Source organism: Acinetobacter sp. YH12043, from assembly GCF_013419915.1.
GTDB lineage: Bacteria > Pseudomonadota > Gammaproteobacteria > Pseudomonadales > Moraxellaceae > Acinetobacter.
The window spans coordinates 1-57,671 of sequence record NZ_VOZD01000021.1; the positions used below are offsets into that span (position 1 = coordinate 1).

A 57,671-nucleotide genomic window follows, 5' to 3' on the forward strand; every position below is an offset into this window, starting at 1 on the left:
CTTAATTAGCCACCTACGCGCGCTTTACGCCCAGTAAATCCGATTAACGCTTGCACCCTCTGTATTACCGCGGCTGCTGGCACAGAGTTAGCCGGTGCTTATTCTGCGAGTAACGTCCACTTATCCCGGGTATTAACCAGGTAAGCCTCCTCCTCGCTTAAAGTGCTTTACAACCAAAAGGCCTTCTTCACACACGCGGCATGGCTGGATCAGGGTTCCCCCCATTGTCCAATATTCCCCACTGCTGCCTCCCGTAGGAGTCTGGGCCGTGTCTCAGTCCCAGTGTGGCGGATCATCCTCTCAGACCCGCTACAGATCGTCGCCTTGGTAGGCCTTTACCCCACCAACTAGCTAATCCGACTTAGGCTCATCTATTAGCGCAAGGTCCGAAGATCCCCTGCTTTCTCCCGTAGGACGTATGCGGTATTAGCGTCCCTTTCGGAACGTTGTCCCCCACTAATAGGCAGATTCCTAAGCATTACTCACCCGTCCGCCGCTAGGAATCAGGTGCAAGCACCCTATCCCCGCTCGACTTGCATGTGTTAAGCCTGCCGCCAGCGTTCAATCTGAGCCATGATCAAACTCTTCAGTTAAAATCATTTCGAGTTTTATAAGTAAAACTCTTAAACTTGGCTCATCAATTTTCTGACTTAAATTTCGCTCAAATAAACTTCGAGTAATTTAAACCAATCAATCAATGAAAATAATTTCGATCAATCAACCAGTAAAAATCCACACAAGTTGTTCTTCATAATCTCTTAATGATCTTCTTGCTACTTCGTCAGTAGCAAGCTAGGTCGGCTATATTACTCTCTATCTCTAGAAAGTCAACCAGTAATGAAAATTATTTTTAAACTTTCTTTCTAAAACCCAACTTAACCATTTCATGCTAAGTTACTGTTTTATCAGAAGTTTTAATCTTCATCACCGCCGATGGATGTGCATTCTACAGTATTTCAGGGGGCTTGCAACCCCATTTTTTAAACTTTACAAACGCATGTTTATTTTATAATCCATAAAATTCATAAGTTACTGTTTTATTTATAAAAATTATTTTAATAAAAGTTTGAGTTATTATTTAATGCAAAACAAAACAATATTAACTTACTGATAAACATGAATTTAAATTACTACCATAAACAAAAAGCAGGAAAAAACTCCTGCTTTTTGTTTGTTTTCAGTTCAAATTAGAATTTCATACTGATTCTTGCCCAGTAATTCCGTCCGATATTATTAAATTGCTCATTGGCAGCAAATCCAAAACCGGAACTGCCCATCTTGTTCAAATGCTCGGCATAGGTACGGTCCAGTACGTTATCGACACCCACAGAAAGATCCATGTTGTCATTTACATGATATGTACCATTTAAAGAGAGAGTACCAAAACCAGCACTTTGCTTAAGATCATAGCCGACAATATTGCCTTCACGCTCACTAATTCGGTTCTGACCATCGACCAGGCGCCAGTAGGCACCCAAAGTATAGTTATCCTGGATATAACGTAAATTTACCCGAGCTTCCAAAGGTGAAATCTGTGGCAACGGCGTATTGTCACTGGTATTTTTACCCCAAGCATACATCGCACTCAGATCAGCCTGAATCGCATCAGTAAACTGATATCCGATTCCGACTTCTGCACCTGCCACTGTTGCATCTACATTTCGGCTATGTGCTTCTAACATTCCCATATTACCTGTTGGCAAGTAAGTCGTGAGGATGTAATCATTGATCACACCTGCATATGCCGATGCCCATGAACTGAAATTACCATGTTCATGCTGGTAGCCAATATCCAGCTGTAAAGTTTTTTCAGTATCAATGTTCTTAAAGGTATTTGGATGACCATTGCCTGATTTTGGACTGAACAGCTCCCAGTAATCCGGCATACGTTCGACATAGCCAATACCCATATAAGTCTTGCCATCATCATGGTCTGGATGCTGATTCTCAAAACGCAAAAAAGCGCTTGGTAAAGTTTTTTTACGCTCCTGGTTTGACTCCACTGCTTCTACTTTGACCTGATCCAGACGCAGGCCACTCACCAACTTATGATTATCACTGACCTCATAACTGAGCTCACCGAAACCACCGATCGACTGGAACTCCATATCTTTAATACGTGGCTTATTCTGATACGCTGTCATCAGATTTCCGTTACGTTTGCTATGCTGATTATTCTGGCTGTCGATACCTGTAATCAGCTGTAATTTATCCCATTCACTGGTCACGGCCATACGCGCATTCAATGTCTTACGCGCTACATTGGTGGCCATAGGCATACTCATCATACCGCCAGGCTTGAACTCGCGCAGACTATAGTTATCCATGACATGGTCATTAAAATTGTAGTTTACCTGTGCTTCAATTTTCTTGATCACATCGCTGACATTTCTCTTTTCAACACGCAAACCCAGACTTTCACGGGCAAACTTGGAGCCATCCATTGCACGGCCGGCATACACAGCTTCACCATCCGCCTTGCCCCCGGTCAACTCTACCCAGGTATCGCTATCCGGTGTCCAGCCTAATGCAATGTCGGCATTCCAGCGCTCCCAATCGGAAGGAACAGTCGTGCCATTACCATCTTTATAACTGTCTGAAACAGAGCGGCTGGTATTCAGGCGAATATATTTCTGTGCATCACCTGCTGCAACTTCAACATTATGGTCAAGACGTCCGAAGGAGCCCAGCAGGACACTGGCCTGACCGCGATAGTGATTGTCTGCATCAAACTGTTCAGGTGAACGCTCAAAAATGACGGTTGCGGCTGAACCGGTATTGGCATATTGCACCGTCTGCGGACCTTTAATGACCGAAATCTGGTCATAGCTTTCCGGGGAAATATAGGAGGTGGGCGAATCCATCCGGCTTGGACAGGCCCCCAGGTTTTCCGTGCCATCCGTTAAAATTTTAATTCGTGAACCGAACATACCGCGGAAAGTGACATCCCCATTGGTTCCTGCGCCACTATTGACTGAACTAAAACCCACAATACTTTGCAGATAATCTGCGCCATCGGTTGCTGGCACTGGCTGAATCGGCTGTTTGGGATCAGCACGAACAATCAGACCATTGGCATCATTACCGGCAGTTGAAGTCACCACAATCGGCGCCATGGTTTGTACAGGCATGCTTTCATTGGCCATAACCACTGATGAATAACAGGCAACACAAATCGCAGCCGCAAGGGGCTGTAACAAGAATTTAGACTGAGCCATTTTCAATCTCACTGAATACATAAATTAAACACAATCCGAGTCATTCAAGACCCAGGCAAAACAACGTGGATTTATGCAAACAGTGGCGGTGCCCGTCCCTGCGGGATTAAAAAGAGTCGCTGAAGGATAAACCAGACATGCTTAAAGGCTTGTTCAAAAGCCAAGAGTCTGACCTGAATTCGATCCAGGACTTCTTTCACTTCAAGCTTAGGCGGCAAAACCAGGTTGCCATAGACAGTACAGTACTGACACTGATGACTGGCATCGTGTTCATGCGCCATGGAGTCTGAGGAAATAGGATGCTGATCAAGGTGATGATGGGCAGAATGTTCAGAATGAACATGAGAGGAAACTAAAAGGGCGCGCGTGATGGTTTCACAGACCGGAGCAACCTGATATTGCTTCGGCAGCAAAGGCTGTAAGAACACAGCAATCTGTAGAAATACCGCCACAAAGGAAAGTAGCAGACCTCCCCGCAGGACCATAGGCAAACCCTTGAATTTGTCTGGGCTAAGTATAACAAAGCCCAATCGAAATTGGGCTTGTTGAAGCATAAAAATTGCTTGGGAAAAGAGTCCTAGCGTTTAACTGCAACTTTTTCTTTATTGCGCTGGCGAACCAGTTTTTCTACTTTTTCACGGGCACGCTGACGTTTCAATGGCGACAGATAATCCACAAAAAGTTTACCATTTAAGTGATCCATTTCATGTTGGATGCACACAGCGAGAAGTCCATCAGCCTCTTGTTCAAAGGGTTGACCATCCAGACCAATTGCCTCGATTTTTACGCGTGACGGACGCTCAACTTTATCGTATATTTGAGGAACTGATAGACAGCCCTCTTCATAAGGCTGTGTTTCTTCAGTCAATGGTGTGATTTTGGGGTTAATGAACACCATGGGTTGATCTTTGTTTTCAGACAGGTCCATCACAATCAGCTGAATATGACGATCAACTTGGGTCGCGGCGAGTCCGATGCCTGGCGCTTCATACATGGTTTCAAACATATCTGCAGCGAGCTGACGAATTTCATCAGTAACTTCTTCGACTGGTTGTGCAATGGTACGAAGACGGGGATCCGGGAAACTTAAAATAGGTAATAAGGCCATACTGCGTCCTCAATTATGCCATTGATCAAAAAACCAAATGAAGGGAATGCTTCATCAAAAAAATGTGTGTAAGATCGTTATTATAACGCAACTACGCACATAATTTTAGGAATTATGATAATGAAAAAGGTTTTGAAGGGCATGCCATTTTTTAGTGCCTTGGGGTTAAAAAATCAAATGCTCGCACTGGCAGTTTGTGTCGGAGTGAGTATGGGGACAATGTATTCAGCCGAGGCAGCTCCTGCCCGTAACGTCAATCCACCTGCTTTAAAAGCCAGTGCGCCCAATGTCTACGTGGTCAAAAAAGGCGATACATTGTGGGATATTTCAAAACGTTTCTTAAAAAATCCGGTGCGTTGGCCAGAAATCTGGGCCAGTAACAAGCACGTGAAAAATCCACATTGGATTTTCCCGGGTGACCGCCTGTTGATGTGTGACTATCAAGGCCGTCCAATTATCGGTAAAGATGAAGGTGATGGCTGTGAAGGCATTATCAGTCGTTATATCGGCAGTACTTCGCTACAGCCACAGGTTCGTGTTGAATCTTTAAATAACACAATTCCAGTGATTCCACTGGCGCATATCCAGCAATGGCTGGAACGCTATACCATTGTGGCAGCAGATTCAGTTCAGGGTACGCCTTACATTCTCGGCACTGCAGACCAGCGCGTATTGGCAGGTAAAGGCCAGAAGGTCTATGCACGCGGGAATGGTCTGGTGGTTGGCCAGCGTTATGCGGTATATCGTGAAGCAGACCCTTATGTCTTTACCGATGCCAATGGCAAGAAATACACGGCTGCTCTAGAGTTGCAACAGGTTGCTTCCGGAATCGCAGTACGTGGCGAAGGTGATGTCACCACGCTGGAATTAACCGACAGCTACAATGCCGAAGTGCGTCGTGGTGACCGTGTCCTGCCAGAATACGATCCGATGTTGCCTACCCTGTTCTATCCAGTGAATGCAGAGAATACTGTAGCTGGCGGTCAGATTGTGCGTGTACTGGGTTCAATTGGTACCGCTGCGCGTCATAGTGTCGTGACGATTGACCGTGGTACGGCACATGGGGTTCAGACTGGTCATGTCTTCAGCGTAAACCAGAAAGGTGAAGTGGTGACTGATCCGAAAACCAAAGAGCGCGTACAGCTTCCAGGTGAGCGCATTGGCAATCTGATGGTCTTTAAAACTTTTGACCAACTGAGCTATGCTTATGTGCTGGAAAGTGAGTTACCTATCAAGGTGGGTGCCAATATTCAAGCGCCATTGTTAGATGAATAATAGATTGATCTAACTTTACAACTGAAAGAATAAGAAGACACACATATAGGTCTCGATATGCTGAACTCGTTATCACGCGTGCAACTGGAAACACTGACGTTATGGTATCTGGTTCAGCATTCTCTTTCGAGCTTCTATAAAATCAGTCAGCATTATTCAAGTCTGACCACAGCCCTACAGCCTGATCAGGTGCCCACCTGGCAGGCGCTTGGCATTCATGCCAATCATATCCAACGCTTGAAAGACTTCTCGCTTCCAGAATCACAACAGAAATTTCAGCGCTGTCTGGAAAAAGTTCAACGAGATAGTGATTTCATCCTGCTCTATCATGATCTGCACTATCCGCAGCAACTCAGCCACTATGTAGACAAACCACCAATTATTTTTGGTCAAGGTCAGCCGGATACATTGCTTCAGGCTCAAATTGCGGTTGTAGGAAGTCGCAAGCCGAGTCCTCACGGCCGGCAAGTAGCTTATGATTTTTCCTTTTATTTGAGTGAACAGGGTTTCTATATTAATAGTGGATTAGCACAAGGCATAGATGAAGCAGCACATCGGGCAGGATTAAAATATCAGGGCACCATTGCAGTGATGGGGACTGGACTGGATCAGACCTACCCTTCTCAACATGCACAATTGCGCCAGGAGATTATTGCGCATGGTGGTGCGGTCATTACCGAGTTTCTGCCAGAGACTCCACCCTTGCAGCATCACTTTCCACGGCGTAACCGGATTGTCAGCGGTTTAAGTCTCGGAGTCATTGTGGCTGAAGCGACCTTAAAAAGCGGCTCTCTAATTACGGCCAAACTGGCTGCCGAACAAGGCAAAACCGTATTTGCCATTCCGGGACATATTTATAGCGAATATCATAAGGGTTGCCATCAGCTGATTCGTGAAGGCGCGATTCTAATTGATCACCCGCAACAGGTGATTGAAGAACTGGCTTTGGCGACCCAATGGCAAGCCTTACAAAATGAAGTACAACATGACATGGCGGATGAACTTCCTGCACACATACCGCCTCATCTGCTCAGACTTTATAACCAGTTAGACTGGGTCGGACAGGATCTGGATCATCTCAGTCATCATCTGCAACAGGATGTCTCTTCTCTGACCAGTCAATTGATGGAACTGGAGCTACTTGGCTTTTGCACCCAGCAAGCCGGCATGTATCTACGTTGTCGTCCACATAAATAAGGTTCACAATAGACACTTCTTGTTTTGATAAGGTATACACATGATCACCACCTCTGTTGCCGAAGCAGCTGAATGTCTCAAAGCTGGACAGGTCTTGGCATACCCTACAGAGGCTGTTTGGGGTTTAGGTTGCGACCCCTATAATGAACAGGCATTTCACCAGATTTTAACCTTAAAACAGCGCCCGATTGAAAAAGGCGTGATTTTACTCGCAGCTCATATTTCACAAGTGGAACATTTACTTCAGGATCTAAGTGAAGAAATGCGTGAAAAAGTAATTGAGTCTTGGAGTAATGATCGACCTACAGACCGGGCAACCACCTGGTTACTCCCTGCCAATGACGATATTCCAGGCTGGATTAAAGGCAAACACCCTAAAGTGGCAGTGCGCGTGACCACTCATCCTCTTTGTGTAGCCTTGTGTCAGGCTTTTGGCGGTTTTATTGTTTCAACCAGTGCCAATCCTGCCGGCTTAGAACCTGCACGTTCCCTGCAAGATGCCATGCGTTATTTTGGTCAGGACCTAAATTATCTGAATGGCGATCTGGGACTGAGCCAGAAACCAAGCCGGATTATTGATGCTGTAACAGGTGAAATTATTCGTGACTGAGCCTTTGCTCAGTCATTTTTCTTTTCAAGCCGACTAAAGTTTTAAGACAAAAAAAAAGCTCAACCATATAGGGATGGTTGAGCATAAAAAAGGATGTGTATTATCACATCCAGAGGGTCTGTAAATCTCTGGGAGTTTGATAAATCTAGGTTTTTTCTGATTCATCATTCTCGATGCGGGCATTATGCGAGAAATCCGTCACAACAGCAAATATAATAAAACAATTTATTAATACATTTTTTCTATTAAAAATATTTAAAATTTAATCAAAATTCAAAATATCTTGCTATTTTTGTTTCAGTTTTAAAATGAAGTTAATTTTTAATAATTTATTTTTATATCCATAATCACTAAATTTAAGGAATAATACTGTAAAAATAATGTAATCATTTATTCAAATATTAAACAAATAAAACTTTAACTCTTTATTTGATCGCTTAAACCTTGGGTTTAGCAGGGTATTGCGCCAATAAAATACCTACTAGAATAATGGCACCACCAATGCTATGGTAGATTGTCCAGGCTTCAGATAACCATAAATAAGCGATTAACGCCGTAAAGACCGGCATCAAATTCATAAAAATACTGCTGCGGTTTGGACCAAGTTGTTGTACAGCCATCATCCATAAGAATGGGGCAGCAATAGAAGGAAAAATTCCGGCATAAATAATACTTGCTGCGTTATTACTATTAATAGCATCCAGACCTGAGTACAACACTAAAGGAATGTGATAGAGAACGGCCAAAAAAATCTGCATATACAGACTAACCAATAGCGGAATCTGGATCTGCCATTTTTTGAGCAAAACGCCATAACAGGCATAGAAAAATACCGCAATCAGCATCAGCAGATCACCAATATAATGATCTCCTGCATCCAGTAAATGTGCCCATTGCCCCTGCCCCATCACATACATCAGACCAATAAAAGACAAAATACTACCAATCACCGCCATTAAAGTGGGACGAACATGTAAAACAAAGATTCCGACAATAATAGTAAAAATTGGAATAAAGGCATTGATCAGGCCCATATTGGTGGCACTGGTATAATGTGCTGAGGTATAAGCCAGGCCTTGATACAACACCATGCCCAATGCACTTAAGACAGCCAGATGCCCCAGATGCGGTCGAATTTCCGGCCAGGCTTTGCGAACCTTGGGCCACATTAACGGCGTTAAAATCAGCAGAGCCAGAACCCAGCGATAAAAACTGATACTTAAGGGAGAAATATAATCCGCCACATAACGGGTAACGGTCATATTCAATGACCAGATCAGGACCGCAGTCAAGGGAAGCAGCATGGCCCACCACATTGTTTTTTGCTGCTGCGTCATAACTTCATCCCTGTCTCTATCTATTGTTAATCTATGCTTCTTGGCAAGTGCCTAAGCATAATTGATTTTTCAACTAAAATTAATGCTATTTGTAGCCGGCCAGTAAGCATTTCACTGATTCCGACTTGTACTGTATTTAAATACCCGTTAAAACAAATAGCCCTCATTCATTTAATAAAAAGGAAATCCGATGAGCACTTCTGTGTATGACATTCCGGTAAAAACGATTCAAGGAACGGACACGACGCTGAACCAGTATCAAGGCAAAGTCTTACTGCTGGTAAATGTGGCATCAAAATGCGGCCTCACTCCACAATACGAAGGCTTGCAAAAGCTCTATGATGATAAAAAAGTCGAAGGACTGGAAATCTTAGGTTTCCCTTCCAATGATTTTCTGGAACAGGAACCTGGAAGTGAAAAGGAAATTCAGGACTTCTGTTCCCTGAACTATCAGGTGGATTTCCCGCTGTTTGCCAAAATTCCGGTCGTGGGTAAAGCCAAACATCCTTTGTATGCCACTTTGACTCAGGCTGTACCAGAACGTATCGGTGAAGGTCCATGGTGGAAAGATCTGGTCGACTATGGCCTGACTCCAAATGAACCGCCTGAAGTCCTCTGGAACTTTGAAAAATTCCTGGTGAACAAACAGGGGGAAGTCGTTGCACGTTTTGCACCGGATATCACGGCAGATGATTCACGCCTGCTGGATGCAATCAATGCTGAGCTTGCTAAATAAGTCTTTTTAAATAGGTCGGTTGCAACTGATGACCAGTTTAGCCGACCTAGCTCATAGGCATAAACATTGAATTTCATATTTTTTTCACAAACTTATCTAAAATTTATGTTTGCTGAAACCGCCCAGACCCGATAAAACATGAGTCTATTTCCATAACAATTCGAGCAAAATAATATGAGCCAGTCCATTTATGAGATTCCGGTAAAAACCGTCACTGGAGAAAATACGACTTTGTCCAATTATCAGGACAAAGTCCTGCTGATTGTAAATGTCGCATCGAAATGTGGTTTAACCCCACAATATGAAGGACTGCAGAAACTTTATAATGAGAAAAAAACCGAAGGACTGGAAATTCTGGCTTTTCCTGCGAATAACTTTAAAGGTCAGGAACCGGGCACAGACGAGGAAATCCAGCAGTTCTGCAGTCTGAACTACAATGTGGATTTCCCGCTATTCTCCAAGATCTCTGTCGTGGGTGAAGATCAGCATCCTCTTTACCATTATCTGACCCAAGCTCAGCCGCAACGTACAGGCGGCGAAGATTTTGCAGAGCGCCTGAAAAGTTTTGGCAATACGCCAAATGAATTACCAGAAGTGCTGTGGAACTTTGAAAAATTCCTGGTCAACAAGCAAGGTGAAGTGGTCGCGCGTTTTGCGCCAAATATTCCGGCAGATGATGCTCGCTTGCGAGATGCAATCAATGCAGAATTGGCCAAATAATTTGTAACAGTAATGTAAGTATCTATTTCAATAATAGATACTTATTATTTAAATAAAAATCAAATACTTACAACCAGATTTACTTAGCTCTAAAATCTCCATGATTTACGCTTAATTTTTATTTTTCTACAACACTTCATTCCATATTTATCAATGAGTTAAGCCTAAAATGCAGTTATCCCAAGAGAGATAACGATAGGTTCAAAACATGAAAAACTTAGTAAAAGCAGTCGTATTTTCATTATCTAGTACACTTGTGGCGACTTCAGCTTTTGCTGCAGCTCCAGAGCATCACTCGCAACACCATCAGCCACAAAAAACGCATGTTCAGCAACAGTATCACGCACAGCATAAATCTCCTGCACACGCTCAACAGCATAAACAGGTACATAAGAAAATAGATCCTTCACGCGATTGGCGCGTAGGTCAAAAAGTACCAGCTCAGTTCCAGAGCAAAATGTACAAGGTAGATCACAGCAAATACAAAAAACTCAGCAAACCTGGTAAAAACCAGCAATGGATCAAAGTAAATGGTGACTATATCCTGACCAATGTGATGAGCCATAACATTATCAAAATTATTGCAGGATAAGTTTTATCCTCCTCGGTGAAAAAGAGTGCTTCGGCACTCTTTTTTAATGTCTTAATCTTTTGTATTCAAAATATTTGTTATGACTTTGCAACAATCTTTTTTATCTCCACATTTTATTCTTATAGTCATGCATTAGAACCACCTGCTCCGAGACCACGATTTTATGTCCAAGATTCTTGTAAATGCTCTTCTTCCTTTTGCCCTATTTAGCTCAGGCATTTTATTAATGGGCTGTGAACAGGCGACCGAAGCACCGGTCGAGCAAGAACAAAGTACGCTTTCTACTGATCTTGAACCTGTACAGCAAAGTGATCGCACGACGACTGCGCAAACAGAGCTGAAGTCTGGCAATATGTTTTATATGGTGCGTGATGTAGCTGATCTGCAATTCAAGGCAGGGAGTTATGTTGAACAGTTAAAACAAACCCAAACTGATCTGCAAACTGCGGTGGATACTAAAGATACCGAGCAACTGCAAGCTACAGCAGGCAAGTTACAACAACAGTTGACAGGCTTTAATCAGGCTTTAGGTGAACTGAATTTAAAAAGTCAGGAAATTGATCAGGTACGTAGCAATATTATGAGTGCCAATCAACAGGTTCTGGCTTCTCCTTTACTGAATGGCCAAGTCGATTTCAGTCAGGTTGATTTAAAGAAAATTGAAAGCCAGATGGTTAGTGTGCAAGCTGAAATGCTTAAACTGGCAGGCATGCTGATTCAAAACTCAGATAAAGATGCTTCATCAGAAGCTGAAACAGAAAATACTTGATTTACGCTGATATCTCGTTCAAAAAGAAGCCACTGTTTAAGTGGCTTCTTTATTTTAGAAATTAAATATTATTTTTTGGGCTTTTTACGACAACCAGACGTTTCTGCACAAATTCTTTGAAACCATCAATTGAAAGTTCATGACCATAACCTGAATTTTTGATCCCGCCAAATGGCAGCTCTGGCGCAGTATCGGTATACCAGTTGATCCAGATCATGCCAGTTTCTACACGTGAAGCCAGCTTTTTCGCCCGCTCAATATTTTGTGAATGAATCACGCCTCCGAGACCATAATTAGAATCATTGGCAATCGATACAATTTCATCTTCATCTTTTGCGACATAGATCTGTGCCACAGGACCAAAGAATTCTTCATACCAGGCCGGATTATCACGGCTGATATTTTCCAGAATAGTTGGCTGATAGAAATTACCTTCATGCTCATAAGGCTTACCACCAGTCACGACTTTCGCGCCATTCTCTACTGCCTTATCAACCTGCTTGGTCAGTTTTTCCAACGCATCTGCTGAGGACAGTGGGCCAAGTGTAGTTTCAGAATCCAACGGATCACCAATTTTTAAGCCTTCAAAGACCTTGATCATGCCCGATTTAAATTGTTCCGCAATTTTCTCATGCAGGATAAAACGTTTAGCTGCTGTACAAACCTGCCCCGTGTTATTAACGCGTGCCTGACAGCCGATTTTGATCGCTTTTTCCAGATCAGCATCATCCAGCACAATAAATACATCATTACCGCCTAATTCTAGTGTCGATTTGGTGACATGTTTCCCAGCTTGCCCTGCTACTGCACGCCCTGCGCCTTCTGAACCTGTGAGAGCAACGCCTTGTACACGCGGATCCGCGATAATATCTGCAACCTGATCGCTACTAATAAATAAATTAATCCACACACCTTTCGGCGCGCCTGCATCCAGAATCAATTGTTCAAAGGCTTCAGCACATTGCGGAACGATGCTGGCATGCTTGGCTACCACAGGGTTGCCAATCGCGCAGTTTGGGGCAAAGACACGCATCAACTGATAAAAAGGAAAGTTCCAGGGTTCTACTGCCATGATGATGCCTAAGGGATGATGCTCTACCCATGCTTCTCCTAGTTCCGTTTCATAAGAAACTGGCGCTAAAAACTCTTTGGCATGATCTGCATAATACTCAGCAATTTTGGCACAGCTTTCGATCTCACCTTCACTCTGCTTGATCAGCTTACCCATATCCAGTGTCATGATTTTAGCCAGTTCTGACTTGCGTTCCCGCATATTGTTTGCCAGTTTGCTAAGTACCTCAATCCGGGTATCTACTTGTTGAGTCCAATCCGACTTCAGGATTTTTTCTGCGGTATCCAAGGCATTTTGGATATCTTGATCAGTGTGTGACGGATAATCTTTTAATTTCTGGTTGTTAAAGGGGTTAATGGATTGATAACTCATAATTAGATCCCTGCTTGGCCAATTCAATTTTTATAAATGGATAACAACGTGATTTGCGTCGTGACAGAGGTAGTAGAACCGTGAAACTTTTTATTGAATAAATCTGAAAAACTTAAAGACGCCATATCAACTTAGCATTGTTTTTTTCTGACTATGACTTTGCTTACAGATTGGTTCAAAAGATTACGCAGCGCAGGTAAAAGTTATATCGAGTGGTACAAATTAGAGCTATATAGTTTTCTTAAAATAATTATTCATAAGGCTAAAATCTGGTAACTTTTTTCAAAATAGTTTTTATATAAAAAAACCACCCTTTCGGGTGGTTTTTTCAATCTTAAACCAGCAATTACATTGCACGGTTTTTGATTTTGCGGATCGTTTCCAGCTGAGCAGCAGTTTCTGCAAGAGCAGCCAAAGCAGCAGCAGAGTCCAAATCGCTCTTTTGATTTGCTAGCAATTGTTCAGCGTGTTTACGCGCTTCAATAATTGCAGCTTCATCCAAGTTTTCTGCACGGACTGCTGTATCAGCAAGAACCGTAACAACATGCGGTTGAACTTCTAGAACACCACCAGATACATAGATTAATTCTTCTGTACCGTTTTCCAAAATAACGCGGATCGCGCCAGGTTGGAGCAAAGTTACCAGCGGAGCGTGACCAGGCATAATACCTAACTCACCGCCAGCACCTTTAGCAATTAGCATAGTTACAGTGCCTGAGTACAAAGACTCTTGAACACTTACAACGTCACATTGCATAGTCGCCATGAGAATCTCCTAAATTAGGGAACTAATTAAAGTTTCTCAGCTTTAGCAATCACTTCGTCAATACCACCAACCATGTAGAACGCTTGTTCTGGGATGTGATCGTATTCACCAGCTAGAAGACCTTTAAAGCCACGAATCGTTTCTTTAAGCGGTACAAGTTTACCAGGAGCACCAGTAAACACTTCAGCTACGTGGAACGGTTGAGAGAAGAAACGTTGGATCTTACGTGCACGGTATACAGTAAGTTTGTCTTCTTCTGACAATTCGTCCATACCAAGAATTGCGATAATGTCTTTCAATTCTTTATAACGTTGAAGAACGTTTTGAACTGAACGAGCGATTTCGTAATGCTCAGTACCAACTACAAGTGGATCTAGCTGACGTGAAGTAGAGTCAAGTGGATCAATCGCAGGGTAAATACCTTGAGAAGCGATGTCACGGCTCAATACAACAGTTGCGTCCAAGTGAGCGAACGTAGTTGCAGGCGATGGATCTGTTAAGTCATCGGCAGGTACGTATACCGCTTGGATTGACGTAATAGAACCAGACTTAGTCGATGTAATACGTTCTTGGAGAACACCCATCTCTTCTGCAAGAGTCGGTTGGTAACCTACTGCAGATGGCATACGGCCTAGAAGTGCTGATACTTCAGTACCCGCTAGTGTATAACGATAGATGTTGTCGATGAACAATAGTACGTCACGGCCTTTACCGTTTTCGTCTTTTTGATCACGGAAGTACTCAGCCATAGTCAAACCAGTCAACGCTACGCGTAAACGGTTACCTGGTGGCTCGTTCATCTGACCGTAGACCATTGCTACTTTGTCAAGAACGTTAGAGTCTTTCATTTCGTGATAGAAGTCATTACCTTCACGAGTACGTTCACCAACACCAGCAAACACAGATAAACCTGAGTGCGCTTTCGCGATGTTGTTGATCAACTCCATCATGTTTACAGTTTTACCAACACCGGCACCACCGAACAGACCAACTTTACCACCTTTCGCGAACGGGCATAGTAAGTCGATGACTTTAATACCAGTTTCTAGAAGGTCAGTAGAAGCCGCTTGTTCTGCATAAGAAGGCGCTTGACGGTGAATTGGTAAACGCTCTTCAGTCGCAACAGGACCAGCTTCGTCGATCGGGCGACCAAGAACGTCCATGATACGGCCAAGAGTCGCTGTACCTACTGGTACAGAGATCGGAGCGTTAGTGTTAGTTACGTTCAAACCACGCTTAAGGCCTTCAGTAGAACCCATTGCAATAGTACGAACTACGCCATCACCAAGTTGTTGCTGAACTTCTAATGTAGTTTCAGTACCGTCAACTTGGAGAGCGTCATAGATCTTAGGAACGCTGTTACGTTCAAACTCGACGTCGATAACCGCGCCGATGATCTGAATGATACGACCGCTACTCATTGCTGTCTCCTCAATTCAAACTAATATATGTTAAACGGCAGCGGCACCACCAACGATCTCAGAAATTTCCTGAGTAATCGCGGCTTGACGCAGCTTGTTATAAATAAGTTGCAGGTTCTTGATCAATTCACCCGCGTTATCAGTTGCAGCTTTCATTGCAACCATACGAGCAGACTGCTCACACGCGATGTTTTCGATCACACCTTGATACACCACAGACTCGATGTAACGAACCAACAAGCCATTTAAAAGCTCTTCAGCTTCAGGCTCGTAGATGTAATCCCAACCGTATTGACGGTTAAGCGTCTTGTCTTCTTCAGCAGCTGCCAAAGGAACAAGCTGTTCGATCTTTTGGTTTTGAGTCATGGCGTTGACAAAGCCGTTAGAAACCAGATAAATACGATCTAATTCGCCTTTATCATAAGCGTCTAACATCACCTGTACAGAACCAGATAACTGTTCAAGACTTGGAGTGTCGCCCACTTGAGTGGTCGCACCAAGCACTTTACCGCCGTAGTTTTTAAAAAACGAAACCGCTTTTTGACCAATCAAAGCAAATTGAACTTCAATTGACTGCTCTTGTTGCTGTTGAACGTGTTTTACCACTTTCTTGAACAGGTTAATGTTCAAACCACCAGCAAGGCCACGATCTGAAGACACAATGATATAGCCAACGCGCTTAACAGGACGTTCAACCATATAACGGTGTTTATATTCAGGATTCGCTTGTACCAAATGAGCAATTACACGGTGCATATTTTCGGCATACGGACGGCCTTGAGCCATGCGCTCTTGCGCACGACGCATCTTAGAAGCTGCTACCATCTGCATCGCGCGAGTAATTTTCTGCGTGCTTTTGATACTAGCTACTTTGGCGCGAATTTCTTTTAAATTTGCCATACGCTTAACCTAGTATTCGAAGGCCCTTTCGAGCCCTCGAAGGTTGATTCCGTGAACCAAACCAACACTAATTAGCAAGTTGCTAAATTAGTAAGTTTGAGTCGCTTTGAACTTTTCAATACCAGCTTTGAATTCAGCTTCGATATCTTTATCCCAAGCACCAGTCTCGTCAATTTTTTGCATTAACGCAGCGTGTTCTGAACGGAAGTAAGCAATTAACGCAGCGTCAAAGTCTACGATTTTCTTCACTTCTACGTCAGCCATGTAGCCTTCGTTAGATGCATAAACTGATACAGCTTGGTCAGCGATTGAGTATGGAGCATATTGTTTTTGCTTCATAAGCTCAGTTACGCGTTGACCGTGTTCAAGCTGTTTACGAGTTGCTTCGTCAAGGTCAGAAGCGAACTGAGCAAACGCTGCCAATTCACGGTACTGTGCAAGTGCAGTACGGATACCACCAGACAATTTCTTGATGACTTTAGTCTGCGCAGAACCACCAACACGAGATACAGAGATACCCGCGTTCACAGCAGGACGGATACCCGCGTTGAACAATGATGTTTCAAGGAAGATCTGACCGTCAGTAATCGAAATTACGTTGGTTGGTACGAATGCAGATACGTCACCTGCTTGAGTTTCAATAATCGGCAATGCAGTTAATGAACCAGTTTGGCCTTTAACTTCACCGTTAGTGAATTTCTCAACGTAGTCAGCAGATACACGAGAAGCACGTTCAAGTAAACGTGAATGTAGATAGAACACGTCACCTGGATAAGCTTCACGACCTGGTGGACGACGAAGAAGCAATGAAATTTGACGGTAAGCAACAGCTTGTTTAGACAAGTCATCATAGATGATCAGAGCGTCTTCACCGCGGTCACGGAAGTATTCACCCATTGTACAGCCAGAGTATGGAGCCAAGAACAGCATTGCTGCTGGATCGGCTGCAGCTGCTGCTACAACAGTTGTATACGCCATAGCGCCAGTTTCTTCCAGCTTACGTACTACGTTTGCAATAGTTGATTGTTTTTGACCAACTGCAACGTAGATACATTTAATGCCAGAGTTTTTCTGAGCGATGATCGCGTCGATCGCCATAGCTGTTTTACCAGTCTGACGGTCACCAATGATCAACTCACGTTGACCACGGCCTACTGGGATCATTGTATCTACTGATTTATAACCAGTTTGTACAGGTTGATCCACTGATTGACGCCAAATTACGCCTGGTGCTACTTTTTCAACAGCATCAGTCAGTTTTGCATCAATAGGGCCTTTACCATCAATCGGGTTACCCAAAGCGTCTACGACACGGCCAAGAAGTTCAGGACCAACCGGAACTTCTAATACACGACCTGTACAACGAGCTTTTTGACCTTCTTGAAGGTTTAAGTAGTTACCTAAAACAACGACGCCCACTGAATCCTGTTCTAGGTTCAGTGCCATACCGTATAAGCCGCCGTCGAATTCGATCATTTCACCGTACATTGCATCAGCAAGGCCGTGAATGCGCACAATACCGTCGGATACCATAACAATGGTACCTTCGTTTTTAGCGGTCGCGCTGGTGTCCAGATCGCCGATACGCTGTTTAATGAGCGCACTGATCTCGGATGGATTCAGTTGTTGCATTGCGCTATACCTCAATCTTTTTAAAGTTCAGTCTTCTTATATGCAATTAAGCTAGAAGACGAGTACGCATTTTTTCAAGCTTATTAAGCGCAGAATCATCTATCACTTGGTCGCCTGCACGAATAACCACACCCGCGATTAATGCCGGGTTAACTTCTACAGAAACGTTTACTGCTGCATTGAATTTTTTCTCTAACGCATGAGTAAGAAGTTGTTCCTGTACAGAAGTCAACGGGAATGCTGATTCAATTACAACATCCACAGTATTGTTATTCTGTGATTTGAGCTGTTCATATTCTGCAGCGATTTCAGGAAGCAAAGCCAAACGTGCGTTTTCAGCAAGCATAGTCAAAAAGTTTGACACTGCAGGCGTTTGGTCTTCGCCTAAAACTTTAGCAAAAAGTGCCACCTGCTCAGCAGGTGTCAACTCAGGGCGATTTAGATAAGCTGAAAATGCTTCGTCTTGCACCGCAGCACTGAGCAAGTTAAGTGCTGTTGACCAATTGTCAGTTGCACCTTGCTCAGAAGCGTAAGCAAATGCTGCTTTAGCGTAAGGGCGTGCCAACGTCAAGAGTTCAGCCATAATCCGCCTCTCTTAAAGTTTAGCAGCCAGCTGAGTCAGCATGGCATTGTGAGCTTCTGCGTCAACTTGCTGGCTAAGAATTTTCTCAGCACCAGCAACTGCAAGAGCAGCCACTTGTTGACGTAATTCTTCGCGAGCAGCATTGATTTCAGTATCAACAGCTTCTTTAGCTTGTTGACGAATACGCTCACCTTCAGCTGACGCTTGGGTACGAGCTTCTTCGACCAATTGCGCTGCACGACGGTTCGCTTGTTCGATCAATTGAGCCGCTTGTGCTTTTGCCGCGTCCAGTTCAGCTTTCACTTGTGCTTGCGCATCTGCAAGGTCAGCCTTCGCTTTTTCAGCAGCGTTTAAGCCATCAGCGATTTTACGCTGACGTTCACTAATCGCATTGATTAGTGGTGGCCATACAAACTTCATGCAGAATGCGACGAAAATCGCAAACGCAATCGCTTGGCCAAACAATGTGAGGTTGATATTCATTGCAAATTCCTCAAATAGTGAATTTCGGAATTAAGCTGATTAACCTACAAATGGATTAGCGAAGATGAAGAACAAGCCAATACCAACACCGATCATAGGCACAGCATCAAGAAGACCCGCGATTAAGAACATACGAGTTTGAAGTTGTGGAGCCAATTCTGGTTGACGAGCTACAGCTTCAAGGAAACGGCCGCCTAGAAGACCAAAACCAATCGCAGTACCTAAAGCACCGAAAGCGATCAAGATAGCAGATGCAATTGCAACTAGACCTAAAGTGAGTTCCATGATAATTCCTCAGAGGTTAGGTTTATACCAAATTAAGTTAAAAAATTGTGCCCAACCATCCCGTGACAGTTAGGCAATACCATTAATGCTTTTCGCTTGCCATGCTCAAGTATACGATAGTCAGCATCATGAAAATGAATGCTTGTAGCGTAATAACAAGAATGTGGAAGATCGCCCAAGGCACAGATAACGCCCACTGGATCCAGAACGGTAATAACGCGATAAGAATGAAGATTAACTCACCCGCATACATGTTACCGAATAGTCGTAGAGCCAATGAAACTGGACGTGCAAGGAAGGTTACCAATTCCAGAATCAAGTTCACTGGAATAAGGATCGCTTTTGCAACTGGGTTACTTGGGTTAAATGGGTTAAGTGCTAGTTCACCAACGAAGCCGCCAACACCTTTTTCACGGATGCTGTAGAACAAGATAAGTGCAAATACAGACAATGACATACCAAGGGTAATGTTAGGGTCAGTAGATGGAACGATCTTGAAGTATACGTGGTGTGGATCAATACCAAACAGGCCACCAATCACGTGTTGAGCGACATAAGGAATCCAGTCAACCGGGATAAGGTCCATCAAGTTCATGAGGAAAATCCACACGAAGATGGTTAGCGCTAGTGGAGCGATCAAACGCGATTTACCATGGAAGGTATCGCGTACACTTGAGTCAACAAACTCGATAATCATTTCGATTGCAGACTGGAACTTGGTAGGAACACCAGAGTTTGCAGCTTTCGCTACGAGCCAGAATAACAAGCAGAAAATGATACCAAGGCCGATTGACCAACCCATTGAATCCAAGTGAATAGCAGTGAACCCCATCTGTTGAGCTTCAGCACCGTTCTCGGCCAATTTCCATGTACCGTCTGGCATTTTGCCATAGGTCATATTGGTCAAGTGATGCTTGATATACTCGGTCGAAGTAAGGGCATGTTCTTCAGCAGCCATAAATCACACCTGGTCAATGTCAAAAAACTATAGAACAAACGAATATCGCGTGCTGCTTGATATCTCGCCTGCTCCTAAAAAAACTTTTCAATTTTTTGTTGTGTTTAAACTCGTTTTTGTAGACGTGACACCCAAAAAGGAGCGACCCACGACATGGCTTGAACGAGCATAAAACCACAAAACAACGCAACCGGGGATAACGGCTTGACATTGCTTAAAATTAAAATGAAACCAACAATCACAATTGCAAACTTGCCCATCAAGCCTTTATACATGTTCGAAAGAACCTGCTTAGATGCCCGGGCTCCTGCCGCTCGAAATGATTGCCATGAAAAATAACAACTCGCAAGCCAGCAGACGAACGCCCCCAAAGCGGCACTCAAGGCTACGGTTGAGTCTTTCACGACCCAGCCAATCAAGGCTGAAACAGGAATCATTAATGCTTGTAAGAGGACTAAAGCTTTCGCTAATCGTCGGTCAATCAAGCGACTAGTTCGGCTCATTATTTATTCACTCACAGCAAGCATGCTTGACAAGTTTAGCTGATGATTATTTTTAATCGCAGGCATTATAGAGTTACACCCCTGAACATGCAATCTTTTCCCGACCTTAGTCGTGTTTTTTTCAACAGATCAAATGCTGGCAAACTAATCAAAACTTGATTATTTTTAAATCATTGATGGGCATTTAACACACATTTACGGGTTTGCTCGGCCAATTTCTGCCAGGCCTGGATAAAGTCCCCTGCCCCACTCATGCTTTCATCGACACTCTGGAATACAATCGGTTTCAGTTTACGGTACTGATTTTCACCAGCATGCGCTTCTGCCAGCAGACACATTTTGCTCTGCACACGAGTGTCTTGCAGATATTTGATTTGCGCCACGGTTGGTGACACATGTGGATCATCCGTCAAAGCCCCCATGAACTTCAGGTTCAATGGACGTTCCAGATATTGATAGGCATCATGATAAGACCAATAAGGTTGAGCTTTACTTGTAGAACTATAACGCTGTGCAGTCAAAAACATGGTTTGGGCAAAGTCACGCGCATTTTTCCAATAGGCCTCCCGATGCTCAGGCAGCTGCTGAGAACGTAAGGCTGCAATAAAGAAACCGATACGTACTGCATTGTTGGGATCGAGCCAGACATGGGTATCGACGGTATCTTTTAAGGCTTGCCCACGTGGATTACGCATTGGCAAAGTGGTCAGAATACCCGAATCTAAAATCGCGATACTTTTATTGTTATTGTTCAACACTTTTGCCAACGGCGCTTCATGTGCCTGCCCTAACCAGATCACCAGGCCGGCATCCTGAATCGTTTTACGGTGTGCCGGGGTCAGGCTGACATCATGACCGCTTTGATTGGCCAATAATAAAGTCGGCTGTTCCACGCCTTGAGTAATGGTCTTGGCAATCAGATAAATCGGCTGCGTTGAAACCACCAGACTTTGCGACCAGCTAAGGGTACTGAACAAAGCCAGACTACACAGGGCAAGGAAACGGAACATGAAGAGAAATCACTATATAAGGACAAATTTAATAGTGTTATAATATAACAAAATCACAAAAATACCTATGCCCAATCGAAACTCTGGGCGCTTCATGTTAAGATTTGAAATCTTTTAATTTTCAGTTTCGCACCTGAGGTGAACTATGGGTTCATGTTCGCACGAACACCACAATGCATTGCACGGCGTACACGACCATCCAAATGTCGCGCAACGTCTGGCCGAAGCAGAGAGTCTTTGTGCGGCAAGTGGCGCACGCCTCACTCCTTTACGCAAAGAGGTACTGGAACTGATTCTGAATGCAAGCGGCCCGATGGGTGCGTATGACCTGCTGGCACAAATGAAAAATGCCAGCGACCGTCCCGCTGCCCCACCGACCGTGTACCGTACACTCGACTTTTTATTAGAAAAAGGCTTTATTCACCGCCTGACCTCTATTAATGCCTATATTCCCTGCTGCCATCCGCGTGAAGGTCATCAGGCGGCATTCTTGATTTGTACTGAATGTAAAGCCGTAAAAGAAGCATCTGCACAAGGTTTATTAGAACAACTGGATGCCTTGGCGGCTTCAGACGATTTTAGTGCACACCACAGCATTATCGAAATTTCAGGAATCTGTCAGCAGTGTCGCAACAAAGCTTGAATGCATCTCCCTTGATCCAGCTTTCCAAGATCTGGGTCAATATTGATGATCGTGACATTTTAAAGGCCATTGATTTCTCTTTGCAGGAGAAAGAGATTGTTACGCTGATTGGTCCGAACGGTGCCGGTAAGTCGACCTTAATAAAGGTCATGCTTGGGATCGTCAAACCGAAATCCGGTGAAATCAAAACGGCGCGCAAGCTAAAATTCTCTTATGTGCCACAGAAATTCAATCCTTCACATAGTCTGCCACTACGTGTCAAAGACCTGTTAGCTCTAGAAAAATGCCCTGCGGATATTACGGCAGAAATCATCCGTGATACCGGCATTGCCAAACTGGAAAATTCTAAAGTACAACAGCTTTCCGGCGGTGAACGTCAACGTGTGTTGTTGGCTCGCGCCTTATTACGTCAGCCGGATATTCTGGTACTGGATGAACCGATGCAGGGTCTAGATATTCAGTCTGAGGCTGAACTGTATGAATATGTGCGTAGCCTGCCGGAAAAATATGGCTGTGCCATTTTAATGGTCTCGCATGACCTGCAATGGGTGATGCAAGGCACGCATCGCGTGGTTTGTCTGAATAAGCATATCTGTTGTAGCGGCCTGCCAGAAAGTGTGCAGCAGCATCCAGAATATCAGGCCATCTTCGGTACTAACCGGGTATTCTACCAGCATCATCATGATCACTGTGCCCATGGTGACTCCGCGACACCTTGTCAGCACGATTCACGTCCCCACATTCACCCCGAGCCGGAAGCTTAAGCCATGATGGATTGGTTATCTCTCCTATTACCTGCATGGATTATGGGAACACTCTTGGTGTTCCTGACCGCACCACTCGGCTGTCTGATGCTGTGGCGCCGTATGTCTTTCTTTGCAGATACCATGGCACATGGTACTTTGCTCGGTGTTGCAATTGCTGGTGCGATGAGCCTGCCACTCTGGATGGGTGTCAGCTTTATTGCAGTCTTATTGGTCGCTGTACTTTGGGTACTGTATGACCCACGCTTGCCAAATGATGCGCTGCTTGCACTCTGCTCCGCCACCCTGCTCTGTTCAGGGCTGTTATTCATTCAGCATTTACCGAATTTAAGACCGGAACTGCTTAGCTATTTGTTTGGTGATCTACTCACCATTTCATGGACAGATCTTCCTACTTTTGCCGTCGTGATTATCTTGGCATTGGCCGTTCTATATAAAAGCTGGCAGGCACAAATCCAAATTGCAATTGATCCTGATATGGCGATCAGTGAAGGGGTGAATGCAAAACTGCAACGTCTGATCTTTATGCTGTTATTGGCATTGTTTACTGTATTGGCATTACGTGCGGTCGGTTCACTCTTGATGGGTGCATTGCTGGTGATTCCAGCTTTGACGGCTCGCCTACTGGCAAATTCTCCTCGTCAAATGGTGATCTGGGCTTTTGTGATTGCACAAATTGGTGTGACAGTCGGACTCTGGTCAAGTGCAGGTCTGAATACGTCAACAGGTCTGACCATTGTGCTGACCATGTCAGTGCTGTTTGCCGCTATTTTTATCCTACAGAAGTTTAAAAAACTGGCTTAAGGCATGGCAGGCAAATTTTATCTGATCAGTGCCTGCTTGCTCGGACACAAGGTCCGTTATGATGGTCGCGACTGTCTGGTAAAAGAGTTGGTCGATTATTTATTGCCGGATCAATATGTCACGATTTGCCCTGAAGTCAGTGGTGGTTTGCCTATACCCCGACCTGCAGCAGAGATTCAATCTGGCGATGGTCTAGATGTGCTGCTGTACCAAGCTCATGTTATAGATATAAATGGTACAGATGTTTCCGATGCCTTTATCAAAGGCGCCTATGCCGCTTTAGATCTTGCCCAAAGATTTCAAGCGACACATGCCATCCTCAAAGCCCATAGCCCTTCTTGTAGCAGCAAGCTGATTTATGATGGTTCATTTACTGGAAATAAAATTCAAGGTGATGGGGTCACAGCAGCATTACTTAAACAGCATGGTATGGAGGTCATGACTGAAGATGAATTTTTACAGATGATTCTTTAAGAGATCGTTAAATTTCCTCTCCTTTAAGGAGAGGTTTCCCTACTGATGCACCAAACTCAATAAAAACGCAGCTCCAGCGAACAAGCTGGCAAAAGTTCGATTCATGACTTTCTGCTGTTTTGGCGATTTCAGAAGACGCAGAACCTTGGCAGCCAGACCGGTATAACCTGCCATCACAATCAGATCAATCGTTACCATAGTCGCGGCCATAATCACATACTGAATCCATTGCGGTTTAGATAAGTCCAGAAATTGCGGTAATACTGCCAGCAAAAATACAATTGCCTTGGGATTACTCATATTGACCAGAAAACCGTGAATGACGAGTTTCCCAGCTGATTTTCGTGCGAGTTCATGTTTAATTTCAATCGACTGCGCTGGTGCTTTCCACTGCAAAAAGGCCAGATACAATAAATAGACAACCCCAAACCATTTCACTGCAAGAAATGCCCAAGGTGTAGTCGCAAACAATACCCCTGCCCCGGCAGCCACAATGGCAATTTGAACCAATAGGGCGAGTTGCAGGCCGAGCGCATTCCAGTATCCATGTCGAAAGCCATAATTCAGTCCGCTCGACATTGAAGCAATAGCACCCGCACCTGGGGAAATACTGATCACCCAACAGGCTAACATATAAGCAAACCAGACTTGATAGGACATAGAGATTTAACTCATTCAAATTCAGGATCTAATTATATGACTTTTCCAATATTTTCAGCCAAAAAAATTGCTTAAACATCAGACTGCATACTATTCACTCTATAGCGCTTCAGGCACAATAGCAGGATTGGATACAGAAAATTTATTACAGGAGCCATGAATGACAGCCCAATCTGTAATTTTGCCATTACCTTCAGATCATGCTCGCTTTATTGTTTTACGTCTGAAAAATCTCAGTATCGAAGATTTTAAGGAACGATTAAAACAGCTATTTACGACACGCGATCGCCTGATTACCCAACATCCGAATGCGCAAATTAAAACGGCTGTCGCTTTTGGTCCTGAACTCTGGTCAAAATTGTATGAACAGGCACCTGCTGGTTTTAAACAATTAGAGCCAATTCAAGGTTCATTTAATATGCCTGTGGTACCGGCAGATGTGCTGATCCATATTGCCAGTGCGCGTGCCGATATCTGTTTCGCCTTGAGTCAGTCTTTCTTTGAAGGTATTCGCGATCAGGTTGAAGTACTAGATGAGCGTGTTTGCTTCCGTTACTTTGATGGCCGTGATATTACCGGTTTCATTGATGGGACTGAAAATCCGCAATTCCCGGATGATCGAGCTGAAGTGGCTTTACTTGGTGAAGATACGGGCATTTTCCAGGATGGTTCATTCATTTTTGCACAGCGTTATGCGCATAACCTGGATAAATGGAAAAAACTCAAAGTCGATGCTCAAGAACAAGTGATGGGTCGTACCAAACTTGAATCGATTGAGCTCGAAGATGAGGTAAAACCTGCCAATGCGCATATCGCTCGTACTGTCGTTGAAGATGAGGAAGGCGAGGAAATGGAAATTCTACGTCACTCTCTGCCTTATGGAGATGGTCGTGGTGACCAAGGTCTATTCTTCATTGCTTATACCAAAGACCTGAAAATCATTGATACCATGTTAGTGCGTATGTTTGGTACATCAGGCGATGGGATCCATGACCGCTTGCTACACTTCGTGACTCCAATGGATGGTGCGTATTACTTTGCACCGAGTGAGGAGTTACTGGAAGAGGTTTTGGAAGGGTAAAATTTATAAGGTCGGTGATTGCTACATTCTCCATAATGTAGCAATCTAAAAAATTATTTTTTAAGAAAATTTCTATAATTAATATTTTCACACCCTAGAGTAAATGTTAAGCACTTTAAATCTGAATCTAAAATCAATTTATAGTCATTAATTTTCCTGTTACTTTCCCTAATATTGGCATTATATAAATATTTTTTCTCTTCTTTAATATAAGAAAAATTATCACCAGCCAATATACTCCCGTAATCACTTTCTAAATTAGCAGATGAAGAATTTACTACTGGAGCTTCAATAACTAAATTTGATAACTTATTATATATAAAAAAGTTAGATATAAATTTTTTATAAGGTCTTTTCACATAATCTAATTCACTAAATTCCCTTATCCGAAAGGCAACTATTTTTTTATCTTGATAAAGTATTTTTAAATCTACAGTTGATTTTAAAGGCACAGTACCTTGATATAAAATATAAGTTTTTTGATTATTTAAAACTTCGACGCCATAACTCTTAAGAATGTAATCTCCACCAGAATATTTTTTGTTTTTATCCCCATAATCAACTAAACTTAATTTTAAATTTTTATTTAATTGAGAGAATCTACCAAATTGATCCAGAAATAAAACTGGTTCTTTAATTTGGGTAGCACTTTGCTGGTAATCATTCCAATCTATATTTTTTGCGTGACATAATAGTGAAAAGAAGCTACTGCTAATTATTACTATAGATTTAAGTATTTTCATATTTTAACCCGAATCGCGGATAAAAAATTGACTTGAAAAATAAGAGGACTAGAGCCATCAGTTGAGTTACCACATAAAACTTAAAACTCTAGTCCCGATGTTTAATAGTACCGAATTATTTTGCGTAATTGATGATTTCTTTCTTAAATTTGAAGCAACCTACTGGAATTTCCTTAAACAAAGTCGTCGTTTCTCCAGAGTCCGAACTGATCAGCTGAAAGGTATAGATCTTCATTAGTTGAGAGTGCAATTGAATTCGGTGCACACAGCAGCATTAAAGCCTGTTTAAAGGTTTCAGCCTTGCTTTGATCTTGCTGTTCAATCTGATCCAGAAATTTTTTCAGATGATCTAACCCTTCTAAGGGATCTGTTTGCTGATTTTTGGCAATCTCACTTAAGGCTTTACTATGATTCAAACTAGATTCAAGCTGGCTTTTCGCAGGACTGGCATTTAAGTGATTGGCATTGGCATTTTCTTGTTTATAGGTAGAGAGAAGCAAGCCAGCTCCCGCTCTAAGTGCTCCCCATTGATTTGTTCTTAACTCAAAGCCCTCACCACGCCCGTCGCTAGCCTCATCTTCTTTTGGATGACTTAGATTTCCTAAATTTAGCTGACTGACCCCATGACTACTTTGCAGCTGTGCACTAATCTGTCCAGTTGTATCATCGAAGCGAAGCTGGTTAAAACCTTCACCCTCCACCTCTTGAGAACGGATACCACTTAGTTTTTTAGTGAATGGCAACTGCCCCTTCTTATCAAACATAGTTTGATAACGTTCAGCTTCATGAATACGTCCAACAATAAAGGGACGATCAATATCCCCTTCGAAGAAATCAATCACTACGATTTCCCCGATACGTGGATGGAATCGGGCGCCATAACCTTCACCTGCCCATGGCGTTAGCACATCTACCCAGGCCGAATCAGTGTCATTATCATTGGCGCCAGCACCACCATCATGCTGATGATCTTCACTACGGGTAAATAAAAAACGAACCTTCACGCGTCCCCATTCATCGACATAAATAGTCTCACCTTCAGGCCCTACCACTTTCGCCCGTTGTGGATAGGCCACGGGCCGATGTTGTAGTGGATGATATTCAGGTATCACCAGAATATCTCGACGAATTAAATACAGCTCATTGCCTTGTCTCTCGTCATCCAGAACTTTCCAGCGACTGGACAGCATGAGCTGATCCACCTTTAGCAAAATGTCTTTTGGTAAATTATTCTGGTTATAGAAGTGTTTGCCCAAAATTAAAAATTCACGCTCATTGCACGGATGTTGATCAATTTCGGGATGATCATGCAGTTCAAACCAGTAACCCACTTGGGCATCACGAACACTACTGCTGGCCTTAAAATATTTGGACTGCATGGCATGATAGTGACTAAGTTGCTGACTAAGTTGATCCAGTTGAGCTGGACTGGATGATGTAGCCTGATCTTCTCTATTTAGGTCACTGGTCCAAGCTGGGCTGATGTTCCAGACATCTTCCAGATTTAAACTAGTATGATCCTGAACACTACTCTGCTGAATATTCACCAATCGCTGGTTTTGCTCCTGCTCCAGATCTATAGCTTGCCAGCGTTGCAATCCAACATTGTTTGGCACTAATTGGCGCTCAGCAATTAGGCTGGTGATAGTATCGAATTGCTCAGTTGCATGACTGCGATGGAAGCGGATGGAACGGCGCTTTAAGGCTTGAAAATATTGCTGCTCATCAACAAGACGCAGGACTTGTGGCTGAATGGTTCGAGCTGATATTGAAATGATTAATTCCTTTTCATCAACCAGCCAGTTAATACCCTCACTACGCCATAGGCGGGTCAGAAAGTCATAATCACTTTCATTGGACTGTATGACCAATGGCCGTACATCATATTCACGATTTAGTCCGGAAAGATCCAAACTTAAACTTTGCGCAAATAAGCCACTTCGCTTTTGCCATTCAGCAAACAAAATTTCACTGATTTCTTTGACACTTTTATTCAAAAACACACGACTATTACGGCGTTTATGCCAAAGTGAAGTCGCATCTTCGAGAGTCAGCTGATAGACACTTAAAGCACCATCGCTATGCCCCTGTTTAGCTGCGGTAATGATACCTGTAGTCCGGAAAAGCTCACCTTGATCAGTGACCTGATCAACAGCAACCTGACAGCCAATAAACTGTTTTAAAGCAATATAGGGATGAGTGGATAGACAAAGTAATTCAGCATGTAGCCCCTCATTGATCCAGTGCCTGCCTTCAATACGCTGAATCAGAACCTGAGAATTTAAAATTTCATTGGAAAATCGGAGATGAAGTGCACGCTTCTGTGAGCTTAGACCCAAGCCTTCAAGCACCGTATAAATACTCTGTAGCATTTTATAATTATTATTTGAGGTTATTTTTATCGCACTGATTTTAGGGAATAAGCTTAGAACAATCCATCTTGGTATTTATTTCACATGAATTAACCACGAATAGCCTTAACCTGACCTTATATCCTCTATGCTTATGAAATATAAGATGTATTCTGTTTCAACCTTTTCAATTTTTCTGATTATTTGCCGATTCACTTACTGCTACACTGAAAGCCGAATACTTTATATCTCCTACATCATCCTCGATTACAGGATAAGCCAGAGGCCAAGGACATGCTTGAGTTACATTCTAAACTTCCCAATCTGGGCGTTACTATTTTTAGTACTATGTCGGCCTTGGCACAAAAACTCGGAGCAATTAACCTGTCACAAGGTTTTCCAGATTTTCCTGCTCCACCGCAATTGATTGAAGCCCTCAGTCGGGCGGCTGAAAATGGTTTTAATCAATATGCACCGGGTGATGGTTTACCAGTATTACGTGGGCTGGTCGCTGATCTTTATCAGCATCGTGACCAGCTCATTCTAGACCCGGTAGATGAAATCACCATTACTCCTGGCGCAACGATTGCAATCTTCTGTGCAATTCAGGCAACGGTACGGGCGGGTGAAGAAGTCATTATTTTTGATCCCAGTTATGACAGCTATGCGCCAAGCGTGAAGCTGGTCGGTGCCAAACCGGTACATATCGCTCTGGAATATCCTGGTTTTTCTGTGGACTGGAATCAGGTCAAAGATGCAATCAATGACCGTACCCGCATGATTGTAGTGAATACACCGCATAATCCCACCGGAACGGTATGGACAGAGCAAGACTGGCAACAGCTGATTGAACTGATTCGTGATCGCAATATTGTAGTTCTGTCTGATGAAGTTTATGAACATCTGGTATTTGATGAAGTTCGTCATCATTCTGCAGCATCATTTCCGGAACTCCGTGAACGCAGTTTTGTGATTGGTTCTTTTGGTAAAACCTTTCATGTGACCGGCTGGAAAACTGGTTTCTGTGTTGCACCGCCAGCCTTAATGCAGATGTTCAGACAGATTTACCAGTTTGTCAGCTTCTGTGGTGTAACGCCAATTCAGGTGGCTTTGACTGAATATATGCAGCTACATTCTGAACATATCCATGAGCTGTCCGGTTTTTATCAGACCAAACGGGACCTGTTTAATCATGCACTTACAGATTCCCGTTTTCACTGGACGCCGTCTCAAGGTACCTATTTCCAGAATCTGGATTACAGTGAAATTCGTCCTGATCTGGATGCACTGTCGATGTGTCACTATCTGGCTGAACAGCATGGCATTGTAGCGATTCCGGTATCAGCGTTTTATCAGGAGCCGCCTAAAGATTTACACTTATTACGCTTCTGCTTCGCCAAAAAAGATGAAACCTTAATAGAAGCGGCACAGATTCTTTCCAAAGTTTAAAAAAATAGACTTATTGGTTACTGAAAAGCTAAGGCGTTCTTGATGCGGATCAAGGATAATTTAGTCCTGATAAATATATGAAAAATCAAGAACAGGATGTCATATGGCACAGCAAGCATTGGTTCACCAGCAGAATTTATGGAAAACATTTTTTATTTTCCTGTTACCGCTGGTCGTTACCAACATCCTGCAAAGCCTGTCCGGTACGATTAATACTTTTTTTGTCGGGCAAATGCTCGGCGTGCAAGCAATTGCCGCTGTGGCAGTATTTTTCCCGATTCTGTTCTGTCTGATGGCTTTTGTGATTGGTCTCTCTGCAGGTTCTACGGTTCTGGTAGGACAAGCTTGGGGTGCCAGAAACCTGGAAAAAGTGCGCTGTGTAGTTGGCTCTACCCTGTTTATGACACTGATTGGTGGCAGCCTGATTGCCCTATTGGGTGTATTTTTTGCTGAAAATATCCTGCAACTCTTGGGTACAGATCCGGATGTGATGCACCTGTCTTTGCCTTATGTGCAATGGATGCTGGCCGGTAGTCCTCTGATTTTTATTTATATTATTTATACTTCAATTTTACGCGGGGTTGGAGACAGTACTACGCCACTGTTTGCCTCTGCCCTAACGATTGGTGTGGGCTTGGTAGTGACACCGGTCCTGATCGCGGGTTATTTTGGTTTTCCTAAGATGGGGGTCATCTCTCCAGCAATTGCAACCATTCTGGGCAACTTGGCTGTTCTGTTATTTCTCATTCTCTATTTAAATTATAAGCGTCATCCTCTAAGACCAGACTGGGCGTTGATCAAAGATATCCGTCATCAGCCCCAGCTCAGCAAGATTATCCTGCGCTTAGGTATTCCAACCGGGGTTCAAATGGTCACAACTTCAGTCGCTGGTCTGGTCATTGTAGGTCTGGTCAACCGTTATGGTGCAGAAGCGACGGCGGCCTATGGTGCCGTGAATCAGGTGCTGAATTATATTCAGTTCCCTGCTCTTTCTATTGCCATTGCAGCTTCTGTCTTTGGGGCACAGGCCATTGGTGCTGGTAAAAATGATTTGCTCAATAAAGTGACCCGAACTGCCTTAAGTATGAATATTTTGTTCACAGGTAGTCTGGTGATTCTGGCTTATCTGTTTTCTAAATATCTCATGGCACTATTTATTACTGATCCGCAGGTCGTGGTATTGGGTCAGCAACTTCTCTTCATTGTCCTATGGTCGATTTTGTTCTTTGGTGCTAGTGCAATTTTTGCTTCGATCATGCGGGCCAGTGGCACAGTGACAGTCCCGATGCTCATCAATATCATTGCAATTATTGGAATTGAAGTACCAGCTGCCTATATGTTCAGCCGCTGGTGGGGCTTACAAGGGATTTGGTATGGCTATGCCCTTGCCTTTGTCTGTCTTTGTATTATGCAAGGCTTGTATTACCAGTTTATCTGGAAGAAAAAGACCATCGAGGCACTGGTTTAATCTTCCGGCCTGAACTACTGGGTAAACCTTAGCAAACCACCTCTAAATAGCGTATTTCCTGCTTAATCCATATTTTTTATATGGATTCATTTTTATTATATTTTTCAGGCATGAAGATCCTTGTTATAAGCAGTGTATTGTATAAAAACACAAGGTCTTCTCATGGCTAAACGACAAATTAAACTGGGTGCTTTTATTCCAACGACTTCGCAACATGCGGCAGGTTGGCGCCATCCTGAATCTCGTCCTCAGGATCATTTAAGTATTGATTATGCGATTGAATTAGCGAAAACTGCTGAACGCGGCCTGTTTGATGCCTATTTCCTTGCAGATGGTCTGGCAGTCAACTGGAGTCATGGCGCTTCCAAACATAATAAGAATGTCGGTTATAGCGATAAAGTTGTGGGCTTTGAACCCGTCACCTTATTCGCAGCGATTTCAGCCGTCACCCAAAATATTGGTTTTATTGCCACTGCTTCTACCACCTATGAAGAACCATATCTGTTGGCACGAAAATATGCCTCTTTAGACCATATCAGTAAGGGTCGTACCGCATGGAATGTCGTGACCACCATTTCTGCTGAAACCGCGCGGAACTTTGGTTTTAGTGCGCATCCGGATGCCAAAGTCCGTTATGAGCGCGCGGATGAATTTATTGAAGTTGTACAGAAGCTCTGGGACTCCTGGGAAGATGATGCATTCCTCTATGACAAAGAAAATGGTCATTTCTTTGATACATCTAAACAGCACGAACCCCTGCATAGCGGCAAATATTTTAATGTCCAGGGTGCACTCAATGTCCCTCGTCCACCACAAGGCTATCCAGTGATTGTTCAGGCGGGCCAATCTGAAGATGGACGTGAGCTGGCCGCCAAATATGCCGAAGTGATTTTTACCGCCCAGCAAAGCCTGTCTGATGCACAAGCCTTCTACCGTGATGTTAAAGGCCGTCTGGCTAAATACGGTCGTCATCCGGATGATTTAAAAGTAATGCCGGGGGTCTCTGTCTTTGTAGCTAAAACTGAACAGGAAGCCAAAGAAAAATATGAATTACTGAATCGTCTGATTCATCCAGATGTCGGTTTGGGCTTACTGTCTGGTCTGGCAGGGGATATTAATCTTTCAAACTATGATTTGGATGCCCCATTTCCTCTAGAAGATATTGAGATCAAGTCTAGCCGTCAGCAAATGATGTTTGAGATTGCTGCGAAGCATCACTTTAGTATTCGCCAGCTATATGAATATATTGCCTCTGCTCGCGGTCACTGGACACTGATCGGGACACCTGCACAGGTAGTCGACCAGCTACAGGAATGGTTCGAAAATGAAGCGGCTGATGGTTTTAATGTCTTGCCACCAACGACACCTACCGGTCTGAATGACTTTGTCGATTTCATCGTACCTGAGCTACAACGCCGTGGTCTGTTCAGGACCGAATATGAAGGCACAACCTTACGTGAAAACTTAGGATTGAAACGTCCAGAAAATCAGTATGTGATTGCGCAACAAAATACTGCGGTTGCCTCTTAAACCATCCATTATAAAAAATGCCCGATAGGGCATTTTTTATTTCTTTAAGTTAAGTACTGGGGTAATTGATGCTAATAAAAATGACAAATATGGGCGAGGTTGTGTCGCTGTTGATTTCTGTTTAATTTAAAATGAATGAAGACCCTAGCCTACCAGCAAAACTGACCAGAGCCTGTGAGTAGCGGCTGTTGATCCTTCACGATTGAAAAATTTAATGCTTTTAGAATTTCTTTTTTCAACTGCTGTAGTCGCGTATTCTGGCGCTTACGTGGATAAGATAAGGGTACTTTTAAAACCTGTTCGATTCGCCCAGGATTAGCCTGCATCACGACTACTGAATTGCTCAGCAATAAGGCCTCAGCAATATCTTGGGTTGCTAAAATCACGGTAATTTTTTTGGTTTTCCAGATTCGCTGTAATTCTTCATGCAGATGATGACGCATTAGCGCGTCCAGTCCAGCAAAAGGATCATCTAATAATAAAATATCCGGTTGAGTAACCAGGCTTTTGGCAATGGCCACTTTCAGATTCATGCCAGCAGACAAGTGCGATGGATAAGCATCCTTAAACGGCGTCAGTTGCAGCAATTCCAGCTGTTCCTGAATTCTTCGGTTTTCCTCTTCTTTACTTAAAGGGATTTGATGTAAAGCCATGCGGATATTTTCCGTCACACTGAGCCAGTTAAACAGTCGATGATCCTGATAGACAATACTGAGATTTGGAAGATGTTCAGCTGGCTGTTTCCCCTGAATCAGAATCTGGCCCTGCTGATGCTGTTCCAAGCCCATCAGTAAGCGTAACAATGTGGATTTACCGCAGCCAGCATACCCTACCACACTGACAAAATCACCTGCATGAATATCTAGATTAATATCTTCGAGGACTTGGGTCTGCTGATCTGGTGCGGTGCTATAACTTTTATATAAATTTTGAATCGTGATTCTACATTGAGATTGCTCCGTCATTTTTCCTCACCTTTTGCTGCAATACATATTTAATGATTGTTCTAGACTGGATCTATCCTGTTTATGAACTTGGATAAATTTCTGTCTCTTTTAGATCTGCTGAAAATAGGACTCTTTTGACTATAAAAGAGTTTAGGGTAAGGAGTTATCTTGATTTTTTATTTGGTTATCAAAAGCATGTATAGATTTTAATAGTTAGATATAAAATTATATATTTCAATAACTTAAAATTTTTTTCTTCTAGAAAACGTTATTTAAAATATTCCGAACAACCAAATCGCAACAATGCTTAGGGCAATAAAAAACCCGCGAATGCGGGTATTCAAATGGCTCTGCTTACCAGGCCAATTTATACTGTTCCAGTTCATGCGGCACAAGCTCGACCTGATCCTGGAAGTCAAGCAAGATGTCATTTTTAATGGCCGCCAGACGGTAGTCTTCACGTTTACGCGGACGTTCCAGATCCACTTTCACAATACGTTTGATTCGTCCCGGATGGGGTTGCATTACCACTACGCGATCACCTAACAATACCGCCTCTTCTACATCATGGGTGACCAGAATAGAGGTGATCTTTTCCGACTGCCAGATCCGCTGTAATTCCTGTTGCAAGTTGGCCCGAGTCAAGGCATCCAAGGCACCAAAAGGTTCATCCAGTAATAAAATTTGTGGACGATTCACCAGACTACGCGCAATTGCCACACGCTGGCTCATCCCCCCAGACAGCTGACTTGGATAGGCAGTTTTAAACTGGCTCAATTGCACCAGTTCCAGATGATAATCAATGAGTTCCTGCTTTTCGGCTTTGCTCAGGCCTGATTTTTCCAGCGCTAAAGCCACATTCTGCTCGACACTCAGCCAAGGGAACAAACGGTGATCCTGAAACACAATACCGCGATCCAGACTGGTGCCCTGAATCGGTTTGCCATCAATCAAAATACTGCCTTGAAACTCGGCATCAAGGCCCACCAAAAGCCGCAATAAGGTTGATTTACCACAGCCACTATTACCGACAATACTAATGAACTCGCCTGGCTGGATATTCAAATTAATCTGATCTAATACCTGCAACTCTTCCCCATCTTTAGGGAAGAACTTGTCGAGTTTCTGGATCTCGACATGACCCTTAATATTCACCTGTTGATTCATGTTGTTATCTCACATCTTTTATTTATTGGCCGCCTGACGCCAGCGTAAGTTATAGTTTTCAAAGAATTGTGCTGCCTTGGAAAATAACAGCCCGACAATCGCAATAATGGCCATGCCATATAGCACCACTTCCATCTGGAACAGGTTCTGTCCGTCCATGATTGGATTGACCACGCCAACCGAGGACACAAAAAAATACTCCGCGCCCACAGTCGCCACCCATGAAAATACCAGCGCAATATTCAAACCGGCAAAAATACTTGGGGCTGCTGCGGGTAAAATCACTTTAAAAAAAGTACGTACCGGACTGAGCTGGAAGATCTGCGCCACTTCTTTAATTTTGACCGGCACATTCTTGACCCCGTCATAGGTATTAAAGAACACCGGATAGAACACCACTAAGGCAATAAAAATCACTTTTGAAACTTCACCGTGTCCAAACCACATGATCATCAGTGGAATCCAGGCAAATACAGCCACGTGTTTAATGGCATTCAGTGTTGGAGAAAAGATTCGATCCAGCCAGACATTTAGACCCAGGGCCAAACCCAGCACTGCACCCATCACTCCACCGGCAATAAACCCTGCCGTGTTGCGAAGTAGGCTGGCGATAATGTTTTCTGTCACCTCGCCTGCCTGCCAGCTTTCTACAAAGGCTTGCCATACAGCAGCTGGCGGTGCCAGCAAAGCAGGATCAACCCATTGTTTTGCGGTCACGATCAACCAGGCAACCCACAGAACCGAAGGAATGACCCAGCCGCGATAATCTATTTTTTTCATGACATTTTCCCTATCTAGCCTGATCCCAACCACGGAACTGTTTTTGTATGAGGCGGATAATGACGTCAAAGCCAAATCCCACCAGTCCAATCACCACTACAGTTGCCATCACCACATCGAGCTGGAAAATCTGACGGCCATAGACCATCACATAGCCGATCCCTTCACTCGAAGCTAGCAGTTCTACTGCAACCAGAGCGCCCCATGAACTTGCCAGAGATAAACGCAGACCACCGATAAAACTGATAAAAGCACCCGGCAGAACCACATTTTTAAATCTGGACCAGGTGCTCAACTGATAAACTTCCGCGACTTCGGTCAATTGCTGTGAAATATTGCGCACGCCTTTAAATACATTGATGGTCATCGGTACCAGCGCGGCTTTAGCAATCAGAATAATCTTGAGGGCTTCATCAATCCCGACCAGTAAAATTAACAGTGGAATCCAGCCAATCACAGGTACCAGATTAATGGCTTTGAATGTGGGCCAGATATAGGCTTCTGCTCGACGCGATAGTCCCATGGTCAGACCTAAGACCAGTGCCAGTACAATGCCGGCACTGAACCCATAGCCAATTCGGCTCAGACTGACACTCAAATTGCTCCACAGTTCGCCAGTTTGATACAGATCTTTCAGGGCCACCCAGACCAGTTCAGGTGCAGGAAGCAATAAAGGATTCACCCAGTTCCGTTCTACCGACACATGCCACAGATAGAGCAACGCGATGGGGAAAATTGCTCCGATTCCCCATATGAACACCTGATTCTGTTTAAAAAAATTCAGAATACTTTTTCGGTTCAATCTGGATGCAGCACTGTCCTGTGTCGGTATCTTGGCTGTTTCAAGCTCGATTTCCTGTAACATCACTCAACCTCCTCAAGGGCATGATGGTTATTGCCCATTGGCATTCAGAGGTTTCCAATAGTTCTGTAAATTCAAAGTTTTTAAAGCATTATTGACATACTTCGGCTCAATCCAGGAATCAACATCAATATTGCCGCGAATCAGTTTCAAGTCTTGACCCGCTTTAAGCTTCTGCTTAATGAGTGACACGTTATAGGCATCAAAAATCGGGGCACTATGACGTTTCAGATCTACCCCAATATGGGCTTTATTGATGTTGCTATACGATATTCCAGATTTTGCCCAGAGTTTAAACAGGGCATCTTTATTAGCGGGCTTGCTTTCCCAAGCCGCTTGTTTGACCAAAACATTCACTACACGCTGAACCACTTCAGGATATTTTTGCTCAAACTTGGAATTCACCAGTACATAGCCTGAGGTTTTATAGAGATCAGGTTCATTTTTGGTACTATAAATAATCTTGGCAATACCGCGATCGACTACAGGAAAAATATAGCTACTGCTCCAGATTGCATCAATATCACCACTGGCTAAAGCGGAATATGCCACTGGGCCATCCATGTTGACAAAACGGAAGTCTTTCTCACTGAATCCGTATTTTTTGACCACATTAATAATCGATAAATGCAGATTGGTTCCTTTAAAGAAGCCTATTCGTTTCCCTTTTAAATCAGCAATCGATTTAGCCGGAGAACCCGGTGCTACCACCAGATAAGTATTATCCTGTGAGCCAGCCATGGCGACCAGTTTAGTGTCCAGACGACTGGCTTTGCCAATCAGTCCAGGCAAATCACCAATCCAGGTAATATCGACCAGACCATTCGCATAAGATTCATTAATCGCAGGACCCGCTCCTTTAAAGTTATTCCATTGTACTTTGATGCCATCTTTCTGGAATTCTTTTTCAAATAAACCCAAGGTCTGTGCAGTCGTATAGTAATTACCATAACCTACAGGGCGATTACCTGTACCGACCATCGGCGAAGCAAAACGGATCACGCTGGGTTTCGCCTCTGCGGCAGAGGTCTGAATCGCTGGCACCAGTGTTGCTGTAGAGAGAAGGCCAGCAAATAATACTTTTGACCATTTAAACATGTGAAAATTCCTCAAAATATAAAATTAGAATCCGTACTGGAATTGTGCGACCAGTTCGTTATAGCTCTTGTTTGTAATGTCGTTGTTGACATGGTTCAGGTTGATCTGAAACTTGGTGGTTTCCGCAAAGAATGCATTCAGGCCCAGACTGTGAATATCAACAGTTTGATCGGCTAAATTCTTGTCACGATCAATGGTGTCGTAGCGATAGAAGGCTTGGTAAGACTTTGGCCACCAGTCGTCATAACGGCCCTGATTACGGAATCCTTTGACAAACTGCTCACCAAAGTTCCAGAACAAGGTGCCTGTATGCGACTCACTTTCACGCTTATAGGTCTGTGCGGTTTGTGAAATGTAGGTGTCATCTTCACCTTGCACATATTCATAGGTCACCCCGAATGGATGGTGGTTATAGTAAATATCGAAGCCTTTACGCAGCACATCGCCCTTACCAGCAAAGGCCGCGCTGGTACCATCAATTTCAAATAGATTGCTCTTGCCTTGATACCAGGACAGACCAAAACTCAGTTCACGCAGCCATGAGTTATATTCCGCAGGCAAGGTATAACGCAGACGTCCAATAAAGTTTTTGTCATCATTGTCATCCGATTTATTGGCTCCATTACCATTCACCAGACCAAAGGCATAGCTAATCATTGGCGAGCGATAGTTATATCCATAGTCCACGGTTGGTAAGGCATCCCCACGTACAATCAAGCCGACTTCACGCAGTGCCAGTCCATAACCTAGGCCCGGCAAACTGAACAAGGCATTGTTAATGGTAGGTTTTAGGTCTTCAGTGGCCTGAACTTCCTGGCCAAATGGCAACAGTTGCTGACCTAAAGTGACGCTCAAGCGCCCCGTGTCGGCACTTAAGGTGGGCAATACGTGATAAGTCAGTTGCGCATCCAATAAGTTCAGATAACTGTTATTGGTTCCTGTCTGTGGAGAAGTACCAAAACGCAGATTGAAATCCAGGTTTTTGCCTTCTTCATAGTCTTTGTACAGATTGCCAATAAAACCAATTTGGACTGCACCTAAATCAAACGAAGAGTGGCGGTCTTGAACTGCCATCCCGGTATTGGTACCCGTAGGTGGAGTGCGCTGTGCTTCATCGATATAAGAAGCTTTGGCCTGCACGACTCCATTAATCAGCAGTTGACGTGTTGATAATGCCGTTTTGGTATCGCGGTCACGTTGTACCTGATATTTATAGTTTTCCAGATCGCTTTGCAGACCTTGCAACTCGGCACGTGTCACAAAGCTTTGGTCATCATCAGATTCAGTTTCTGCATCAGCAGATAGTTCAGCCTCATCAGCAGTAGTGGCTTCTGTAACGGCTTCGTTCTGATTCTGAATCTGCGCTAACTGGGTTTTTAATTGTTTTAATGACTGCTCGAGTTGACTGACCTGTTGTTGTAACTGACCTACCTCCGCATCTGCATGCGTTAAGCCAATACTCGCGCTTAGCAGAGTCAGTACCGTTGCCCCTTGTTTAAAATATTGCTTCATACAATCGACACACCTACAGTTTTGCCAGTGAAACATCAGTCGATTTGATCAGTACAATCACCTGACTTCCTATCTGCAAATCCAGCTCTTCTACAGAACGTGTCGTAATTACCGAAGTGAAAATACCTGAAGCAGTCACCACATCGACTTCAGAAACCACATCACCTTTTACAATTTCCTGAATAGTACCTTTTAACTGGTTACGCACATTAATAGATTGAATTGTCATTATTAATTCCTGTTGTTTTGGTTGGAATTAATATGCATGATTTTTAATATGCAGAAAAATAATATAAATAGATTTTGATATATTATTTTATAAAATCCAAAAATATTATTTTAAATCCAGTTAATCTGATAATTTAAATATTCTTTGTTTTTAATCACGATATTTTCATATTGCCAATCTAGAATATTTTGACTGGCCAGATTCTTTATTTCTTTATTAATGGTTTGGCGTGAAGCAGAGAGTAAATCTGCTAAATCATGCTGGGAGATCTTGAGTTTAATTTCAGTTCCCAGAGGATGAGATCGACCGTACTGAATCGAAAGGTCATGCAAAACCTTGCATACTTTTTGATGTAAATTAGCGACTTGCAGGAATTTAACCTGCTGGATCAGATATTGCATCCGACGGCTGAGAATATTTAAAGCATCCTGCTTTAAGTGATTGTTATCATTTATTTCTTCTATAAATATATGCTGTGGAATTTGCAGGACCTTGACCTGATTAAAAGCATAATAATCATAATCAATCACTTGTGTATTGAGGCAAGGAAGCAGGTTAATCAGATGCTTTTCCGAGAAATAATTAAAGGCATGAAAACGACCTGATGGGCTTAAATATCCAATCTGGATAATCCCATCAAGCAATATATATAAAGCAGTATGGCAATTTTCTTTATTTAATATCAAATCGCCTTTTTGATATTTTCGAATCGTTGAATATTTTAAAATATAATCCAGCTTATCCTCAGAGATATTTTTAAATATATTTTTTAATATGTCATAATCCACATTATTTTTTGCAGTATGAATTTTCATAAAATGATCCACCCTATATTTTATTTAAATATTAGATGGATCATTAATGACTGGCGAATCATTTATTCTTGATTCTTTAGCTATTTATATGCAAAGTTTCCAATTGAATAAGAATTACTTATGAAACTTTTTCATAAATACCGTCTTCGCTGTTATAGCGGAAGTTGCTAATGTCCTGCTTGACATCTTTACGCAGTTCACGGCTTGGACGGCCATCCACACCGACTGGCACATCACCCTCTAAAGTTACACGGCGTACTACACGGTGCTGGTCACCATAATCATTAATCGCACGGTGTTGCGTTGCACGGTTATCCCAGATCGCCACATCACCTGCACTCCAGCGCCAGCTGACAATATTTTCCAGCTTCTCTACATAACTTTGGAACAGGTCGAATAAACGGCGTGATTCACTTGAGCTATAACCGACGAAGCTCTTAAAGAAATGGCCCAATAACAAGGTTTTTTCACCTGTTTCAGGATGAACGCGTACTAATGGATGTTCAGTTTCATATTCAGTTGAATTGAAGTAGTTTTTATATTTTTCCAAAGCTTCTTTTGGAACACTGACTTTTGCAGCATAGTCAAAGTTGTTGCTGTGAATCACACGCAAGCTATCCGCCAGTGTTTTCAGTTCTTCAGGTAAATCATTGTAGGCAGCGGTTGTATTTGCCCATACGGTATTGCCACCTACTGCGGGTGCAACCACGCTACGCAGGATAGAAGCTTTTGGATAGGCATCAATAAAGCTGATGTCCGTATGCCAGCTGTCTGCACGAGCACCACGTGAATCAATTTCCAGAATATGTGCAGACCCATCTTTTACCGGTACAGTCGGGTGATTCAACGGTGTGCCTAAACGTGCTGCAAAGGCTTCTTGAGCGACATCATCTAGATGTTGCTGATCTTTAAAGAAGATCGCTTTATGCTGCAATAATGCCTGGTTGATTTCATTTACCACTTCATCAGCCAAATCCGCTGACAGTTTTACGCCCTGGATTTCAGCGCCAATACGGCCACCAATTGGTTGTACCTGGATGTGTTTATATTCATAAGCCATGATCATTTCCTCTATCTATAATTATGTCGACCTTCGGTTTGTGAAATCATCATGCCGAATCGGCTTATCTAACGCTGTCAATTTATTGACATTCTTATGCACCATTTTTGATTTATAAAATACTTTAGCTGCTTAAGTTTTCAGGCATAAAAAAACCCGCTTACGCGGGCTTTGATCAGATCGTTTTAAGCTGACTTTTTCTTCTGCTTGCCGAGGCGGGTAGCTAAAGCCATGACCTTCTGATAACCCGTCGGTAGAATTCGCTGCATCAGGTCAATGGCTTTAGCATCATTCCCAATCAGCAGACGGCGTTTATCTTTTTGCACCGCGTCCAGAATTTGACGCGCTGCTTCTTCCGGTGGACAACGCAGCAGCTTATTGAAATTCTGTGCAGATTTTTCCGGGTGCATTCCCAGACTACGAATACTGTCATTCATTTTCGCTGCAATGGCGATATTGGTACGGATTCCGCCTGGGTGTACACAGAGTGCGCTTACGCCGCAGTTTTCCATATCCAGTTCCTGACGCAAGGATTCAGTAAAACCACGCACAGCGAATTTAGTGGCATTATAAGCAGACTGGGTTGGCTGGGCAGTTAAACCAAACAGACTGGAAATATTGATGACATGACCATCACCGGTTTTCTTGATTAAAGGCAGAAACTCTTTAGTGCCATAAACTACGCCCCAGAAGTTAATGCCTACAATCCATTCCAGCTCTTCATAGCTGGCACCTTCTACGGTAGAACCAAGGGCCACTCCAGCATTGTTAAAGATCATATTCACGCTGCCATGATCTTTCTCGACCTCAGCGGCCCAAGCGTGCATTTCTTCCAGATTAGCCACATTGACCTTTTTGGTTGTGACACGAACATCAGTACCTTTCAACAGCTCAACGGTTTTAGCCAGACCCTGTTCATTCACATCGCTTAAAGCTAAATGACAGCCCTGCTTTGCTAAAAGCACCGCAAGTTGCTGGCCGATACCTGAACCTGCACCTGTGATGGCCGCGACTTTATTATTAAAATTTTTCATTGAATTTCCTTGATTAAAACACTGCCCTTCCATGACAGCCTGTTTTTCTGTCGCATAGGGATACAGCACACTGTTTCAATATAGTTTTGACAATCCATATTGTCAATAATTCCAGCATGTCTCTACGGGCCAATTTTCAGGCTTGAATTTCAGCATAGGTCAAAGCCGGATTTATTGATAAGATACTTAAAATCTCAAGCACATGAGTCTATGGTCTTTATGACGGATGCAGTAAATTCAGGACAAAAACTAGCAAGTAAAAGTAAGGAACGCCAGTTTAAAGGACTTTCCATGGCTGAGCGTCAGCAGGCACGTCGTGAAAAGCTGATTGAGGCCGGAATCGAGGCGTATGGTCGTCATGGTTTCTTTTCGGTCACTGTGAAGGATATCTGTAACGAAGCCAAACTGACTGAACGTTATTTTTATGAATCCTTTAAGAAAAGCGAACATCTGTTCCAGACTATTTTCCTCAAGCTGATTGACCAGTTACAGCAGAATGTCATGCAAGCCATGATGCAGGCTTCTTCTGATCCAAAGAAAATGATCGAAGCCGGTCTGACTGCCTTGCTGACGACCTTACGTGACAATCCGGGTATGGCACGAATTATTTATATCGATGCGATGCTGGTTCAAGAACTGCATAATCAGGCCACGATTCATGAAACCATGGGCCGTTTCGACCGTATGATTCAGGCCTTTGTCATGCTGATGATGCCGAACCTTAATCGTTCTGAACGAGAGATTTCCCTGGTCTCGACCGGACTTAATGGTTATGTCACCCAGATTGCGATTCGCTGGGTCATGAGCGGCTTTAAGCAGTCTTTGGAAGAAATTCTGTCTTCCTGTAGTCTGGTGTTCTTTGCCTTATTAGACACTTTGGGTACAGAGAAACCGGCGGATCCGGTTAGATAATTTTTAAATCAGGATAAGGTCTACGTAGATCTAGCTTTCAGTGATCTACAAGATTTTGAATTAAGACCCTCTTATAAAATAACAGCTTAAATTGTGACAAATCTTTGCGAAAGGCCCCGGAACTACCTATTCTGCAATGATACTGTCATAATTAATCTTTGTAATAAGCCTGTCATAAATATAAAACGGTCCACCGTTTGCATGAAATAGGGTATTGCGCTGTGAAAGATGACTACATTCTAATTGTTGATGATGAACTGCCGATTCGTGAAATGATCCATACTGCTCTGGATATGGCAGGCTTTCAATGTTTACAGGCAGAAGATGCCAAGCAGGCTCATCAAATGATTGTGGACCAGCGTCCAGCATTGATTTTGCTGGACTGGATGATGCCAGGTGGCGTGAGTGGTGTGGATCTCTGTCGTCGTCTGAAACGTGATGAAAACCTGTCCGAAATTCCGGTCATCATGTTGACCGCGCGTGGTGAAGAAGATCATAAAGTTCAGGGACTGGATGCCGGTGCCGATGACTATATGACCAAGCCATTTTCGACCCGTGAGCTGGTTTCACGTATTAAAGCTGTTTTGCGTCGCTCTAATGCCCTCAGCGGTGAAAAATCCATTGATGCTAACGGACTGGTATTAGACCCAGTCAGTCAGCGCGTGAATTTTGGCAGTACTATTCTGGATATGGGACCGACTGAATATCGTCTCTTGGCATTTTTCATGACCCATCCGGAACGTGCTTATACCCGTGCGCAATTGCTGGATCAGGTCTGGGGTGGCAACGTCTATATTGAAGACCGGACCATTGATGTGCATATCCGTCGCCTGCGTAAGGTACTTGAACCTTATGGCGCTGACCGTTATGTACAAACTGTGCGTGGCACCGGTTACCGTTTCTCGACCCGTGCCGATGTTGCACTGGGTTAATTGTTTTTTAGGTAAATCTTGTTTTATGTATGAGCCCTATCCTGTTCCCGAACTGTCACACGAGCACAAAAGACTCCGTTACAGCAGCCTATGGGATTTTGCCAAGCAAGATTTACGTCTACTTCTTCTCTTCCTGGTCATTGCCAGTTGTATTGGTCTAGGCATCGGCTATTTCTGGATCTGTATCGTTCTGGCCTTTGTTGCCTTCTTTGGCACACAGTTGCGTTCACTCTACCTGGTCAATGAATGGATCTCGAACCGTCCCTATGATGTACCGCCAAATATTAACGGGATCTGGGGCGCTTTACTGTTCAATGTCTATCGGGCCCAGCGTCAGGAACGTGTTGTTCAGGCGGAGATGGTCGAGCTGATTGACCGTGCACAATCCTCGCTAGTCGCCCTACAAGAAGCCGTGGTACTGATTGATGAAAACCAGCAGATTGAATGGTGGAACCCGGCGGCAGAACGGTTACTGGGGATTGGTCAGGAAGATCGCGGCCGCAATATCCTGAGTTTGTTACGTCAGCCAAATTTCATTGATTACTATCATCATATTGATGATGCACCTGATGGCCTGAAGATGAAATCTTCGATATTTGAAGATCATTATGTACAAATCAAAATGACCCGCTTTGGTGGTGAAAGTCGCCTACTGGTCGCCTATGATGTGACCCGCATGCATAATCTGGAACAGATGCGTAAGGACTTTGTCGATAATATTTCGCATGAACTGCGTACCCCTTTGACTGTGCTCAGCGGTTATATCGAAACCTTTACCGATCAGGAAGATATTAGCCCGCGCTGGAAACGCGCCTTTGACCAGATGCAGTCCCAGACTCGTCGCATGAATGCACTAGTGAATGACCTGTTGCTGCTATCCCGTCTGGAAAATGACAAGAATATTGCCAAGAACCAGATTATTGATATGCCGAATCTGATGAACCAGCTGTTTGATGATGCGCAAGCCTATAACGTGGATTATGGCCATACCCTAAATCTGGATATTGACAGTCACTGTGACCTGATCGGATCAGATATGGAAATTGCCAGTGCCTTCAGTAACCTGATTACCAATGCTATCAAGTACACGCCTAAAGGTGGAACTGTCACCATGGGCTGGCATGATGATGGTGAATCGGCCTATTTTGTCGTAGAAGATACCGGAATTGGGATTGATCCTAAACACTTGCCTCGCTTGACTGAACGTTTCTACCGGGTAGATTCTGACCGTAGCCGCCGTACTGGTGGCACAGGACTGGGTCTGGCGATTGTGAAGCATGTACTGATGCAACATCAGGCTCAGCTCGAAATTGATTCCCGTGAAAATCAGGGATCCACCTTTAAGGTGATTTTTCCTAAAGAACGACTCAGTTTCCCGGACTGATTCAGAAATAAAAAAGGTGCAAATCGCACCTTTTCTTTTTTAGCGAAGGCTTTAAGACTTTAATGCCTGCTCCTTGGATAAGGCCCGGAAATAAGCCGCACGATGCGAGATCCGTTCCAGATAGGCTTGAATCGCCGGATAGCTTTTACCGGTACGGCTTTGCATGGCTTCAAGTGGGAAGCTCATCTGGATATCCGCAAAACTGAAACGACCGGCAAAATATTCATGCTGGCTTAAATGATCTTCCAGAAACTGGATATGGTCTTTTAGACGGCTTTGTACAAACTGCTTTTTTACCCCTTCACAAATTGTTTTAGCCACGGGACGAACCAGAAATGGCACTTGCTCAGGAACTTTGGTCATCACCAGTTGCATGACCAGCAAAGGCATCAAAGACCCTTCTGCATAATGCATCCAGTAGCGGTATTGCGCCTTGTTCTCGGCACTGATCGGCTGAAACTGATGGGTCGAATCATAGGTTTCTTGGAGATACTCCAGAATGGCGGCAGACTCAGCCAGTACCAGATTCTGATCTTCCAGAATCGGGGCTTTACCCAGAGGATGAACCTGTTTCAAAGCAGGCGGAGCAGAATAGTTAGGCAGGCGTTTGTAATAGTTGATCTCATAATCAAGTTCCAGCTCTTCCAAGGCCCACATGATTCGAAATGATCTTGATTGTTCGAGATGATGTAAAACACGCATATTAGACTCATGATTTTATTGTTATTACTGCGTGAGCATAGCAAAAAGTCTGGCTCTAACTAAAGAGTTTATCAGTCTACTTACATTTTCCCTACCGGATATAGCGTACTCTCTTTTAGCTTAAATCAGGCTGGTCCGAATCTCCAGACTACGTAACAGGGTTTTGGTCACCGGGGTTTTGGCACAAATCTCCAGAATTTTCTGCTGCAAAGCCGAATCATGAGTAATATCGAAACTTAAGCGTCGTTCAATCCATTCCTGTCCTTCTTTATTGGCAAAGAATTCTGCTTCAACCTGAAAGTCGCCCAGTTCAATGTCCTTATGTTTGGCATACATGCGCAAAGTAATCATGGTGCAAGAGATCAGACTGCCTAAAAGCAGATCATAAGGTGCAGGACCTGCATCCTGCCCACCGAAGGATTCCGGTTTATCGGTCAGATAATGATGCTGACCATGACTGATTTCTCCCTGCCACGGTATGGTTAAGCTCTGTATTTTGGCAAGTGCGATACGGGCCATACTGATCCTTTGTTCTTATAATTATATGAAAGATTTATCGAGAAGCACGCATATGTTCCGGAAATGCTGGTGCTTCCATACGCGGCCCATCATAGCTTGGAATGGTGCCAAAACGCGGGTGCCCCATCATCCACTGTTCACGGGCCAGCTTCAGTTCTTCCACATCACGACCAACCAGATTCCACCACAATAAAATAGGGCTTTCAAATGGCTCTCCACCAATCAGCAAGATTCGCCCACCCGCATGAATTTCGACATCTACATACTGTAATCCCGGCTCAAGAATCACCATATTATCTTCAGTCAGTTCATGCCCATTAATACTTGCCAGACCCTCAAGGGCCATAAAGCCATATTCAAATCTTGGATCTAAACTCAAACGGGCACGGGTACTTTCAGCAGCAAACAGATCCACACCCAAAAGTTCGGTATGCACTTTAACCGGGGATTGTGTATTTAGGAATTCCCCGACCAGGACCGTACATTGAATGCCTTGTTCTTCGATCACAGGTAATTCCGGATAATGATCAAACGCGGGAGCCATATTGATCTTGTCATCAGGCAGGGCGATCCAGAGCTGTGCTGCATGCATCTTGGTTTCAGTTTCCGGTGAAACCTCTGTATGCGAAATGCCATAGCCTGAAGTCATCAGATTAACCTGTTTCGGCCGGATCAATTGCCGGTTACCCAGACTGTCACTGTGCATCATGGTGCCTTCAATCATCCAGGTAAAAGTTTGCAGGCCAATATGCGGATGCGGTCCGATATCCAGACCATCTCCCTGAGGAAACTGAGTAGGACCGGCATGATCCAGAAAACACCAGGCGCCAATCATGCGTTTATGCCGACTCGGCAAGGCGCGTTTAATGACAGTTCCCTGCCCGATTTCTGCACGCCGTAAAGGAACTTCCTGTATGAACTGATTGATATACTTTTCACAATCATCTGAATTTGACAGTTCAATATCATTATTATTCGACATGGTTGAGCTGACCTCGGCAAGTTCATTCTGGCTATATGCTGCATCAAGACATCTTTCCCTGATCATCATAAGATGTCTACCTCATAGAACAATGTACCGCGTCTACCCACAAAATCTATCTTTGGAAATATTTCGATACGTATAAAATGTGCTACTCATCAGAACAGTTCAAATACTTAAAGGCTTCAGTCTTCCAAATCCTGTAATCAAGATCTTGGTGATGAATCATATAATCATTCAAGCACCTTACATCAGTTCGTTTAAATCAACTTATTCATCATACTCATGTTTCACGTGAAACGCCTATTTTTATTGATATAAATGATTAAAATCAGCAATCTATAAAAATGTGATCCGTATAGCTTCATATTTACAAAACAAAAATTTTGTTACGTTTTCTTTTTAAAATTCGTACTACCCCCTGATTCTAGGGAGATTTTTTTTTATTCATTTGGTCCATAATAGGACCCAATAAAAATAAGATTGGATCAGGACATGTCATCCTCGAATGAAAATATATATTCAACGGCGAATATGTCTTTTCAAAACTCGACCACAGATAGATCATTAAAGTTGGCCGAATGTGATCTGCAAAATCGCCAGTTAATTGAAGATGCGCTTGTACATCGCGCTGCACCTATTCCTGCGCAATTCCAGCAGTACTTTTATAACTATCTTTATGTGCATCGTCATCAAAATCTTCGCCAGATTAATTACATGGCGCAGATCGCCTTTTTGCTGTATTTCTTTGCCGATATTTTTATTATTCCTGACATGTTTTTCCTGTCTGGCCTGATCCGGGTATCACTGGTCATTGCTGTCATGTTTTGCTGCTATTACCTGTTTAAGCATCAAAAGAATATCCGGGTTCTGGACATGATTTTGCCTGTGGGCACGACTGTGGCTGCAGCGACCTGGATTAGCCTGCTCCTGCTGTCGAGTAGCCCGCATGTGTCAACTTATATCTATGCCTCTGCGATCTTTGTTTTAATTACCAATCTCTGTGTACAGACCGAGTTTAAGGGTGCGCTGTATTGTTCTATTTTTATCGCCCTGTTTATCATGATTGGGGTAACCCATCTCATGAGTCTATCGCAGGCCTTTATTTTCGCCGTTGTTTTCACGCCTCTCTGGGCATTTAGTATTTATATCAACTGGAATAATATCATCAACATACGGCGCTCTTTTTTACGCACTTTGCTGGATGAATGGAACTATCAAACCTTAAAAAATCTTGCTCATACTGATGATCTGACGCAGTTATTTAATCGTCGTCATTTTGTGGATATGGCGGAACGTTCAATCCATCAATGGCCAAAGCCTGCCAGCACCTGTCTTTTGATGTTTGATGTCGATTATTTCAAGAGAATCAATGACAATTATGGCCATGATGTGGGTGACCGGGTGCTTCAACTGATTGCTGAAATTACCCGTAAAGAAATGCGTTCTAGTGATGTACTGGCACGTTTTGGTGGAGAAGAATTTATTGCCTTGCTGGAAGATACCCAGCTACAGGATTGCCTGATGATTGCAGAACGGATTCGCTGCTCGATTCAAAAGCAGGTGATGTACATCAATTCTGACCAGAAAATCCAGTTCACGATTTCTATCGGTATTGCTGAGCTTGAATCTCCGCAACAGGAGCTTGAAGATCTGATTAAGCATGCAGATATTGCGCTTTACGAAGCTAAGAAAGCGGGAAGAAACCGGATTAGGGTCTATCATCCTAATATGCTGCAACCGACTAAACCGCTCTCTCCAAATCCCTGGAATGTATTTAAACCTTTGAATAAACAGGAGCAGTCTGGCGCTCATCATAAAGCGAAACAGTCTTGGTCTGCTTTGTAACCTGATAGCAAAATCAAGATTATTAGACAAGAATTTAAGAATTAGGCCTAAATTTGTTTGTGATGCTTTTCAAATAATTTCTAAAAGAATAGAATATTTTTCATACAAATATAAATATTCATCTTATTCATTTCTTTGGATTTAATGTGGGAAGGCGATATGCCAGATAAATATGAAGAAGAAGCTCGCCTCCTGCTTCAGGATGCCCTTCACGATCCTCTTGTTCGTATTCCTGGGTCTTTAAAACCTGCCTACTTTAGGCATCAGAAACAGCTCACTCTAAAATATTTGTTGTAGGTAAACCTATTTGCACAGGTGGCATATGCCTCCTACACCCTTGCCGATATTCTGGTACTGAATGACATTATGAATTTGCTCATTCTGACCAAGCTAGGCTATACCTTGGTGATCGTGCTGATAACCATCTGGATGTATCATTTTTACCGGAATTTGCCTGTATTTGACCTGCTGTTGCCGACCTCGATTATCGGGGCAAGTGCAATCTGGTTTTTAATCTAAACCAGTCTGAAAGTCCGCATACGCTCATTTATCAATATGCTTCACTGGTATTTATTGTCCTGGCCAATCTATGTGTGCAGATTCGCTTCTGGCCTAGCCTGATTAATTCCGGTCTGATTACACTGGTGATTTATATTGGTGTGTATTTTAATACCCAAGCTAATCTGTATCAGATGTTCTTGTTTTCCCTGATCTATATGCCGGTATTGACCTTCAGTTTATATATCAGTTGGAGCTCTACACTAAAATCCCGTTTGGTATTCCTGCAACATACCCTGAATGAATATCATCGTCAGACCTTTGAAAATCTCGCCCATACTGACTCGCTGACAGGCCTGAATAATAGACGCTGTTTTAAATATCTGGTGCAACAGCTGATCCGAAAGAATCTTAAACAGCCTGCTCCAATCAGTTTGCTGGTCTTTGATGTCGATCATTTTAAGCAGATCAATGACCGTTATGGGCATGATGTTGGAGATCAGGTACTCCAGATGATTGCGCAGACCACACGCAATGAAATGCAACGCCATGATGTGCTGGCACGGTATGGGGGTGAAGAATTTATCGCATGCCTTCCTGAAACTTCACTGGATGATGCGTTAAAAATTGCCGAGCGTTTAAGATACAAAATCGAGAATATTGTGGTCAATCTGGAACATGGGCATCGTCTTGATTTTACCGTTTCAATTGGTGCGGCCATTCTGGAAAGCAGTGAAACGGATTTAATGGCGCTGATTAAACAGGCTGACATTGCCCTGTATCAGGCTAAAGCCAATGGTCGGAACCGAGTCGAGTGTTATGATCCTGAACTTGACCAAGGTTTATTTGGAGAACTTCAAAACTGGCAGGTTAAACCGGCTTAAATGTCATTTGAAAGATAATAAAAAAAGAGCGCCGAAGCGCTCTTTTTATGAGTTAAAAATTATCTTCATCAAAACGATCTTGATCAATTTTATAGATATGAAAACTACGTTCTATTTGTACGCCTAAACCAAATTCAATCATTAAAGACGTTAACTTATCACCATCAATTAATACAATTCCCGACTTCTTTGCGGATTCAATTGCCTCTTTACTAAAATTAGAAGTAGTAATAAATACGCCTTTCTTGGCAACCTGATCCGCTAAAGCCCCTTTAAACTGCTGAATATCAGGACGTCCTACTGTATTTTCCCAACGTTTTGCTTGAATATAAATTTTATCTAAGCCTAATCGGTCTTCACTGATGACTCCATCAATTCCACCATCGTTGGTTTTACCAATTGCTTGGGCTGCATCTTGATGTGAACCACCGTAGCCCATAGCAACAAGCAGATCTACAACAAGTCTCTCAAAAAATGAAGGAGACTTTTCCTTTACCATTTGAAGTAAATCACTTTTCAAATTGAACCTTAATAATTCAGTCGTAGTCTGAATTGTTTCTTCAGGTGTTTGTGTTTCTTGTAATTTATTTGAGTTTTCAAAATTTTTTAAAATTTCGACCTCTAATCCCTCTTCGTTTTTCTTTCCAAATTTAAAATCTATAAATCCATCAAACTGTGCTAAAAATTCATTAGTTATTGCTTCTAAGTTTTTTAAATCAATTTTTCTTCCTAAATCGCTAATTTCACAATATGCTCGTTTTGGTTGATGAATTAAACCTGCTTTGACTAAGTATGTCTTTGCCCAAGCAACTCGATCTTTAAATATATTTTTACCACTTGGTAGTACCTTATTTAGATCTTCTTCAGGTAAGCCAGAACGCTCAGCTAGGATATTGGCGGCATCTGAAATTTTAATTGGCCCTTCTATTTCTGATAATAATTTCATCAAAGGCAGCATTAACTGATCATAAGTAGGTAATGACATATATTTTTTAGCTTAAGAATTAATTTTTCTTGAGTATAAATGAAAAAAAGAGCGCCTAAGCGCTCTTTTGATAAGTAATTTTCGTTAGAAAATTACTCCCATTCAATTGTTGCTGGTGGCTTAGATGAAACGTCATATACCACACGAGAAACTTCAGCAATTTCGTTCATGATACGTGTAGAAATACGGTCTACCAGGTCATATGGAAGATGTGCAAAACGCGCTGTCATAAAGTCGATGGTTTCAACTGCACGAAGTGCAATTACCCATGCATAACGACGGCCATCACCGACCACACCCACAGATTTCACTGGTTGGAATACGGCAAAAGCTTGAGCAGTTTTGTCGTACCAGCCGCTTGCGCGAAGTTCTTGCATGAAGATGTCATCAGCAAGGCGAAGAATATCAGCATATTCTTTTTTCACTTCACCTAAGATACGAACACCAAGGCCTGGACCTGGGAACGGATGACGGTAGATCATGCTGTGTGGCAAGCCTAGAGTCGTACCTAATTTACGTACTTCATCTTTAAACAGGTCACGCAATGGTTCAACCAGGTCAAATGCCAAATCTTCTGGCAAGCCACCTACGTTGTGGTGCGACTTGATGACATGTGCCTTACCTTGTTTGCTGGCAGCAGATTCAATCACGTCTGGATAAATCGTACCTTGTGCAAGGAAGGTTACGCCATCGAGCTTACGCGCTTCTTCAGCAAAGACTTCGATAAATTCGCGACCGATGATTTTACGTTTTTTCTCTGGATCAACTTCGCCAGCCAATGCAGAAAGGAAACGATCTTCAGCATCAGCACGGATCACGCGGATCCCCATGTTGTCTGCAAACATCTGCATCACTTGATCGCCTTCGTTCAAACGAAGCAGACCGTTGTCTACAAATACACAAGTCAACTGATCGCCAATTGCTTTGTGCAAAAGCGCAGCTACAACTGATGAATCCACACCACCTGACAGACCTAACAATACTTTTTCATTGCCAATCTGTTCACGAAGCTGTTCTACACGCAGGTCAATAATATGTTCTGGTGTCCACAGACCACGACAACCACAAATCTGGTGTACAAAGTTAGACAGTAATTCTGCACCTTTCGAAGTATGTGTCACTTCAGGGTGGAACTGGATCCCATAGAAACGGCGGGTTTCATCAGACACCATGGCAATCGGGCAGCTTGGTGTGCTTGCAGTCACCTGGAAGCCTTCTGGAATACGTGCAACCTTGTCACCATGACTCATCCAGACATGCAGCTGGTTCTCACGGTCTTGCAACTGACCAATCAGCTGGTCACGTACCACGATATCCACTTCTGCATAACCGAACTCATGTACAGTACCTGGCTCAACTTTACCGCCAAGCTGTTCACACATGGTTTGCAAGCCATAACAGATACCCAGTACAGGTACACCTAACTCAAATACCACTTGCGGCGCACGCGGGCTGCCTTCCAGGTGAACACTTTCAGGTCCACCAGACAAGATGATACCGTTTGGATTAAATGCGCGAATGTCTTCTTCAGACATGTCATAGGCATACATTTCAGAATATACACCAGCTTCACGGACACGACGTGCGATGAGCTGACTATATTGAGAACCGAAATCCAGAATCAGGATACGATCTTCAGTAATTTGAGTATTGGTAGTCATGACAAACAACTATGAAAGGCAAACGAAAGATAAGCGCCGTATTCTAGCATTTTTATTAGGCTTAAGCACACTATTCCCATCAGCTTAATAATTAAGCGGTTTATTTCTTTAAATAGAATTAAGCTTTCGATTCAGCAAGAGAGCTTTCCCTTCTCTCCACGGAATTCAGCGTATTTACGCTATTTGGATTTGAATATTTTAGGATCGGCCAGTTAAGTGGCTATTGAAAGTTTATTTCATCTATCTCTATCACTGTCTTCATTTGATAGCGTTTAGGATTGAAAATGGGAGCCACCTTTTGATTTTTATTTTAATGACATTTTCATGCTAAGCCTGTTTTCGCAGGAATTCACCGCCAATTTGTAAGATAAATTTTTAATTCACCCCTCAGGGATGAGCGGGCAATTATTTTCCTGTTCGGTACTGACTTTCATGCCCCAGACTGTTAGGATTTGATCACCTTTTCGCTTGTTTTTTCCCTATGGAACTGCTTGATTTTATCCTCCACGTTGATGATCACCTGCTCGAATTCATTACCAATTACGGCATCTGGATTTATGGCATTCTTTTCCTGATTATTTTTGTTGAAACGGGACTGGTGGTGATGCCGTTCCTGCCAGGAGACAGTCTGCTATTTGCTTCAGGTGCGCTGGCGGCTTCAACGGGTGCAATGGATCCTTGGGTACTGATTCCACTACTGTTCACTGCGGCAGTGCTGGGCGATACCCTGAATTATCATATTGGTAAATATATTGGGCCACGTGTATTTGAGATCGAATCACGTTTTATCAATAAAAAGCACTTGCTTGCTACCCAGCAGTTCTTTGTTAAACACGGCGGTAAAACCATTATTTTTGCCCGTTTCATTCCTTTCGCACGTACCTTTGCACCTTTTGTTGCCGGTGCGGGAAGTATGAATTACAAATATTTCCTGACTTACAATATGATCGGTGGCTTTCTCTGGATCAGTTCGTTTGTGATCCTGGGTTATCTATTCGGCAATATGCCAATCGTCAAAGATAATTTCACTCATCTGATTTTTGGCATCATTATTTTAAGTGTTATGCCAGGTGTAATTGGCTTTATTCAGCAGAAACTCAAGAAAAATAAAATTGCCTGAAAGCCTAGAGCAGTTGAGTGAACATTTACTCCAGCCAATTGATCAACAAGGGCACCAGACAAAGCAGTAAAAACAGAGCCGACCCTTTATAAATCAGGTCGGCTTTTCTTTTTGCCGACTCTCCCGCCAGAATCGCTTGTCCAAAGATCATCCAGAACAATGCAACCAGCAAGGCAATCCCAGTAAAAATGGCAAAGATCAGAACAAAGTTACTCGGACTTTCCCAAGTAGAGAGCGGTAAGATTCCGGTTGCCAGAAGCGCTGCTTTGGGATTTTTCAAGGTTCCCTTAAACATCTGCCAGGGACGGATTTGAGGATGACTCTGATTATATTGTTCCAGTTGCCGAGCCTTGAATAAATGGAAGGTCATCCAGCCCACACCGATTGCACTCAGCACATGCACCAGTTCCTGAAAACTCGGCCAGATTGGTGAAAACAGATGAACCAGCAGAGCCCACCCATTGATCGCATATAAATACCCCACCAGAATGACGGGAATATACAGACTGGTTTTGGCTGTTCCCTGCTGATAGGCAGAACTGGCCACCAATGCATTGGCAGGTCCAGGGATCATCAGCACTGCTATTGTTGCAAAAACAAAGAGCCAGTTTTCAATCATGGTGGTTAGACATATCAGACAAGGTGATTACCTTAACCAATCTCGTGTTCTGATCACAAGACGAGATCTTTCAAAATTTTATGCGCATCGGTCATTTTTTCTGGCAAATACTGTGAACTCTGTCACTTGACCAATCACTTTTAAGATAGAAAAAATGCCGACCTAAAGTCAGCATTTTTTTGATGTTTAGAGGGCTATTTATTGGTGTTTTGACGGACAATAATCGGGCAAGCTTTAAATTTTGCAGCTTGTACAATAGCTTCCTGTTCACCCACTAGACGTGCCGTTTCAGTGCGTTTGGTATTGGAAGACTGCCCCATATTCACTGATACACTCGGACCAATGCCCCAGCCGCCGCGGCTGCCCCAGCCACCACCGACGCCTACCCCTACGCCGACACCTGTACGTTTAGGCGGCTCAACACCATTATCAAGATACTGCTGAATACGGTTGTATTCACCCTGAAGCTGCTGACAGTTGAGGGTCTGATAATGGGTCGGTGAAACATAGGTCGGTTTGACCGTCGTTGCACAGGCACTCAGCAAGCTAAGTATGCTGATCGCCAGGCTTATTTTCACAAGTTTCATAGTTAACTCGATCTTAATGCTGCTCTATCTCATTGAACAATGATTGATAGGCCTGAGTCAATTTATGATCAGTTGCCAAGTGAATTAATGGCTGATTTTTTTGATGCGACTCTTTCATCAGCACCGAGGGCGGCAACATGCTGTTCAGCACCGGAAGACCTTCATCTTTCAGTTGCTGTACCACTTCTCGCGGCAGTTTTGCCTGAGCCTGAAACTGGTTGACCACGATGCCTTCAATTTCCAGACACTCATTATGATCATCCTGAGTTTCGATGACATTCTCAATCAAGGTTTGTAAGGCCCGTTTAGAAAACACATCACAGTCAAATGGAATCAGAACACGGTCTGCAGCAATCAGTGCTGAAAGCGTAAAGAAATTAAATGCCGGCGGAGTATCGATATACACCCGGTCATAATGCTCAGCAAGTGGTTGCAAGGCATCGCGCAGCTTATAAATCTTATGCTTGGATTCCAGTGCATGGGCCAACGTGCCCAAACTCGGACTCGCCGGAATGACATCCAGATTTTTAAAAGGTGATTGATGCAGATAACTTTCCAACCCTTTAGTCCGTGTCTTGAGAATTGAGCCAATCGCATTACCAATTAAACTTTTGCTCTGCTGGTTCCCCAATACATCTTCAAAATAGTTTTCAATATTCGGTTCTAGCGCCGGCTTGTCACTCGAATAAGTTGCATCATCCCCTAGTAAATACTGGCTGGAGTTTGCCTGCGGATCAAGATCGATTAACAGGGTTTTAAGCCCCTGATGCGCACTGATTGCAGCCAGATTGACTGCAATACTCGATTTCCCTACCCCACCTTTCTGATTAAATACCACACGAGTATGCATAAACACCCCTCTTTATTTTTCTAATGATCAGTATGTTTTAGTTCATTGACTGATGAATAATTTAGCCAAAATTCGGCTTGATCATGACCAATACCATAATCGCAATAAGTGAAACCACAGCAATAAATAAGCCAGCACGGCGTTGTACCAGCAGGATTGAATCATCTTTT

At 43.2% G+C, this 57,671-nt stretch carries 58 protein-coding genes, 1 rRNA gene and 2 pseudogenes (1 of these 61 running past the window's edge); 23 read left to right on the forward strand and 38 right to left on the reverse strand.

Translation table 11 applies throughout. The annotated features are described in order from the left end of the window. The 4 genes from FTU01_RS10880 to def all read right to left on the reverse strand — a co-directional run. Positions 1 to 593 (reverse strand): 16S ribosomal RNA (locus FTU01_RS10880); the annotation flags it as partial. A 594-nt stretch (positions 594 to 1,187) separates the two neighbouring features. Then, on the reverse strand, positions 1,188 to 3,218 hold the full coding sequence (locus FTU01_RS10885) for a TonB-dependent copper receptor (RefSeq protein WP_180018521.1): 2,031 nt from the start codon (positions 3,216 to 3,218) through the stop codon (positions 1,188 to 1,190). A gap of 71 nt (positions 3,219 to 3,289) precedes the next feature. Continuing rightward, positions 3,290 to 3,703, reverse strand: a complete 414-nt coding sequence (locus tag FTU01_RS10890) for a DUF2946 family protein (protein ID WP_180018519.1) — start codon at positions 3,701 to 3,703, stop codon at positions 3,290 to 3,292. Between the two features lie 92 nt (positions 3,704 to 3,795). Further along, on the reverse strand, positions 3,796 to 4,326 hold the full coding sequence (gene def, locus FTU01_RS10895; protein WP_004780730.1) for a peptide deformylase: 531 nt from the start codon (positions 4,324 to 4,326) through the stop codon (positions 3,796 to 3,798). Between the two features lie 120 nt (positions 4,327 to 4,446). Here def and FTU01_RS10900 point away from each other — a divergent pair, with 120 nt between their 5' ends. The 3 genes from FTU01_RS10900 to FTU01_RS10910 are packed head-to-tail and all read left to right on the forward strand — an operon-like array spanning position 4,447 to position 7,408. Then, the gene (locus tag FTU01_RS10900; protein ID WP_180034228.1) at positions 4,447 to 5,601 is read left to right on the forward strand and encodes a LysM peptidoglycan-binding domain-containing protein; all 1,155 of its coding nucleotides are present in this window, start codon (positions 4,447 to 4,449) and stop codon (positions 5,599 to 5,601) included. A 57-nt stretch (positions 5,602 to 5,658) separates the two neighbouring features. Then, positions 5,659 to 6,798, forward strand: coding sequence for a DNA-processing protein DprA (dprA, locus tag FTU01_RS10905; protein ID WP_180031879.1), 1,140 nt, complete (start codon positions 5,659 to 5,661; stop codon positions 6,796 to 6,798). A 40-nt stretch (positions 6,799 to 6,838) separates the two neighbouring features. Next, positions 6,839 to 7,408, forward strand: coding sequence for an L-threonylcarbamoyladenylate synthase (locus FTU01_RS10910; RefSeq protein WP_034171542.1), 570 nt, complete (start codon positions 6,839 to 6,841; stop codon positions 7,406 to 7,408). Positions 7,409 to 7,845: 437 nt separating this feature from the next. Here FTU01_RS10910 and FTU01_RS10915 read toward each other — a convergent pair whose 3' ends face one another. Further along, positions 7,846 to 8,745: a DMT family transporter gene (locus FTU01_RS10915; RefSeq protein WP_180031876.1), complete on the reverse strand. Its 900-nt coding sequence runs from the start codon at positions 8,743 to 8,745 to the stop codon at positions 7,846 to 7,848. A 190-nt stretch (positions 8,746 to 8,935) separates the two neighbouring features. Here FTU01_RS10915 and FTU01_RS10920 point away from each other — a divergent pair, with 190 nt between their 5' ends. The 4 genes from FTU01_RS10920 to FTU01_RS10935 all read left to right on the forward strand — a co-directional run bounded on the left by FTU01_RS10920 (position 8,936) and on the right by FTU01_RS10935 (position 11,562). Then, positions 8,936 to 9,481 (forward strand): glutathione peroxidase, encoded by a 546-nt coding sequence (locus tag FTU01_RS10920; protein WP_180031874.1) that lies wholly within the window; start codon positions 8,936 to 8,938, stop codon positions 9,479 to 9,481. 174 nt (positions 9,482 to 9,655) lie between these two features. Beyond that, positions 9,656 to 10,201, forward strand: a complete 546-nt coding sequence (locus FTU01_RS10925) for a glutathione peroxidase (RefSeq protein WP_180018515.1) — start codon at positions 9,656 to 9,658, stop codon at positions 10,199 to 10,201. Between the two features lie 208 nt (positions 10,202 to 10,409). Beyond that, positions 10,410 to 10,793: an RcnB family protein gene (locus tag FTU01_RS10930; RefSeq protein WP_034171538.1), complete on the forward strand. Its 384-nt coding sequence runs from the start codon at positions 10,410 to 10,412 to the stop codon at positions 10,791 to 10,793. A 163-nt stretch (positions 10,794 to 10,956) separates the two neighbouring features. Next, positions 10,957 to 11,562: a hypothetical protein gene (locus FTU01_RS10935; RefSeq protein WP_159124343.1), complete on the forward strand. Its 606-nt coding sequence runs from the start codon at positions 10,957 to 10,959 to the stop codon at positions 11,560 to 11,562. Positions 11,563 to 11,623: 61 nt separating this feature from the next. Here the strand turns inward: FTU01_RS10935 and FTU01_RS10940 are convergent, their stop codons facing one another. The 11 genes from FTU01_RS10940 to FTU01_RS10990 form a co-directional block, all read right to left on the reverse strand. Then, positions 11,624 to 13,006, reverse strand: coding sequence for an NAD-dependent succinate-semialdehyde dehydrogenase (locus tag FTU01_RS10940; protein WP_180139099.1), 1,383 nt, complete (start codon positions 13,004 to 13,006; stop codon positions 11,624 to 11,626). 346 nt (positions 13,007 to 13,352) lie between these two features. After that, entirely contained in the window at positions 13,353 to 13,772 is a 420-nt protein-coding gene (locus tag FTU01_RS10945) for a F0F1 ATP synthase subunit epsilon (RefSeq protein ID WP_004780711.1), read from the reverse strand. Positions 13,773 to 13,798: 26 nt separating this feature from the next. Beyond that, on the reverse strand, positions 13,799 to 15,193 hold the full coding sequence (atpD, locus tag FTU01_RS10950; protein WP_180139101.1) for a F0F1 ATP synthase subunit beta: 1,395 nt from the start codon (positions 15,191 to 15,193) through the stop codon (positions 13,799 to 13,801). A 30-nt stretch (positions 15,194 to 15,223) separates the two neighbouring features. Then, positions 15,224 to 16,093 carry a F0F1 ATP synthase subunit gamma gene (atpG, locus tag FTU01_RS10955; RefSeq protein ID WP_004780708.1) on the reverse strand — a complete coding sequence of 290 codons (870 nt, stop codon included), beginning with the start codon at positions 16,091 to 16,093 and terminating at the stop codon, positions 15,224 to 15,226. Between the two features lie 87 nt (positions 16,094 to 16,180). Beyond that, the gene (gene atpA / locus FTU01_RS10960) at positions 16,181 to 17,725 is read right to left on the reverse strand and encodes a F0F1 ATP synthase subunit alpha (RefSeq protein ID WP_180025424.1); all 1,545 of its coding nucleotides are present in this window, start codon (positions 17,723 to 17,725) and stop codon (positions 16,181 to 16,183) included. 46 nt (positions 17,726 to 17,771) lie between these two features. Continuing rightward, positions 17,772 to 18,308: a F0F1 ATP synthase subunit delta gene (locus tag FTU01_RS10965; protein WP_179992714.1), complete on the reverse strand. Its 537-nt coding sequence runs from the start codon at positions 18,306 to 18,308 to the stop codon at positions 17,772 to 17,774. A 12-nt stretch (positions 18,309 to 18,320) separates the two neighbouring features. Beyond that, positions 18,321 to 18,791: a F0F1 ATP synthase subunit B gene (locus tag FTU01_RS10970; RefSeq protein WP_004780703.1), complete on the reverse strand. Its 471-nt coding sequence runs from the start codon at positions 18,789 to 18,791 to the stop codon at positions 18,321 to 18,323. A 39-nt stretch (positions 18,792 to 18,830) separates the two neighbouring features. Then, positions 18,831 to 19,076, reverse strand: a complete 246-nt coding sequence (gene atpE, locus FTU01_RS10975; protein ID WP_000424060.1) for a F0F1 ATP synthase subunit C — start codon at positions 19,074 to 19,076, stop codon at positions 18,831 to 18,833. A gap of 82 nt (positions 19,077 to 19,158) precedes the next feature. Further along, complete coding sequence (gene atpB / locus FTU01_RS10980) at positions 19,159 to 20,034, reverse strand: F0F1 ATP synthase subunit A (RefSeq protein ID WP_004780701.1); 876 nt, start codon at positions 20,032 to 20,034, stop codon at positions 19,159 to 19,161. A gap of 104 nt (positions 20,035 to 20,138) precedes the next feature. Beyond that, a complete protein-coding gene (locus FTU01_RS10985; RefSeq protein WP_166139355.1) occupies positions 20,139 to 20,537 on the reverse strand; it encodes an ATP synthase subunit I in 399 nt (132 codons plus the stop codon). Between the two features lie 170 nt (positions 20,538 to 20,707). After that, positions 20,708 to 21,547 carry a metal ABC transporter solute-binding protein, Zn/Mn family gene (locus FTU01_RS10990; RefSeq protein ID WP_180031870.1) on the reverse strand — a complete coding sequence of 280 codons (840 nt, stop codon included), beginning with the start codon at positions 21,545 to 21,547 and terminating at the stop codon, positions 20,708 to 20,710. Positions 21,548 to 21,692: 145 nt separating this feature from the next. On the opposite strand from FTU01_RS10990, the gene FTU01_RS10995 reads away from it, so the two are divergent. Genes FTU01_RS10995 through FTU01_RS11010 form a run of 4 tightly spaced genes read left to right on the forward strand, consistent with a single transcriptional unit; the run spans position 21,693 to position 24,232 of the window. Further along, a complete protein-coding gene (locus FTU01_RS10995; RefSeq protein ID WP_005233384.1) occupies positions 21,693 to 22,190 on the forward strand; it encodes a transcriptional repressor in 498 nt (165 codons plus the stop codon). Next, positions 22,172 to 22,954, forward strand: a complete 783-nt coding sequence (znuC, locus tag FTU01_RS11000) for a zinc ABC transporter ATP-binding protein ZnuC (RefSeq protein WP_179992715.1) — start codon at positions 22,172 to 22,174, stop codon at positions 22,952 to 22,954. Before FTU01_RS10995 ends, znuC begins: the two co-directional genes overlap by 19 nt. A gap of 3 nt (positions 22,955 to 22,957) precedes the next feature. Then, positions 22,958 to 23,758, forward strand: a complete 801-nt coding sequence (gene znuB, locus FTU01_RS11005; RefSeq protein ID WP_004780694.1) for a zinc ABC transporter permease subunit ZnuB — start codon at positions 22,958 to 22,960, stop codon at positions 23,756 to 23,758. A gap of 3 nt (positions 23,759 to 23,761) precedes the next feature. Further along, positions 23,762 to 24,232, forward strand: coding sequence for a DUF523 domain-containing protein (locus FTU01_RS11010; protein ID WP_180031868.1), 471 nt, complete (start codon positions 23,762 to 23,764; stop codon positions 24,230 to 24,232). A gap of 39 nt (positions 24,233 to 24,271) precedes the next feature. Here FTU01_RS11010 and FTU01_RS11015 read toward each other — a convergent pair whose 3' ends face one another. Then, positions 24,272 to 24,892, reverse strand: coding sequence for a LysE family transporter (locus tag FTU01_RS11015; RefSeq protein WP_180031866.1), 621 nt, complete (start codon positions 24,890 to 24,892; stop codon positions 24,272 to 24,274). Positions 24,893 to 25,052: 160 nt separating this feature from the next. Here FTU01_RS11015 and FTU01_RS11020 point away from each other — a divergent pair, with 160 nt between their 5' ends. Beyond that, positions 25,053 to 25,973, forward strand: coding sequence for a Dyp-type peroxidase (locus FTU01_RS11020; protein WP_166139347.1), 921 nt, complete (start codon positions 25,053 to 25,055; stop codon positions 25,971 to 25,973). 53 nt (positions 25,974 to 26,026) lie between these two features. On the opposite strand, the gene FTU01_RS11025 is transcribed toward FTU01_RS11020, so the two are convergent. Further along, complete coding sequence (locus FTU01_RS11025) at positions 26,027 to 26,716, reverse strand: hypothetical protein (RefSeq protein WP_159124352.1); 690 nt, start codon at positions 26,714 to 26,716, stop codon at positions 26,027 to 26,029. 97 nt (positions 26,717 to 26,813) lie between these two features. Between FTU01_RS11025 and FTU01_RS11030 the strand changes: the two are divergent. Then, positions 26,814 to 26,933: pseudogene (locus FTU01_RS11030) on the forward strand (IS982 family transposase); the annotation flags it as partial. Here the strand turns inward: FTU01_RS11030 and FTU01_RS11035 are convergent. Continuing rightward, positions 26,923 to 29,088 (reverse strand): annotated as a pseudogene (locus tag FTU01_RS11035) (type VI secretion system Vgr family protein); the annotation flags it as partial. The pseudogenes FTU01_RS11030 and FTU01_RS11035 overlap by 11 nt on opposite strands. Positions 29,089 to 29,361: 273 nt before the next feature. Here FTU01_RS11035 and FTU01_RS11040 point away from each other — a divergent pair. The 3 genes from FTU01_RS11040 to FTU01_RS11050 all read left to right on the forward strand — a co-directional run bounded on the left by FTU01_RS11040 (position 29,362) and on the right by FTU01_RS11050 (position 33,514). Further along, on the forward strand, positions 29,362 to 30,516 hold the full coding sequence (locus FTU01_RS11040) for a methionine aminotransferase (RefSeq protein ID WP_180011610.1): 1,155 nt from the start codon (positions 29,362 to 29,364) through the stop codon (positions 30,514 to 30,516). A gap of 103 nt (positions 30,517 to 30,619) precedes the next feature. Beyond that, positions 30,620 to 31,984 carry an MATE family efflux transporter gene (locus FTU01_RS11045; RefSeq protein WP_180139103.1) on the forward strand — a complete coding sequence of 455 codons (1,365 nt, stop codon included), beginning with the start codon at positions 30,620 to 30,622 and terminating at the stop codon, positions 31,982 to 31,984. A 162-nt stretch (positions 31,985 to 32,146) separates the two neighbouring features. Then, a complete protein-coding gene (locus FTU01_RS11050) occupies positions 32,147 to 33,514 on the forward strand; it encodes an LLM class flavin-dependent oxidoreductase (protein WP_180033648.1) in 1,368 nt (455 codons plus the stop codon). Positions 33,515 to 33,663: 149 nt separating this feature from the next. Here FTU01_RS11050 and FTU01_RS11055 read toward each other — a convergent pair whose 3' ends face one another. The 10 genes from FTU01_RS11055 to FTU01_RS11100 all read right to left on the reverse strand — a co-directional run bounded on the left by FTU01_RS11055 (position 33,664) and on the right by FTU01_RS11100 (position 43,018). Further along, positions 33,664 to 34,479 carry an ABC transporter ATP-binding protein gene (locus FTU01_RS11055; protein ID WP_180033647.1) on the reverse strand — a complete coding sequence of 272 codons (816 nt, stop codon included), beginning with the start codon at positions 34,477 to 34,479 and terminating at the stop codon, positions 33,664 to 33,666. Positions 34,480 to 34,815: 336 nt separating this feature from the next. Beyond that, positions 34,816 to 35,628 carry an ABC transporter ATP-binding protein gene (locus FTU01_RS11060; protein ID WP_166138948.1) on the reverse strand — a complete coding sequence of 271 codons (813 nt, stop codon included), beginning with the start codon at positions 35,626 to 35,628 and terminating at the stop codon, positions 34,816 to 34,818. An 18-nt stretch (positions 35,629 to 35,646) separates the two neighbouring features. Continuing rightward, positions 35,647 to 36,408: an ABC transporter permease gene (locus FTU01_RS11065; RefSeq protein WP_159124133.1), complete on the reverse strand. Its 762-nt coding sequence runs from the start codon at positions 36,406 to 36,408 to the stop codon at positions 35,647 to 35,649. A gap of 10 nt (positions 36,409 to 36,418) precedes the next feature. Then, positions 36,419 to 37,273, reverse strand: a complete 855-nt coding sequence (locus FTU01_RS11070; RefSeq protein WP_180011642.1) for an ABC transporter permease — start codon at positions 37,271 to 37,273, stop codon at positions 36,419 to 36,421. 27 nt (positions 37,274 to 37,300) lie between these two features. Then, the gene (locus tag FTU01_RS11075) at positions 37,301 to 38,368 is read right to left on the reverse strand and encodes an ABC transporter substrate-binding protein (protein ID WP_180139105.1); all 1,068 of its coding nucleotides are present in this window, start codon (positions 38,366 to 38,368) and stop codon (positions 37,301 to 37,303) included. A 24-nt stretch (positions 38,369 to 38,392) separates the two neighbouring features. Continuing rightward, positions 38,393 to 39,880, reverse strand: a complete 1,488-nt coding sequence (locus FTU01_RS11080; RefSeq protein ID WP_180011601.1) for a hypothetical protein — start codon at positions 39,878 to 39,880, stop codon at positions 38,393 to 38,395. A 13-nt stretch (positions 39,881 to 39,893) separates the two neighbouring features. Then, positions 39,894 to 40,109, reverse strand: coding sequence for a molybdopterin-binding protein (locus FTU01_RS11085; protein WP_159124130.1), 216 nt, complete (start codon positions 40,107 to 40,109; stop codon positions 39,894 to 39,896). Positions 40,110 to 40,219: 110 nt separating this feature from the next. Next, positions 40,220 to 40,924 (reverse strand): Crp/Fnr family transcriptional regulator, encoded by a 705-nt coding sequence (locus tag FTU01_RS11090; protein ID WP_180011599.1) that lies wholly within the window; start codon positions 40,922 to 40,924, stop codon positions 40,220 to 40,222. 118 nt (positions 40,925 to 41,042) lie between these two features. Continuing rightward, positions 41,043 to 41,984, reverse strand: a complete 942-nt coding sequence (locus tag FTU01_RS11095; RefSeq protein WP_180139107.1) for a TauD/TfdA family dioxygenase — start codon at positions 41,982 to 41,984, stop codon at positions 41,043 to 41,045. Positions 41,985 to 42,169: 185 nt separating this feature from the next. After that, positions 42,170 to 43,018 carry an SDR family oxidoreductase gene (locus FTU01_RS11100; RefSeq protein ID WP_180069992.1) on the reverse strand — a complete coding sequence of 283 codons (849 nt, stop codon included), beginning with the start codon at positions 43,016 to 43,018 and terminating at the stop codon, positions 42,170 to 42,172. A 219-nt stretch (positions 43,019 to 43,237) separates the two neighbouring features. On the opposite strand from FTU01_RS11100, the gene FTU01_RS11105 reads away from it, so the two are divergent. The 3 genes from FTU01_RS11105 (at position 43,238) to phoR (ending at position 46,246) form a co-directional block, all read left to right on the forward strand. Next, positions 43,238 to 43,930: a TetR/AcrR family transcriptional regulator gene (locus FTU01_RS11105; protein ID WP_179992733.1), complete on the forward strand. Its 693-nt coding sequence runs from the start codon at positions 43,238 to 43,240 to the stop codon at positions 43,928 to 43,930. 221 nt (positions 43,931 to 44,151) lie between these two features. After that, the gene (phoB, locus tag FTU01_RS11110) at positions 44,152 to 44,862 is read left to right on the forward strand and encodes a phosphate regulon transcriptional regulator PhoB (protein WP_159124126.1); all 711 of its coding nucleotides are present in this window, start codon (positions 44,152 to 44,154) and stop codon (positions 44,860 to 44,862) included. Between the two features lie 25 nt (positions 44,863 to 44,887). Then, complete coding sequence (gene phoR, locus FTU01_RS11115) at positions 44,888 to 46,246, forward strand: phosphate regulon sensor histidine kinase PhoR (RefSeq protein WP_159124125.1); 1,359 nt, start codon at positions 44,888 to 44,890, stop codon at positions 46,244 to 46,246. Positions 46,247 to 46,297: 51 nt separating this feature from the next. Here phoR and FTU01_RS11120 read toward each other — a convergent pair whose 3' ends face one another. From FTU01_RS11120 to FTU01_RS11130, 3 genes are all read right to left on the reverse strand, one after another. Continuing rightward, positions 46,298 to 46,948 (reverse strand): glutathione S-transferase, encoded by a 651-nt coding sequence (locus FTU01_RS11120; RefSeq protein WP_159124124.1) that lies wholly within the window; start codon positions 46,946 to 46,948, stop codon positions 46,298 to 46,300. Between the two features lie 120 nt (positions 46,949 to 47,068). Beyond that, on the reverse strand, positions 47,069 to 47,467 hold the full coding sequence (locus FTU01_RS11125) for an OsmC family protein (protein ID WP_159124123.1): 399 nt from the start codon (positions 47,465 to 47,467) through the stop codon (positions 47,069 to 47,071). 34 nt (positions 47,468 to 47,501) lie between these two features. Next, the gene (locus FTU01_RS11130) at positions 47,502 to 48,449 is read right to left on the reverse strand and encodes a pirin family protein (protein WP_180139117.1); all 948 of its coding nucleotides are present in this window, start codon (positions 48,447 to 48,449) and stop codon (positions 47,502 to 47,504) included. Between the two features lie 495 nt (positions 48,450 to 48,944). Between FTU01_RS11130 and FTU01_RS11135 the strand changes: the two genes are divergently transcribed. From FTU01_RS11135 to FTU01_RS15580, 3 genes are all read left to right on the forward strand, one after another. Next, a complete protein-coding gene (locus FTU01_RS11135; protein ID WP_180139109.1) occupies positions 48,945 to 50,297 on the forward strand; it encodes a GGDEF domain-containing protein in 1,353 nt (450 codons plus the stop codon). A gap of 315 nt (positions 50,298 to 50,612) precedes the next feature. Beyond that, the gene (locus tag FTU01_RS15575) at positions 50,613 to 50,816 is read left to right on the forward strand and encodes a hypothetical protein (RefSeq protein WP_257233670.1); all 204 of its coding nucleotides are present in this window, start codon (positions 50,613 to 50,615) and stop codon (positions 50,814 to 50,816) included. 74 nt (positions 50,817 to 50,890) lie between these two features. Beyond that, positions 50,891 to 51,679, forward strand: coding sequence for a GGDEF domain-containing protein (locus FTU01_RS15580; RefSeq protein WP_373686383.1), 789 nt, complete (start codon positions 50,891 to 50,893; stop codon positions 51,677 to 51,679). Positions 51,680 to 51,731: 52 nt separating this feature from the next. Here FTU01_RS15580 and FTU01_RS11145 read toward each other — a convergent pair whose 3' ends face one another. Both FTU01_RS11145 and guaA read right to left on the reverse strand, forming a co-directional pair. Next, positions 51,732 to 52,664: a restriction endonuclease gene (locus FTU01_RS11145; RefSeq protein ID WP_004780654.1), complete on the reverse strand. Its 933-nt coding sequence runs from the start codon at positions 52,662 to 52,664 to the stop codon at positions 51,732 to 51,734. Positions 52,665 to 52,756: 92 nt separating this feature from the next. After that, on the reverse strand, positions 52,757 to 54,325 hold the full coding sequence (gene guaA / locus FTU01_RS11150) for a glutamine-hydrolyzing GMP synthase (RefSeq protein ID WP_005233328.1): 1,569 nt from the start codon (positions 54,323 to 54,325) through the stop codon (positions 52,757 to 52,759). 481 nt (positions 54,326 to 54,806) lie between these two features. On the opposite strand from guaA, the gene FTU01_RS11155 reads away from it, so the two are divergent. Beyond that, positions 54,807 to 55,445 (forward strand): DedA family protein, encoded by a 639-nt coding sequence (locus FTU01_RS11155; RefSeq protein WP_034704672.1) that lies wholly within the window; start codon positions 54,807 to 54,809, stop codon positions 55,443 to 55,445. A 25-nt stretch (positions 55,446 to 55,470) separates the two neighbouring features. Here the strand turns inward: FTU01_RS11155 and FTU01_RS11160 are convergent, their stop codons facing one another. The 4 genes from FTU01_RS11160 to FTU01_RS11175 form a co-directional block, all read right to left on the reverse strand. Next, complete coding sequence (locus FTU01_RS11160) at positions 55,471 to 56,064, reverse strand: threonine transporter RhtB (protein ID WP_166134737.1); 594 nt, start codon at positions 56,062 to 56,064, stop codon at positions 55,471 to 55,473. A gap of 194 nt (positions 56,065 to 56,258) precedes the next feature. Then, positions 56,259 to 56,651: a hypothetical protein gene (locus tag FTU01_RS11165; protein WP_180052697.1), complete on the reverse strand. Its 393-nt coding sequence runs from the start codon at positions 56,649 to 56,651 to the stop codon at positions 56,259 to 56,261. A gap of 13 nt (positions 56,652 to 56,664) precedes the next feature. Next, positions 56,665 to 57,501 carry a ParA family protein gene (locus tag FTU01_RS11170; protein ID WP_180052696.1) on the reverse strand — a complete coding sequence of 279 codons (837 nt, stop codon included), beginning with the start codon at positions 57,499 to 57,501 and terminating at the stop codon, positions 56,665 to 56,667. A 61-nt stretch (positions 57,502 to 57,562) separates the two neighbouring features. Further along, a protein-coding gene (locus FTU01_RS11175; protein WP_159124117.1) for a SirB2 family protein crosses the window boundary here: on the reverse strand, positions 57,563 to 57,671 show its 3' end. 284 nt of this gene lie beyond the right edge of the window; 109 of the gene's 393 nt are visible here — the last part of the coding sequence; its start codon lies beyond the right edge, outside the window; it ends in the stop codon at positions 57,563 to 57,565.

Coding starts and splice junctions, on each gene's coding strand:
- FTU01_RS10885 (WP_180018521.1), bottom strand. CDS start 3,218: ATGGCTCAGTCTAAATTCTTGTTACAGCCCCTTGCGGCTGCGATTTGT.
- FTU01_RS10890 (WP_180018519.1), bottom strand. CDS start 3,703: ATGGTCCTGCGGGGAGGTCTGCTACTTTCCTTTGTGGCGGTATTTCTA.
- def (WP_004780730.1), bottom strand. CDS start 4,326: ATGGCCTTATTACCTATTTTAAGTTTCCCGGATCCCCGTCTTCGTACC.
- FTU01_RS10900 (WP_180034228.1), top strand. CDS start 4,447: ATGAAAAAGGTTTTGAAGGGCATGCCATTTTTTAGTGCCTTGGGGTTA.
- dprA (WP_180031879.1), top strand. CDS start 5,659: ATGCTGAACTCGTTATCACGCGTGCAACTGGAAACACTGACGTTATGG.
- FTU01_RS10910 (WP_034171542.1), top strand. CDS start 6,839: ATGATCACCACCTCTGTTGCCGAAGCAGCTGAATGTCTCAAAGCTGGA.
- FTU01_RS10915 (WP_180031876.1), bottom strand. CDS start 8,745: ATGACGCAGCAGCAAAAAACAATGTGGTGGGCCATGCTGCTTCCCTTG.
- FTU01_RS10920 (WP_180031874.1), top strand. CDS start 8,936: ATGAGCACTTCTGTGTATGACATTCCGGTAAAAACGATTCAAGGAACG.
- FTU01_RS10925 (WP_180018515.1), top strand. CDS start 9,656: ATGAGCCAGTCCATTTATGAGATTCCGGTAAAAACCGTCACTGGAGAA.
- FTU01_RS10930 (WP_034171538.1), top strand. CDS start 10,410: ATGAAAAACTTAGTAAAAGCAGTCGTATTTTCATTATCTAGTACACTT.
- FTU01_RS10935 (WP_159124343.1), top strand. CDS start 10,957: ATGTCCAAGATTCTTGTAAATGCTCTTCTTCCTTTTGCCCTATTTAGC.
- FTU01_RS10940 (WP_180139099.1), bottom strand. CDS start 13,006: ATGAGTTATCAATCCATTAACCCCTTTAACAACCAGAAATTAAAAGAT.
- FTU01_RS10945 (WP_004780711.1), bottom strand. CDS start 13,772: ATGGCGACTATGCAATGTGACGTTGTAAGTGTTCAAGAGTCTTTGTAC.
- atpD (WP_180139101.1), bottom strand. CDS start 15,193: ATGAGTAGCGGTCGTATCATTCAGATCATCGGCGCGGTTATCGACGTC.
- atpG (WP_004780708.1), bottom strand. CDS start 16,093: ATGGCAAATTTAAAAGAAATTCGCGCCAAAGTAGCTAGTATCAAAAGC.
- atpA (WP_180025424.1), bottom strand. CDS start 17,725: ATGCAACAACTGAATCCATCCGAGATCAGTGCGCTCATTAAACAGCGT.
- FTU01_RS10965 (WP_179992714.1), bottom strand. CDS start 18,308: ATGGCTGAACTCTTGACGTTGGCACGCCCTTACGCTAAAGCAGCATTT.
- FTU01_RS10970 (WP_004780703.1), bottom strand. CDS start 18,791: ATGAATATCAACCTCACATTGTTTGGCCAAGCGATTGCGTTTGCGATT.
- atpE (WP_000424060.1), bottom strand. CDS start 19,076: ATGGAACTCACTTTAGGTCTAGTTGCAATTGCATCTGCTATCTTGATC.
- atpB (WP_004780701.1), bottom strand. CDS start 20,034: ATGGCTGCTGAAGAACATGCCCTTACTTCGACCGAGTATATCAAGCAT.
- FTU01_RS10985 (WP_166139355.1), bottom strand. CDS start 20,537: ATGAGCCGAACTAGTCGCTTGATTGACCGACGATTAGCGAAAGCTTTA.
- FTU01_RS10990 (WP_180031870.1), bottom strand. CDS start 21,547: ATGTTCCGTTTCCTTGCCCTGTGTAGTCTGGCTTTGTTCAGTACCCTT.
- FTU01_RS10995 (WP_005233384.1), top strand. CDS start 21,693: ATGGGTTCATGTTCGCACGAACACCACAATGCATTGCACGGCGTACAC.
- znuB (WP_004780694.1), top strand. CDS start 22,958: ATGATGGATTGGTTATCTCTCCTATTACCTGCATGGATTATGGGAACA.
- FTU01_RS11010 (WP_180031868.1), top strand. CDS start 23,762: ATGGCAGGCAAATTTTATCTGATCAGTGCCTGCTTGCTCGGACACAAG.
- FTU01_RS11015 (WP_180031866.1), bottom strand. CDS start 24,892: ATGTCCTATCAAGTCTGGTTTGCTTATATGTTAGCCTGTTGGGTGATC.
- FTU01_RS11020 (WP_166139347.1), top strand. CDS start 25,053: ATGACAGCCCAATCTGTAATTTTGCCATTACCTTCAGATCATGCTCGC.
- FTU01_RS11025 (WP_159124352.1), bottom strand. CDS start 26,716: ATGAAAATACTTAAATCTATAGTAATAATTAGCAGTAGCTTCTTTTCA.
- FTU01_RS11040 (WP_180011610.1), top strand. CDS start 29,362: ATGCTTGAGTTACATTCTAAACTTCCCAATCTGGGCGTTACTATTTTT.
- FTU01_RS11045 (WP_180139103.1), top strand. CDS start 30,620: ATGGCACAGCAAGCATTGGTTCACCAGCAGAATTTATGGAAAACATTT.
- FTU01_RS11050 (WP_180033648.1), top strand. CDS start 32,147: ATGGCTAAACGACAAATTAAACTGGGTGCTTTTATTCCAACGACTTCG.
- FTU01_RS11055 (WP_180033647.1), bottom strand. CDS start 34,479: ATGACGGAGCAATCTCAATGTAGAATCACGATTCAAAATTTATATAAA.
- FTU01_RS11060 (WP_166138948.1), bottom strand. CDS start 35,628: ATGAATCAACAGGTGAATATTAAGGGTCATGTCGAGATCCAGAAACTC.
- FTU01_RS11065 (WP_159124133.1), bottom strand. CDS start 36,408: ATGAAAAAAATAGATTATCGCGGCTGGGTCATTCCTTCGGTTCTGTGG.
- FTU01_RS11070 (WP_180011642.1), bottom strand. CDS start 37,273: ATGTTACAGGAAATCGAGCTTGAAACAGCCAAGATACCGACACAGGAC.
- FTU01_RS11075 (WP_180139105.1), bottom strand. CDS start 38,368: ATGTTTAAATGGTCAAAAGTATTATTTGCTGGCCTTCTCTCTACAGCA.
- FTU01_RS11080 (WP_180011601.1), bottom strand. CDS start 39,880: ATGAAGCAATATTTTAAACAAGGGGCAACGGTACTGACTCTGCTAAGC.
- FTU01_RS11085 (WP_159124130.1), bottom strand. CDS start 40,109: ATGACAATTCAATCTATTAATGTGCGTAACCAGTTAAAAGGTACTATT.
- FTU01_RS11090 (WP_180011599.1), bottom strand. CDS start 40,924: ATGAAAATTCATACTGCAAAAAATAATGTGGATTATGACATATTAAAA.
- FTU01_RS11095 (WP_180139107.1), bottom strand. CDS start 41,984: ATGGCTTATGAATATAAACACATCCAGGTACAACCAATTGGTGGCCGT.
- FTU01_RS11100 (WP_180069992.1), bottom strand. CDS start 43,018: ATGAAAAATTTTAATAATAAAGTCGCGGCCATCACAGGTGCAGGTTCA.
- FTU01_RS11105 (WP_179992733.1), top strand. CDS start 43,238: ATGACGGATGCAGTAAATTCAGGACAAAAACTAGCAAGTAAAAGTAAG.
- phoR (WP_159124125.1), top strand. CDS start 44,888: ATGTATGAGCCCTATCCTGTTCCCGAACTGTCACACGAGCACAAAAGA.
- FTU01_RS11120 (WP_159124124.1), bottom strand. CDS start 46,948: ATGCGTGTTTTACATCATCTCGAACAATCAAGATCATTTCGAATCATG.
- FTU01_RS11125 (WP_159124123.1), bottom strand. CDS start 47,467: ATGGCCCGTATCGCACTTGCCAAAATACAGAGCTTAACCATACCGTGG.
- FTU01_RS11130 (WP_180139117.1), bottom strand. CDS start 48,449: ATGTCGAATAATAATGATATTGAACTGTCAAATTCAGATGATTGTGAA.
- FTU01_RS11135 (WP_180139109.1), top strand. CDS start 48,945: ATGTCATCCTCGAATGAAAATATATATTCAACGGCGAATATGTCTTTT.
- FTU01_RS11145 (WP_004780654.1), bottom strand. CDS start 52,664: ATGTCATTACCTACTTATGATCAGTTAATGCTGCCTTTGATGAAATTA.
- guaA (WP_005233328.1), bottom strand. CDS start 54,325: ATGACTACCAATACTCAAATTACTGAAGATCGTATCCTGATTCTGGAT.
- FTU01_RS11155 (WP_034704672.1), top strand. CDS start 54,807: ATGGAACTGCTTGATTTTATCCTCCACGTTGATGATCACCTGCTCGAA.
- FTU01_RS11160 (WP_166134737.1), bottom strand. CDS start 56,064: ATGATTGAAAACTGGCTCTTTGTTTTTGCAACAATAGCAGTGCTGATG.
- FTU01_RS11165 (WP_180052697.1), bottom strand. CDS start 56,651: ATGAAACTTGTGAAAATAAGCCTGGCGATCAGCATACTTAGCTTGCTG.
- FTU01_RS11170 (WP_180052696.1), bottom strand. CDS start 57,501: ATGCATACTCGTGTGGTATTTAATCAGAAAGGTGGGGTAGGGAAATCG.